This is a genomic window from Rhizobium sp. BK650, from assembly GCF_014195325.1.
GTDB lineage: Bacteria > Pseudomonadota > Alphaproteobacteria > Rhizobiales > Rhizobiaceae > Rhizobium.
Window position 1 is genome coordinate 115344 of the sequence record NZ_JACIBK010000002.1, and the last position, 56224, is coordinate 171567.

Consider the following 56224-nt stretch of genomic DNA (forward strand, 5'->3'; position numbering starts at 1 on the left):
CGCGATATTGATCGTGACGATCATCAGCTCGAAATATTCGGGGATGTAGAAGCTGCCCCAGACATAGACGCGGCCGTTGGCGAAGTTGAATTCCTCGCCGCCCTTGTCGTTCGGGCTCGCAATATCGAAAAGCGCCCGCCCGACATCGGTCCAGTCTTTCGGAATAAGCCAGCTCAGGAAGTCGAAGAGGTGCGGCAGGCGCTCGAAGAAATGACCGGCATTGCTCTCGTCGGCGAAGCGAACGGAGCTCACGAAGGCTGCGAGCAGGATGACCAGGCCGAGGACGGTGTAGAAGCGCCGCCTGGCGATCATCTTGTCCCAAGCGGTGGAGATTTCCTGCGTGCTCTGCATTGGCACATGCTGCTGTGTATCGGCAATGGTCATGACCGCCTCGCCTGGTAACAAGAAAAAGGGCGGCCGTTGCCGGCCGCCCCGTATACGGATGGCGCAATCAGCCGCCGATTGCAGCCTTACGAACCTCTACGACAGCATTGTAGAAGTCGTGCTTGACCGGGACGTAGCCCTTGTAATCGCCGCCTTCGACAGCAGCGAAGCACTTGTGGTCCTTTTCCGGCAGGGCCGTGAAGAAGGCGGCGATCTTCTTCTGCCACTCTTCGCCGAGAGCGTTGCGAACGACGAGCGGGCCGTTCGGGATCAGCGGCGAACGCCATACTTCAACGAGCTTGTTCGGATCGACGGCGCCCTTATCGACTTCCTTGCGGAAGGTACCGGAGGTGTAGCCGTCCTTGAAGTCGCCGATGCCCGAGGAGTCGTCGACAGCAACGTCGACCTTGCCGTCGTAGGCAGCGAGCAGGTTGTTCTCGTGGCCGCCGTTGAACTGGGTGGAAGCGAAGAACTTGTCGTTCGGCATGCCCGTGTCCTTCGGGATCTGCGTCAGCGGAACGAGATAGCCCGAGGTAGAGTCCGGATCGGCGTAGCCGAGCTTCTTGCCCTTGGCGTCCTTGATCGTCTTGATGCCGGATGATTTCAGAGCGAGACCGATCGAGTAGTAACCCGTGGAACCGTCCTTCTGCTGCGTCGTCAGGATCGGCGTAACAGCCTTCGGGTCCTTGATGTAAACGGATGCGTAGCCGGAAGCGCCGAGTTCGGCGAAGTCGAGCGTGCCGCCGAGGAGGCCCTGGATAACGCCGTCATAGTCAGCAGCCGGGAAGAGCGAAACCTTCTCGAATCCGAATTCCTGCTTGAGGTGGTCTGCAAGGCAGGCGTAGTTGCGCAGGCGGTCGGTTTCGTTTTCGCCGCCAAGGATGCCGACGCGGAATTCCTTGAGGTCAGCGGCATTGGCAGCGCCAGCTGCGAGCGACAGGATCGCCGTTGCCGCAAAAAGTGCTTTCTTCAACATGGGTTCTCTCCTGAATGACCGGCGGACCGGTCGTCTTGTTACGAAGAAATCTGCCCTTGACGCGGGCGTTCGATCGCGGCCGTCCCTCTCACAGACCGGCCAGCGCCAGCGGGTGGTCGCCGGCGGATTGGTTTTCGGCTCCTTCCGGAGCGATGTTGATCGCGGTCGAGGTCATCGATTCGTCGATGCCCGCGCCGTCCTTGTCCGTGCCGTAGATTTCCTTCACGGCCTCGGTCGTCAGTTCGGAGGGCTTGCCGTCGAAGACGACGCGGCCGCCTGCCATGCCGACGATGCGTTCGCAGTAGTTGCGGGCCGTATCGAGCGTGTGCAGGTTGGTGATGACGGTGATGCCCTCGCGCTCGTTGATGTCGCGGAGCGCATCCATGACGATCTTGGCGTTCAGCGGGTCGAGCGAGGCGATCGGCTCGTCGGCCAGAACCATCTTCGGGTTCTGCATCAGCGCGCGGGCGATCGCCACGCGCTGCTGCTGGCCGCCCGAAAGCGTGCCGGCCGCCTGCAGCGCCGTCTGTTCGATGCCGAGGCGCTCGAGCGCCGCGATGGCGTGGATGCGTTCCTCCCGGGTGAAGACGTTGAGCAGGCTCAGCACCGTCGAACGATGGTTCAGGCGGCCGAGCATGACGTTGGTCAGCACATCGAGGCGCGGCACGAGGTTGAACTGTTGAAAGATCATCGCGCAGTCGCGCTGCCAGTTGCGCAACGCGTGGCCACGAAGGCCGGAAACCTCCACGCCACCGAAGTGGATGGTGCCGGAGGAAGGTTCCTGAAGGCGGTTGATCATGCGTAGGAGCGTGGACTTGCCGGCGCCGGAGCGGCCGATGATGCCGACCATCTGGCCCTGAGGAATGTCCAGCGTTACGGAGTCGACAGCAAGCTTCTTTCCGAACCGGCGTGTGACATTCTTCAGCTCGAACATCATGCTCTTCCCTCGCATTGCAGGCTTATTTAAGGGATCGCATTAGTCCTGCTTCATGAACCTCGCATGTCAGTTTTGTGTAAGTCCTGTCACAATTCCCCGCGCCGTAATATTGGGCTTAACCGCCGTAGCGCGAAAGGAAGTCTTCGGCTCCGAGCGCCCGGAAATCCGCCAGTGCATCGCGCAGTCGGTCATGGTCCCAGTCCCACCAGGCAAGCTTGTCCATGCGCTCGCCGATCTCCTTCGGAAAGCGCTCGCGAATGAGCTTGGCCGGCACGCCTCCAACGATCGTGTAGGGAGCGACGTCCTTCGAGACGACCGCACCCGCGCCGATCACGGCCCCGTTGCCGACGGTTACGCCGGGCAGGATCGTGGCGCCATGGCCGATCCAGACATCGTTGCCGATGATGACGCGGTTCGACCGGCGCCATTCAAAGAAGTCCGTCTCCATGTCGGCATCCGGCCAATAGTCCACGGCGCGATAGGTGAAGTGGTGCAGTGTCGCCCGCCAGGTCGGATGGTTGGTGGCGTTGATGCGCACCGCAGCGGCGATGTTGACAAACTTGCCGATCGTCGCGCACCAGACGGAGCCGTCCTGCATGATGTAGGAATAGTCGCCGAACTCCGCTTCGCTGATGCGGCAGCGCTCGGAGACTTCCGTATAGCGGCCGAAGGTCGAGTCTGAGACGGAGGCGGTCTCGTGAAAATAGGGTTCGAGGCCCAGATTGCGGCTCATGCGGCGATTGCCTTTCGAGGAGAGAATTGCTGAACGTCGAGAATGCGGTCGGCAGCCGCCTCGCGCACTTCCTCGTCGTGGAAGATGCCGAGAAGGGCGACGCCCGCCTTCTTCTTTTCCTCGATCATGCCGACGACGACGGCGCGGTTCTTCGCGTCGAGCGAGGCAGTCGGCTCGTCGAGCAGCAGGATCGTGTGCTCGGTGATGAAGCCGCGGGCAATGTTGACACGCTGCTGCTCGCCGCCGGAGAAGGTGGCGGGCGGCAGCTGCCAGAGCGCTTCCGGCAGGTTCAGCTTTTCGAGCAGCGCGGCAGCCTTTTCCCTGGCGCCGGCGGGAGCTTCTCCCCGCGCGATCAACGGCTCTGCGACCACATCGATCGCCGCAACGCGCGGCACCGTGCGCAGGAACTGGCTGACATAGCCGAGTGTGTGGCGCCGCACGTCGAGAATGGTGCGCGGGTCGGCTGCGGCGAGATCGACGATCTTGCCCTTGTGGTCGATGAGGATCTGGCCGGTATCGACGGCATAATTGCCGTAGATCATCTTGAGCAGCGAGCTTTTGCCGATCCCCGACGGACCGCCGAGCACGACGCATTCGCCCGATGCGACCGAGAAGGAGACATCCGAGACAACAGGCAGCTTGATGCCGTCGCGCAGGTGCATGGTGAAGCTCTTGGCGACTTCTGAAACGACGAGAGGCGTGGCCATGGTTCTTAAACCTGCAGGATCGAGGAAACGAGGAGCTGCGTATAGGGCTCGCGTGGGTCATCCAGCACGCGGTCGGTCAGGCCCTGCTCGATGACGAAGCCATCCTTCATCACCATCATGCGGTGGGAGAGAAGGCGGGCGACGGCGAGGTCGTGGGTGACGATGATGGCCGACAGCCCGAGATCGTTGACGAGGCCGCGCACCAGATCGAGCAGACGCGCCTGCACCGAGACGTCGAGCCCGCCGGTCGGCTCGTCCATGAAGACGAGGCGCGGGCCGGTCACCAGATTGCGGGCGATCTGCAGGCGCTGGCGCATGCCGCCGGAAAAGGCCCGCGGCTGGTCATCGATGCGGTCGGCGTCGATCTCGACGCGCTCCAGCCAGTCGATGGCGGTGGAACGGATCTTGCCGTAGTGCCGGTCGCCGATCGCCATCAGGCGTTCGCCGACATTGGCGCCGGCAGACACCCTCATACGCAGCCCGTCGGCCGGGTTCTGATGCACGAAGCCCCAATCGGTGCGCATCAGGAAGCGGCGTTCGGCCTCGTTCATGTGGTAGAGGTCGCGGTAGCTGCCGTCGCGCATGTGATATTCGACGCTGCCGGTGGTCGGCATCAGCCGGGTGGAAATGCAGTTCAGCAGCGTCGTCTTGCCGGAGCCGGATTCGCCGACGATGGCGAGCACTTCGCCCGGCCAGAGCTCGAAGGAGACGTTCCGGCAGCCGATGCGGCTGCCGTAGAACTTCGAGAGGTCGTTGACTTTGAGAAGCGGTGTATCGGTCATTCTGCAGCCTCCCGGGCCAGCATTTCGCCGGCATGTCCGTGTGCCCGGCGGTCTTCGCAATGGTCGGTGTCGGAGCAGACGAACATGCGCCCGCCCTTGTCGTCGAGGATCACCTCGTCGAGGTAGACGTCCTCTGCCCCGCAGAGCGCACAGGGCTTGCCGAAGCGCTGGATCTCGAAAGGATGGTCTTCGAAATCGAGGCTGACGACCTGGGTATAGGGAGGCACGGCATAGATGCGCTTTTCGCGGCCGGCGCCGAAGAGCTGCAGCGCGTCCGACATGTGCATTTTCGGATTGTCGAATTTCGGCGTCGGCGATGGGTCCATCACGTAGCGGCCATTGACCTTGACCGGATAGTCGTAGGTCGTGGCGATGCGGCCGTTACGGGCGATATCCTCGTAGAGCTTGACATGCATGAGGCCATATTCTTCCAGCGCATGCATCTTGCGCGTCTCGGTTTCGCGCGGTTCGAGGAAGCGCAGCGGTTCCGGGATCGGCACCTGATAGACGAGCACCTGGCCTGGCCCGAGTTTCTCTTCGGGGATACGGTGGCGCGTCTGGATGATCGTCGCATCCTTGGTGTGGGTCGTCACAGCGACATTGGCGACCTTTTGGAAGAAGGCGCGGATGGAGACGGCGTTCGTCGTGTCGTCGGCGCCTTGGTCGATCACCTTGAGAACGTCCTCGGGTCCGATGATCGAGGCCGTTACCTGTACGCCGCCGGTGCCCCACCCGTAAGGCATCGGCATTTCCCTGCTGGCAAAGGGCACCTGATAGCCCGGAATGGCGATCGCCTTCAGGATCGCGCGGCGTATCATGCGCTTGGTCTCTTCATCGAGATAGGCGAAATTATAGGTGGCGAGATCACTCATTCGGCGGCCTCCTTTTGGGCCTCGTCGCTGTTGCGGGCGGCTTCGAAATCGCGGCGCATGCGGCGGACGAGGTCGAGTTCGGCCTGGAAGTCCACGTAATGCGGAAGCTTCAGGTGCTCGACGAAGCCGGTTGCCTGCACATTGTCGGAATGGGAAATGACGAATTCCTCGTCCTGCGCGGGCGCGGTGATGTCCTCGCCGAGCTCTTCAGCCCGCAATGCGCGATCCACCAGCGACATGGCCATTGCCTTGCGCTCGCTCTGGCCGAAGACGAGGCCATAGCCGCGGGTGAACTGCGGCGGGGCCTTGGCCGAGCCCTTGAACTGGTTGACCATCTGGCATTCGGTGAGCTGGATCGGTCCCAGAGAGACGGCAAAGCCGAGCTCCGGCACGTCGAATTCCACCTCAACCTCGCCGATGCGGATTTCGCCGGTGAACGGGTGGTTGCGGCCGTAGCCGCGCTGGGTGGAATAGCCGAGCGCCAGCAGGAAGCCTTCGTCGCCGCGGGCAAGCGCCTGCAGTCGAAGATCGCGGGTCATCGGGAATTCCATCGGCTCACGTGTCAGGTCGCCCGTCCCGTGATCCTCGGGAAGCTCGCCATCGTCCTCGATCAGCCCTTCCTGGCCGAGGATCTCGGAAACGCGCATGACGCGGCCGCTCTCCGCCTCGCGCTGCACCGGCTCTTCTACGGCCTCGTCCGAAAGCAGCGAGGGATCGAGCAGACGGTGCGTATAATCGAAGGTCGGGCCGAGCAGCTGGCCGCCCGGAAGATCCTTGTAGGTGGCGGAAATGCGGCGCTCGATCTGCATGTTGCCGGTATCGAGCGGTTTCGAATAACCGAAGCGCGGCAGCGTCGTGCGATAGGCGCGCAAGAGGAAGATCGCCTCGATCATATCGCCGCGCGACTGGCGTACGGCAAGCGCTGCCAGCGTGCGGTCGTAGAGCGAGGCTTCCGCCATGACGCGATCGACGGCGAGCGCCAGCTGTTCGACGATCTGCTCGATACCGAGGGCCGGCACGGAGCGGTCGCCTCGCCGGCGGTCGGCGAGCAGGCGGTGGGCATTGGCGATGGCGGCCTCGCCACCCTTGACGGCAACATACATGAGCTCAAATCTCCGTTGCTGTGATCTTGGTGGTGCGCGGCAGGCAGAGGAAACGCTTGCCTGCCGTCAGCACGATGTCGACGCCGCGCGGGAAGAGCGCACGGTTTTCCGTCCAGAGGCGCAGGAAGGTTTCCGGCAGTCCGACAGGCGCGATCTCTGCCACGCTCTGAATGCCCGGGCCCATCAAAGCGAGCCGGCGACCGCCTTCGAGACCGGCAAGTTCAATTACGATAGTCGTGGAACGATCGGGATATTCCTGAGTGCCTGCAGCAAACAGACCGAAGGTGGAAAGCGTCATCCCGGTTTCGACGAACGCAAAGCGCGCTTCTGCCTTTTCGGTGGTCAGAGGTGCGCCGGCATGAAAGCCGAGCCATTCCGAAACGCCCGACTTGGCAAGCCCAGCGGAAAGCCAGACCGGGGTGTCATGGTCGCAAAGCGTCAGCCCGATCGCGCCGGCGGCAACGCCGAGCGGCGCAGGCGGCACCACATCAGGAATGACGGTCTTAATCGTTCCGGGCCGGGCCATGCCGTCCATCAGCATCTTGAACACGCTCTGGGCCTGGAAGACGGGTTCGGCAAAGCCGCCGGTCAGAACATCGGTCTTGGCACGCATCAGTCTTCTCCCCGCACCATGGTGAAGAAGTCGACGCGGGTCGCAGCCGTTTCTTCCGCCTTGCGATTGTTATCGTCGGCGATTCGCCGGGCGATCGGCGAAAGCAGCCTTTCCTCGACGAAACCCTTGGTTGCTTCTTCCTGCCAGAGCGCATCGAAGATCGCCGAAAGCCTTGCCTTCTCGCGGTCGGTGCCGAGCGCCTGAGCGTGACCGACCGAGCCGGAGGCAAGCCGCACCGTCGCGCGCGTCACCGTCACTTCGCCGAGATTGAAGGGCGCACCGCCGCCGCCGATGCGGCCGCGAACCATGACGAGGCCGGTCTCCGGGCCGCGCATCGGCTGCACCACCGGCTGTTCGGCAAGCGCCTCCCAGGCCGCCAGCAATTCCTGTGTCTCGGCGCGCGCGAGCAGGTCGACGGCGCGCTTACGCCCGCCTTCCGTTCGCGCCGCAGCTTCCGTCTTCTCCGCTGCCGTCATCATCTGTTCCTCGGAAAATGTCTATTGATATAGACAACCATACAAGATATACCTATCCCTAAATCGGCGAGGTGACAAGCGTGTGACACGGCGCTACCGAAGTTCGCCGGGCCGAAAATGAGTTGGCAGGGGTGCAATGGCAGGAATAAAGCAGGTGCAGCGTCAGACGGGCGTGGCGCTCTGGCGCCAGATCGCCGACAGGATCCGCGAGGCGATCAGCCGTGGCGCTTACGACGAAACGGGCATGGTGCCGCCGGAAACCGTTCTGGCGCTGCAATTCGGCGTCAACAGGCATACCGTGCGGAGTGCACTTGCAGCCCTTGCGCAGGAGGGCATCGTTCGCGCGGTGCAGGGTCGCGGCACGCTGATAGAACGCAAGGAGCGCCTGAATTTTCCGATCAGCCGCCGTACCCGTTTCACCGATGGTATCCGGGATCAGGCGCGCGAGACGCGCGCGCTCCTGCTTGGCCATGCCGAGGAGGAGGCGGATTCAGAGGTAGCCCGCTGGCTGCACCTGGAGCAAGGCACGCCGGTGATCCGGCTGGAAACGGTGCGCGAAGCGGATAAACGTCCGGTTTCTCGGGCCACGAGCTGGTTCCCGGCCGCGCGCTTTGCCGATATCGGGCAAGCCTACCGGATGGCGGGATCCATCACTAAGGCCTTTGCTGCCCTCGGCCTGTCAGACTATGTACGCGCCACGACGGAGATCACTGCCGCTCACGCCGATTCCGCCGATATTGCCGATCTGGGCCTGACGCCGGGCGCGGTGCTGTTGATCACCAAGGCGATGAACACCGATCTGGAGGGCGTGCCGGTGCAATATTCGATCAGCCGCTTTGCCGCCGATCGCGTCCAGTTCACCATCGAGAACTGAAGCCGAAAGCAAAAAGGCCAGGCATGCGAGCCCGGCCTTTGACTTTATCCGTGACTGCTCGCGCTCAGTGCGCGCCGGACATATCGCCGAGCACTTCCTTGGAAGCGACGGTGGAATCTGCCTTCAGCTTGTAGACCATTGGCACGCCAGTCGCGAGATTGAGCGACAGAACCTGCTCGCGGGTGAGGCGGTCGAGAACCATGACGAGCGAACGCAGCGAATTGCCGTGTGCGGCAACCAGCACCTTTTCGCCGCGCAGCACGCGCGGAAGGATTTCCGTGAGGTAGTACGGCCAGACGCGGGCGCCGGTGTCGCGCAGGCTTTCGCCGCCCGGAGGCGGAACGTCGTAGGAGCGGCGCCAGATATGCACCTGCTCTTCGCCCCACTTGGCGCGGGCATCGTCCTTGTTGAGGCCGGAGAGATCGCCGTAGTCGCGTTCGTTCAGCGCCTGGTCGCGGATCGTCTCGAGATCCGGCTGGCCAACTTTGTCGAGGACGAGCTTCAGCGTGTGCTGCGCGCGCACCAGTGCGGAGGTGAAGGCGATATCGAACTTGATGCCGTAATCGGCAAGCGCCTGGCCGCCGGCTGTCGCTTCCTGGATGCCGAGCTCGGTCAAATCGGGGTCTTTCCAGCCGGTGAAGAGATTCTTGAGATTCCAGTCGCTCTGCCCATGGCGAACGAGGACGAGGGTACCGCTCATGAAAAATGCCTCCGAGAAATGGTCAATGGGAAGAAAGCCCGAGAACATCGAGCATGGAATAGAGCCCCGGTTTCTTGTCGCGCGCCCACAGTGCTGCCTTGATCGCGCCGCGCGCGAAAATCGACCGGTCGGTTGCGCTGTGCGACAGGGTGACGGTCTCGCCTTCGCCGGCAAAGAGCACGGAATGCTCGCCGATGACGGAGCCGCCGCGCAGCGTCGCAAAGCCGATCGTTCCGGCTTCCCGCGCACCCGTATGGCCGTCACGCACGCGCACGGATTTCGAGCCGAGATCGATGTTGCGGCCCTTCGCTGCCGCCTCGCCGAGAAGCAATGCCGTACCAGAGGGCGCGTCGACCTTGCGCTTGTGATGCATTTCGAGAACTTCGATATCCCAGTCTGCGGGATCGAGTGCCTGTGCGGCCTGCTGCACGAAGACGCTGAGCAGATTGACCCCGAGGCTCATATTGCCCGACTGGACGATGCGGGCATGGCGCGCGGCAGCCGCGATCTTCGCGTTGTGCTCATCGGAGCAGCCGGTCGTGCCGACGATATGGACGATGCGCGCCTGCGCCGCCAGTCCGGCAAATTCCACTGATGTGGCGGGAGATGTGAAGTCCAGCACGCCCTCGGCGTGAAGGAACCCAGCCAAGGGATCGTCGCCGATGATGACACCATTGGTGCCGAGACCGGCGACTTCACCGGCATCCTTGCCGACGAAGGGGGAGCCCGGCCGCGCGACAGCTGCATGCAGCGTCACGCCCTCGATGGAATGGATGAGACGGATGAGCGTCTGCCCCATACGTCCCGCCGCTCCGACCACAACCAGTTTCATCGCAGCGTCGCTCATCTCAGTCCGTCATCCCGATCAAAATGAATCAGAAGCCGAAGGCCTCTGCAGATTGTTGAGGCGAGCGTAAAGTCCGTCGCTGACCTTCGCAAGCGTCTCGTGATTGCCTTCTTCGACGACGCGGCCCTGCTGCATGACGATGATCTTGTCGGCGCGCACAACGGTCGAAAGCCGGTGAGCGATGACGACGACCGTGCGGCCAGTCATAGCCTCGTCGAGCGCCTTCTGCACGGCAGCTTCCGATTCCGTATCGAGCGCCGAGGTTGCCTCGTCGAGAAGCAGGATCGGCGCGTTGCGTACCAGGGCGCGGGCGATCGACAGCCGCTGGCGCTGGCCGCCGGACAGCGTCACGCCGTTTTCGCCGACGGGCGTATCGTAGCCCTGCGGCTGTGCGACGATGAAGTCATGCGCATAGGCAAGACGTGCCGCCTTCTCGATTTCATCGTCCGTCGCCTCCGGACGGCCGTAACGGATATTGTCCCGGATCGTGCCTTCGAAGAGGTAGGGTTGCTGCGAAACATAGGCGAGCTGCCGGCGCAACGACTGCTTGGTCACATGGGCGATGTCCTGCCCGTCGATCAGGATCTGGCCTTCCCGCGGGTCGTAGAAGCGCGGAATGAGGCTGATGACTGTGGATTTTCCTGCACCGGAAGGGCCGACGAGGGCCGTCGTCTTTCCGCCCTCGGCCGTCAGTGTCACGTGATCGAGCACGCTCTCGTTGCCATAAGCGAATGAGACATTGCGCAGTTCGATCTTCGCCTCGGTCACCACAAGCGGCTTTGCATCCGGCAATTCGCGCTGGCGCGGCTCCATGTCGAGCAGCTCGTAGATCATCCGGGCGTTGACGATGGCGCGCTCCATCTGCACCTGCAGGCGGGCAAGGCGGCGGGCCGGATCATAGGCGAGCAGCAGCGCCGTGACGAAGGAGAAGAAGGCACCGGGCGGCACATTCTGGTAGATCGAGCGATAGGCGGCATAGGCGAGCACGCTTGCAACGGCAAATCCGGCAAAGCTTTCCGTCAGCGGGGAGGTGCGCTCGGAAAGCCGGGCAATGCGGTTTGCCCGGCCTTCGGCAGCGGAAATCAGCTTGTTGACCTTGTTCTCCAGCGCTTCTTCCATCGTGAAGGCCTTGACGATGGAAATGCCCTGGATGGTCTCCTGCATTGCGCCGAGAACGTGGCTGTTGAGGTTGACCGCCTCGCGGGTTGCCGAGCGCAGGCGCTTGGAAACATAGCGCAGCGCATAAAGCAGCGGCGGCGCCAGGATGAACACGGCGAGGCTGAGCAGCGGATCCTGCAGCACCATGACGCCGATCAGCGAGACGAAGGTCAGGAGGTCGCGCACCGTCGAGGTGATCGTCAGGTTCAGTACATCGCGGATGCCGGTCACGTTCTGGCTGACCTGCGCGGCGATATGGGCGGAGCGGGATTCGTTATAATAACCGACGGAGAGCGTCATAAGATGCGAATAGATACGCCGCTGGTAGCGCGCCACGATGTCGTTGCCGATCCGCGACAGCGCCACGCCCTGCCCATAGCTCGCAAAGCCGCGCAGCATGAAGGCAATGAAAATGGAAAGACAGATGATCCAGACGACGTCCGCACGCCGGTTGGCAAAGGCCTCGTCGATGATCGCCCGCATGATCCAGGCGGTGAACGCCGTCGAAAGCGCGACGACGATAAGGCAGGCGATTGCGAAGACATAGCGCCAGAGATGGTCACGGCCGTTTTCGGCAATGATGCGCTTCAGGATGCCGGTGACGGTATCGCTGTTGACGTGTGGCTTTCTGCTGTCGGCGGCTTCCAAAAATAGGCTTCCTGTCTCGGGGCTGCGTGCCGCAGGCGCGGTACGCATATGCGCCGGCTCTATAAAGAGTTGGAGTGGCTTTGGCTAGACAGGCTCAGGCCCGCCAGCGCCGCCCATCCGTCGACAGGCCGAAGTTTGCCGGCATGCGCGCATAGGAGGAAAGCCCGGCAAGTGCCGCGAGCGGATGCGTCACGACATAGGTCGGAATCGTGCGCAGCAGGGCCGAATGCGGCGCCTTGTCTTCGAAGGCTGCACGGAATTCCGGTTTTTTCAGCGCCGGAAGGATCTTCTGCGAGATGCCGCCGGAGAGGTACACGCCGCCGCGGGCCATGAAGACCAGCGCCATGTCGCCTGCCACGCGGCCGAGATAGGTGGCAAACAGCGAGACGGTTTCGATCGCCACCTTGTCGCTGCCGGCTAGCGCATGCGACGTAATGTCTGCCGGATCGCTCATCGTCGGCTCGATGCCGTCGGCGGCGCAGATGGCGCGGTAGAGATTGACGATGCCGCGGCCGCAGAGGATCTGCTCGGCCGAAACGCGGCCTTCGATGGTCTCGACATGCGGGAAGATCTCATAGTCGCGTTTGCTGCGCGGGCCGAGATCGACATGCCCGCCTTCGCCGGGAACCGGAATCCAGGTCGACTGGGTATGGACCAGACCACCGACGCCGAGGCCGGTGCCGGGTCCGAGAACGACCCGGGAGGCCACCATGTCGCCCGCAGCGTTGCCGATGCGCTCGCGGTTCTCGTCGGAAAGGGCAGCAATCGCCAGCGCCTGTGCTTCGAAATCGTTGACGATGAGCACATCGACGAGGCCGAGGCCCTCGATCATCGTCTTCGGCCGCACCACCCAGGGGCAGTTGGTCAGCGGGATCTCATCGGCCTTGATCGGTCCGGCAACAGCGAGGATTGCGGCGCGGGGCTGCACAGATGTCTTGTCCAGCACACCCTTCTGGATCGCCTCGTCGATCTTCTCGTAATCGGCCGTGCGCACATTCGGAAACTGCTTCGGCTCCGCATAGGCATCCGTCAGGATGGAAAAACGGGCATTCGTGCCGCCAATATCGCCGATCAGGATCGGAAAGGGCAAGGGAGTGGAGGATGCAGTCATGGCCGGTTCCGTGCTGGTGCCCGAGAGATCAGGCGTTAAGGGTAGGGAGAAGTTTTTCGGCTGTCGACTCGTTGAGCGCCATCGGAATGTCGTAGACGATTGCAAGCCGCATCAGCGCCTTTACGTCGACATCATGCGGCATCGGCGTCAGCGGGTCCACGAAGAAGATCAGGGCGCTGACTTCGCCTGTCGAGATCAGGGCGCCGATCTGCTGGTCGCCGCCGAGCGGGCCGCTCTTGAGCCGTGTCACGTGAAGGTCAGGAGCGGCGTCGAGGACGCGCCCGCCGGTCGTGCCGGTGGCGACGATTTTCCATTTGGCGAGGAGATCCCTGTTGCGGCGGGCAAACTCCGCCATTTCGTCCTTCTTCTGGTCATGCGCAATCAATGCGAGGCATTTGTCGCCGGCCATGAATGGACCCTCCGCGCGAGTAATTCAATCGATTTGGCCGCTTCTACACCAGCCGTTTGTGATTTGAAAGACAGCGCAACCGCCCGCCTGTTTTGGCTTACTGCACGACCGGCTTGTCGCTTGGGACCGGGCCGACGGAAGGAAGCGCGCTGCCGGTATCGACAGGTGGTGCGGCGGCCGGGACTGCCGTCAGCGCGCTCGCCGCGGAAGGGCCGCCATAGGTCCCGGCTTCGGCAGAGGCGATGGACGGGGCATCGACAACGGCAGAGCAGGCCTTCGGCAGGTCGGAGACCATGACTTCACGCGGCGGCTTCGGCGTTACACCGGGCTTCGGCGGTTTCGGCGGCGCCCAGGGTTCCTTGGTGAACCACCAGGCAAGGGATTTGTCGCAGCCGTCGCCGGCGGCGACGGGCGGCTGCGGCGTGCAGCCCTTGGCGCCAACAGGGCATTTGATGCGGATATGGAAATGCGAATCGTGTCCGTATTCGGGCCTGAGCTTGCCGAGATTGGTGCGGTCGCCTGTCCAGGTATCGCACATTTTCTTCTTGATCGCCGGATTGACGAAGATGCGCTCGACCTGCGGATAGCTCGCGGCCAGCATCAGAAGCGCTGCCCGCTGCTCGCTCCAGACCTTGGGATCGAGGGTCAGGAACTTGTCCTTTTGCAGCATGCTAGTGAAGGGCAGGTTCTCCCGCTCTTCGTAGCTCATGCGGTGCGAGGGCATCGGCGTCAGCCAGACGTCGGCATCGAGGCCGATCTGGTGTGAGGCATGGCCGTTGATCATCGGTCCGCCGCGCGGCTGGGCGATATCGCCGACGAGAATGCCCGGCCAGCCGATTCTGTCATGCGCATCCTGCGAAAATTTTTCGATCAGCGAGATCATCGCCGGATTGCCCCAGCGCCGGTTGCGCGAAAGCCGCATCGCCTGCCAGGTCGGCCCGTCTGCCGGCAGCGCTTGGGCACCCGTCATGCAGCCTTTGGCATAGAAACCGATCGGTTGTGCCGGTCCCTGCGTCGGCAATTTCATCGCGCCGAAAACCGCCTTGGCGCTGCCGGGGCTCGGCGTCTTCTGCTCGGCTCCGACATCGCCGGCGACAAGGCTCGCGCCCATTGCACCGGCGAATATCAGTTTGCCGAAAATCTTGAAAGCCTGAGCGAAGCCGAAAGCCATGCCATTCCCTTGCCTGCCGCAGCATCGGCCCGAAAATCGAAATCGATTTTCGGAAAGCCTGATGCGTCGATTCAAAATATGAGAGCGTCCTTTGTGCGTCCGAACGGACGCACGGCGCTCTAAGGTGATTTGCATCGAATCTACCGTGAAAAGCAATTTTGGTGAATCGATGATTTGGCACGCCGCCATGGGGCCGGATCGCGGCAGCATCGTCAGTTGGAAAGAACCTCGGCCGTTTTGCGCACACGCGAAAGGCGCGGCAGGATGCGCTCACAGGCAAGCGAATGCATTTCGGCGGTGAAGGTGCTCATCGCGTCCTCGACGGCGATGACAGCGTAATTATGGGCGTAGGCATCGCGGATCGTTGCTTCGACGCCGAAATTGGTAGCGATCCCCGTCAGGATCACGGTCGTAATGCCACGGCGGCGAAGCTGGAGATCCATCTCCGTGCCGTAAAAGGCGCTCCACTGATGCTTGACGATATGCACATCGGCTTCGAGCGCAGCAATTTCTGCTGGAGCCGCAAGGGCTTCGGCTGGAAGGCCGCCTTGAGGGAAAACCGCCGGTTCGTCCACCGGCTGGTTGACAGCATCGGCATAGTCCGTGGAGAATCCGACGGTCACGAGGATCACCGTGCCGCCTTCGGACTTCAGCTTCCTGGCGATCGCGGCAGTATTCTCGACCACCTGCTGGGCCGAATGCGGCGCAAGCTGACGGCTGACGATGAAGCCCTGCAGGTCGATGGAAATGAGTGCGGTGGTCTTGGGATCGTAGAGGGACATGGCAATCTCCGGGGTAAGAAATATGAGGGCATCCTCACAATGGTAAATACGAGGATAGCCTCACAAAAATCAACCCCCCGACCGCAAACCCGTGTGCCGAAACGCCAGCGCGGCCATGAGCGGGTCGCCGTTCTCCTCGAAGCGGCGGCTAAAGTCTTTGTCGAAAAAGGCTATGATGCCGCCACGATGACGGAGATTGCCGCAGCCGCCAATTCCTCGATAGGCTCGCTCTATCAGTTCTTCCCGACCAAGCTTCTGCTTGCCGAAGCGCTGCACATCGACCGCCTGCAGCAGTTGAATGGCGTCCTCGCCGAGCTCTCGGAGAAAGCCCGCGGCCGCAGTGCGGCCGAGATCGGCGATGCTATCTTCACGCGGTTCGGCCGCTTTCTTGAGGAACATCCGGAATTTCCCGTTCTCGCCGCCAGGCGCGACGTGCCCAAGGAGCGCAAGGCGAAATCGCGTGCGGAGCTTCGCGACATCATCACGGGACTCTTGAGGAATGCCGAGCCTTCGGTCGCGCGCGATGTCGATCTCCTGGGCGCCCTCGTCCTGGAGCTTCTGCGCATCGTCGTCGCAGCCGCCAACGACCCCGATGGTTCCGGCGATCCCCGCATCGTCGGAGAGCTGCGGCGCATGCTGCGCAAGCGTCTCGAGGAAGTGACGCCCTGACCTCCACCGTAAGGCCAAATTCGCGAGCCCGGCAAAAAACAAAGTCTTTCCTGTTTTTCGCCTGCATTTCTCGTATTGTCGGAGAAAGCTAACAACAGGGGAAGAATGAATGGTGGCTTCGTGGTCGAAAATCAGTGTGCTGGTAGCATTTCTGGGTATACCTGCGGCTGTATTGGCTCAGGATCAGCAGTTCCAGATCGGCAGTTCGGTCATCAGCGAGATGAAGTACAAGCCGGGCTTCACCCATTTCGACTACGTCAATCCCGATGCCCCGAAAGGCGGTGACCTGCGCCTGTCTTCGAGCGGCACGTTCGACACTTTCAATCCGCTGCTAGCGAAAGGCGAGGCGGCTGTCGGCCTGACGCTCGTTTACGACACGCTGATGAAATCGGCCGACGACGAACTCCTCGTCTCCTACGGTCTGCTTGCTGAAGGCCTCTCCTATCCGCCGGACGTTTCCAGCGCGACCTTCCGCCTTCGCAAGGAAGCGAAATGGGCAGACGGCCAGCCCGTCACGCCCGAAGACGTGATTTTCAGCCTCGAAAAGACTAAGGAGCTCAATCCTCTCGCCGGAAACTATTATCGTCACGTCCTCAAGGCGGAAAAGACGGGCGAGCGGGACGTTACGTTCACCTTCGACGAGAAGAACAATCGCGAGCTGCCCAACATTCTCGGCCAGTTGGTCGTCGTGCCCAAACACTGGTGGGAAGCGCCGGGGCCGGATGGCAAGCCGCGCGACATTTCCAAGACGACGCTGGAGCCTGTCATGGGTTCCGGGCCTTACAAGATCGCCGCCTTCTCACCCGGCGCCACGATCCGTTATGAGTTGCGCGACGATTACTGGGGCAAGGACCTCAACGTGAATGTCGGCCAGAACAATTTCCGCAACATTCTCTACACCTATTATGGCGATCGGGACGTCGAGTTCGAGGCTTTCCGGGCCGGAAACAGCGATTACTGGCAGGAGACGACCGCGGCGCGCTGGGCGACGGGATATGATTTTCCGGCCGTGAAGGAGGGGCGCGTCAAGAAGCAGGACGTTCCCAATCCGCTGCGTTCCACCGGGATCATGCAGGCCCTCGTTCCGAATATGCGCCGCGACATTTTTAAGGACGAGCGGGTTCGCGAGGCCCTGAATTACGGCCTGGACTTCGAGGAGCTGAACCGCACCGTCGCCTTCAACAGCTATAAACGCATCGACAGCTATTTCTGGAACACCGAACTTGCCTCGTCCGGCCTTCCGGAGGGCCGGGAACTGGAAATCCTTCAGGGCTTGAAGGATCAGGTGCCGCCGGAGATCTTCACCACTCCCTACAGCAATCCCGTCGGCGGCGACCCGCAGAAGAGCCGCGACAATCTTCGCAAGGCCATCGCCCTGCTAAAGGAGGCAGGCTGGGATTTGAAGGGCAACCGCATGGTCAATGCCAAGAGCGGCCAGCCGATGAGTTTCGAGATCCTCCTGTCGAGCCCGATGCTGGAGCGTTGGGCAGTACCCTATGCCAACAATCTGAAGAAGATCGGCATCGACGCACGGGTGCGCACCGTCGATGCGGCGCAATATACCAACCGCGCTCGCAGCTTCGATTACGACATGATCTGGAACGTCTGGGCCCAGACCATGAACCCCGGCAACGAGCAGGCCGATTACTGGGGATCGGGATCGGCCAATCAGCAAGGATCGCGCAACTATGCCGGCATTGCCAATCCGGCCGTCGATGCGCTCGTTCGCATGATCATTTTTGCCCCCAACCGCGATGAACAGGTCGCGGCCATTAAGGCGATGGACCGTGTGCTGCTTGCCAATCACTATGTCATTCCGCTGTTCTACCGGAACACCTATTCGATTGCCTACTGGAATACTGTGACGCCACCGCCGGCGTTCCCGGCCTACAGCCTTGGCTTCCCCGACGCCTGGTGGTCCACGGCAGTCAAATGAGCAGGCTTGCAATGCGAGGGGCCCTGCGCTCCAAATGGCATCGGCGAATCATGAGACGCTGGCACAAGCCGGCAAAGGAAGGCTGGCAGATTGAACGGCATTAGATTGGACGGCGCGCAGGCGACGATATTCCCGGAGGCTCGTAACTGATGGGCGCCTATATTCTCCGCCGCCTGCTTTTGATGATCCCGACCATTGTCGGCATCATGGCGATTTCTTTCATCGTCGTTCAATTCGCGCCCGGCGGCCCGGTCGAGCAGGTGATCGCCCAGTTGACCGGCCAGGCCGACAGCGCCGACCAGCGCATCTCCGGCGGCGGCGATCTCCTGCGCGGCGGGGGAGACGACGCCAGTTCCAAATATCGCGGCGCCCAGGGCCTCGATCCGGAACTGATCGCCAAGCTGGAGAAACAGTTCGGCTTCGACAAGCCGCCGTTGACCCGCTTCGGCGAAATGATGTGGAACTACATCCGCTTCGATTTCGGCGAGAGCTTCTTCCGCAACACCTCCGTGCTCGACCTCATCAAGGAAAAGCTGCCGGTTTCGATCTCGCTCGGCATCTGGATACTGATCTTCTCCTACGCCATCTCCATCCCGCTCGGCATCCGCAAAGCGGTCAAAGACGGCTCCTCCTTCGATGTCTGGACCTCAGGCGTCATCGTCGTCGGTTATGCGGTGCCGAGTTTCCTGTTCGGTATTCTGCTGATCGTGCTTTTCGCCGGCGGCTCGTTCTACGACTGGTTCCCGCTGCGCGGCCTCGTCTCCGATAATTTCGACCAGCTTGCCTGGTGGCAGAAGCCGCTCGATTATTTCTGGCACCTCACGCTGCCGCTGATCTCGCTGTCGCTCGCATCCTTCGCCACGACGACGCTTCTGACCAAGAACTCCTTCATCGACGAGATCAAGAAGCAGTACGTTATCACCGCGCGCGCTAAGGGCCTCAACGAGCGCCAGGTGCTCTACGGCCACGTTTTCCGCAATGCCATGCTGATCGTCATCGCGAGTTTCCCCGGCGCCTTCATCTCCGCCTTCTTCACCGGTTCGCTTTTGATCGAGAACATCTTCTCGCTCGATGGCCTCGGACGCCTCGGTTACCTCTCGGTCGTCAACCGCGATTACCCGATCGTCTTTGCGACGCTCTACATCTTCTCGCTGCTCGGCCTCTTCGTCGGCCTGATCTCGGATCTGCTCTACACATGGATTGATCCGCGCATCGATTTCGAGCGGAGGGACGTCTGATGGATGCCGCCGCAAACCCGACGACGGCGACACCCGTCCGACCGCCCCGCAAGGGCTTGCTGTCGCCGACCAACATCCGCCGCTGGCGGAACTTCAAGGCGAACCGGCGCGGCTACTGGTCGCTCTGGCTGTTCCTTATCCTCTTCGTGCTCAGCCTCTTTGCCGAGTTCATCGCCAATGACAGGCCGATCGTCGCCTCCTACAAGGGCGAGATCCTTTTCCCCGTCATCATCAATTATCCCGAGGAAAAATTCGGCGGCTTCCTGGCCGAGACGGACTATCGCTCTTCGGTCATATCGGATGAGATCAATGCCAATGGCTGGATGATCTGGCCGCCGATCCGCTATTCCTACCAGTCGGTCAATTCCAATATTCCGCATTCGGCCCCGACGCCGCCGTTCTGGCTGATGTCGAAGGAGGAGCGCTGCTCGGCCTATCCGCAGGGCGTCAACGATCCCGATTGCAGGCTCGGCAATCTCAACTGGCTCGGCACGGACGATCAGGCCCGCGATGTGCTCGCCCGCGTCATCTACGGTTTCCGCATTTCCGTGCTCTTCGGCCTGGCGCTCACCATCTGCTCGGCCGTCATCGGTGTCACGGCCGGCGCCGTCCAGGGCTATTTCGGCGGCTGGACGGACCTGCTCTTCCAGCGTTTCATCGAGATATGGTCCTCGATGCCGGTGCTCTATATCCTGCTGATCATTGCCGCCATCCTGCCGCCCGGCTTCTTCGTGCTGCTCGGCATCATGCTGCTCTTCTCCTGGGTGGGCTTCGTCGGCGTCGTGCGCGCCGAATTCCTGCGCGCCCGCAATTTTGAATATGTCCGGGCTGCGCGCGCGCTCGGCGTCAACAACCGCACCATCATGTGGCGGCATATGCTGCCGAATGCGATGGTGGCGACGCTGACCTTCCTGCCCTTCATCCTCTCCGGCTCGATCACCACGCTGACCTCGCTCGATTTCCTGGGCTTCGGCATGCCGCCGGGTTCGCCTTCGCTTGGTGAGCTGATCGCTCAGGGCAAGGCCAATCTCCAGGCGCCATGGCTCGGCCTGACGGCCTTCTTCACCATGTCGATCATGCTCTCGCTGCTGATCTTCATCGGCGAGGCGGTGCGCGATGCCTTCGATCCGAGAAAGACGTTCCAATGAGTGAAGTCATCTCGTCATTTGCAGGCGTTCAGACTAAGGTTGGCTATGACGCAACTCTTGAGGCACAGGCCGATGAACAAGATCGTGTTTGAGCATTATCCTGCATCGAAGCTGCCGGAAGAACTCCGGAAGGGCCTGGAAAAGGACGCTACGGTGCGTGTGGTGATTGAGGAGGAAGCCAAGGATGGGGAGAGAGACCCTTTTCCGGGCTTCAGGAACCTGCCGAAGATTGAGCGGAAGCCGATGACCAGAGCCGAAACCCTCGCCGCCATCAGGCGTATAAAAGCGGAAGACAGGCCATCGGTCAGTGCCGAGGAAGCGGTCGCTAGAATTCGCCAGCTGCGGGATGAGTGGGATGATTGATGCAAGGTGTCAGTAGAATTTATCTCGACACGAATATTTTCATCATGGCATTCGAGAGGCGGGACGAGACGAGTGATCGGCTCGCTCAACTGCTGGCCGCAGGCGATACTGATGTCGAGCCGAAATTTGTGACGAGTGAGTTGACGCTATCCGAGCTTCTGGTGACGCCATATCGTCAAAATGACGACAGTCTGATCGACACATACGAAGGGTTGATCCTAACGAGCAGCTGGCTCGAAGTGCTCCCAGTCGCTCCGCCCACACTTCGATATGCTGCGGTGCTGCGGTCTCAATATGGCAGCCTGAAATTACCGGATGCCATTCATCTATCGACTGCCATCGGTGCGAACTGTTCGCATATCCTGACGGACGATCGGGGAATAAGGGACGAATACCGGCTGATCCATCGCAGATACGGGCAGTCAGCGGAAGCTCGGCCCTTGACGGTTCTTCGCCCGGATGAGCCCACTCTTTCCTCTTTCCTGAAAAAACCAGGCCAATGACATCACCGCTACTCTCCGTCCGCGATCTCTCGGTCGCCTTCCATCAGGGCGGCGAAACCTCGCTCGCCGTCGACCGCATCTCCTTCGATATCGGCAAGGGCGAAGTCCTGGCGCTTGTCGGCGAATCCGGGTCCGGCAAGTCGGTGTCGGCAAATTCGATCCTGCGGCTTCTGCCCTATCCGTCGGCCAGCCATCCGGGTGGCGAGATACTCTTCAAGGGCAAGGATCTCCTGAAGGCCTCCGATCGCGAATTGCGCGAAGTACGCGGCAACGACATCACGATGATCTTCCAGGAGCCGATGACATCGCTCAATCCGCTCCATACGATCGAGCAGCAGATCGCCGAAATCCTGGCGCTGCATCAGGGCATGACGGGGCAGGCCGCGCGCACCCGGATATTGGAACTCCTGAACCAGGTCGGCATTCGGGAGCCGGAAAAGCGCCTGAAGGCCTATCCGCATGAGCTCTCGGGCGGCCAGCGTCAGCGTGTGATGATCGCCATGGCGCTCGCCAACCGGCCGGAACTCTTGATCGCCGACGAGCCGACGACAGCGCTCGACGTGACCGTCCAGGCGCAGATCCTCGAACTTTTGCGCGAATTGAAGGGCGAGCATGGCATGTCCATGCTCTTCATCACCCATGATCTCGGCATCGTGCGCAAGTTCGCCGATCGCGTCTGCGTCATGACCAAGGGCAAGATCGTCGAGACCGGGACGGTGGAGGAGGTCTTTGCCAATCCGCAGCATGACTATACCCGCCACCTGCTCGCCTCCGAGCCGCGCGGCGAGCCGCCGGTCACCGATCCTTCCAGGCCCGTCGTCATGGAAGGCAACGACATCAAGGTCTGGTTCCCGATCAAGGCCGGCTTCATGCGCAAGATCGTCGATCACGTGAAGGCGGTCGATGGCATCGATCTGACGCTGCGCTCCGGCCAGACGCTCGGCGTCGTCGGCGAATCCGGCTCCGGCAAGACCACGCTTGGTCTCGCGCTGACCCGCCTCATCTCCTCGAAGGGCCGCATTTCCTTCGTCGGAAAAGATATAGCAAACTATTCATTCACCGAGATGCGGCCGCTGCGCAACCAGCTCCAGGTCGTCTTCCAGGACCCCTACGGCTCGCTGAGCCCGCGCATGTCGGTCGGCGATATCGTCGCCGAGGGCCTGAAGGTGCATGAGCGTTCGCTCTCGGCCGATGAGCGTGACCAGCGCGTCTGCTGGGCGCTGGAGGAGGTCGGGCTCGATCCGCTCACCCGCTGGCGCTTCCCGCATGAATTTTCCGGCGGCCAGCGCCAGCGCATCGCCATTGCCCGCGCCATGGTGCTGAAGCCGCGCTTCGTCATGCTCGACGAGCCGACCTCGGCGCTCGACATGAGCGTGCAGGCGCAGGTGGTGGATCTCTTGCGCGACCTGCAGAAGAAGCACGATCTCGCCTATCTCTTCATCAGCCACGACCTGAAAGTGGTGAAAGCGCTGGCCAACGATGTGATCGTCATGCGCTTCGGCAAGGTTGTGGAGCAGGGGCCGTCGGCGGAAATCTTCCGCGCGCCGAAGCATGACTATACCAGGGCGCTGATGGCCGCCGCCTTCAATATCGAGGCGGTGCCGACCGCAGCGGTCCAGCAATAAGACGGGCACCAGCAAAGAAGATCATGTCAGCAAAACCTCCCGTTCTCGTCGACCTCAAGTTCGACCCTGATACTGTCGCCCGTATCCTCAAGACCGCCTTTGCCGATCGCGGCAGCATCAATGCCGCCGACCCCGCGAGCAAGGCGCTTGACCTGACCGGCATCGATTATGCGCTGCTCTGGAAGCCGGATGCCGATATCTTCAAGCGCGCGCCGAACCTCAAGGTGCTTTTCTCCGGCGGCGCCGGGGTCGATAGCATCCTGTCCATTCCCGACCTGCCCGATCTTCCGATCGTCCGCTTCGTCGATCGCAGCCTGACGACGCGCATGAGCGAATGGGTGGTCATGCAGTGCCTCATGCATCTGCGGCTCCAGCGCCAGCATGACCGCGACCAGCAGAACCGCGTCTGGGGCAAGCTCGTGCCGCCGGAAGCTGCCGAAATCACCGTCGGCGTCATGGGCCTCGGCATTCTCGGCCAGGATGCCATCGCCAAGCTCCGCGTCATGGGCTTCAACGTCATCGGCTGGTCGCGCTCGAAGAAAGAGGTTGAGGGCATCGAAACCTTCAGCGGTCCCGAGCTCGGTACCTTCCTGGCGAAGACCGATATCGTCGTCGGCCTTCTGCCGCTGACGCCGGATACGACAGGCCTCTACGACAAGGCCTTCTTCGCCAGGCTGCGCCAGGGCGGCGCGCTCGGCAAGCCCGTCTTCATCAATGCCGGCCGCGGCAAGAGCCAGGTGCAGGCCGATATCGTTGCCGCGATCGAGGCCGGCGTGCTCGGCGGCGCCTCGCTCGATGTCTTCGAGGTCGAGCCGCTGCCGGCGGACGACCCGCTTTGGCATCTGGAGAATGTCTTCATCACCCCTCATGACGCGGCGATCTCGGAAGAAAACGCGCTTTTCCGCCATGTCGAGACCCAGATCGCCCGCTTCGAGCGCGGCGAGCCGCTGCAATTCGTCGTCGACCGTGAGGCGGGGTACTGACCCCTTCGGAACCATCCTCCATCGCTTCTCGTTTGTTTCCGGAAGCTCCGCAGGCGCGGCTTGCGGCTTACCGGAAGGAGACGATCATGACCCCTACGGAAACGCGCTGGGAAAAGTCCGATCAAAAGCTTCATGCCGAAGAACAGATTTCGCCCGTGAAGGCCAAGCAGGGCCGTACCGGTTCCCGCATCCTCGCCGTGCTGATTGCCGCCCTGGTGCTCGCCTTCCTCGTCTGGATCCCCGTCGAGATCTGGGGCAAGAAGGAGGCCAATGACGTCGCTCCGCAGCAGCCGGGCCAGCAGATGCAGTCCGGGGTTCCGGCAAAGCCGCCGCAGAACGGCGCCACCGCCCCGGCCCAGCCGGCCGCACCTGCGCAATAGCGGGCGGATAGCACACAGTTGAACAACGTCCTGCAGCCATTCCGGCTGCGGGACGTTGCCTGTTGTTTTTTCTGGACTTTGCCGATCTATTTTTCGATAAGAAGGCGCACGAGCCGGTTTCGTGCGCTGGCCGTAACAGGGCCGCACCTGACCGGATGGACGGACAGGCAGGAGTTTCATGGCCAGGACCGATATCGCAAGGCGCGTCTACAATCATACCTGGAAACTCGATCCGATCGTCCGCAGTCTGATCGATACGGATTTCTACAAGCTCCTGATGCTGCAGATGATCTGGAAGCTCTATCCAGATGTCAGCGCCTCCTTCACCCTCATCAACCGCACCAAGCGCGTGCGCCTTGCCGACGAGATCGACGAAGGCGAGCTGCGCGAGCAGCTCGACCATGCGCGCACGCTGCGGCTCGCCAAGAAGGAGATGATCTGGCTTGCCGGTAACAGCTTCTATGGCCGCGCCCAGATCTTCGAGCCGGAATTCCTCGCCTGGCTCTCCAATTTCCAGCTGCCGGAATACGAGCTTTCCAAGAAGGACGGGCAATATGTGCTCGATTTCCATGGGTCGTGGAAGGAAACGACCATGTGGGAAATCCCGGCACTTGCCATCATCAACGAGCTGCGTTCGCGCGCCGCCATGAAGGCGATGGGCCCCTTCACGCTCGACGTGCTCTATGCCCGCGCCAAGGCCAAGATGTGGGCCAAGGTGGAGAAACTGCGTGAACTGCCGGGCTTGCGGATCTCCGATTTCGGCACCCGCCGCCGCCACAGCTTTCTCTGGCAGCGCTGGTGCGTGGAAGCCCTGAAGGAAGGCATCGGCCCGGCCTTCACCGGCACCAGCAATGTATTGCTGGCTATGGATTCCGATCTCGAAGCCGTCGGCACCAACGCCCACGAGCTGCCGATGGTGGCCGCTGCCTTGGCCGAGACCGACGAGCAGCTCAGGAACGCGCCCTATAAGGTGCTGCGCGACTGGAACAAGCTCTATGGCGGCAACCTGCTGATCGTGCTGCCGGACGCCTTCGGCACCGCCGCCTTTCTGCGCGACGCGCCGGAATGGGTGGCCGACTGGACCGGCTTCCGCCCGGACAGCGCCCCGCCGATCGAAGGCGGCGAGAAGATCATCGACTGGTGGAAGAAGATGGGCCGCGACCCGCGCCAGAAGCTCCTGATCTTTTCCGATGGCCTCGATGTCGATGCCATCATCGACACCTACAAGCATTTCGAGGGCCGCGTGCGCATGAGCTTCGGCTGGGGCACCAATCTGACGAATGACTTTGCCGGCTGCGCGCCGACAGATACGTCCGATTTCCTGCCGATCTCCATCGTCTGCAAGGTCAGCGACGCCAATGGCCGCCCGGCCGTCAAGCTCTCGGACAACCCGCAGAAGGCGACCGGCGAGCCGGCCGAGGTGGAGCGCTATCTGAAATTCTTCGGCGCCGAGGATCGGACTGATCAACCGGTGCTGGTTTAAAGCAGCGGTCATTTCTGACGGCCGGACGGGCGGCGTAACACTCTGATGGGGGCTCTTCGAGCCATCTGACCGGGGTCGCGCCGCGGGTCTCGACGCGTCCTTCGGACCCTCGAGGGAGAAGGGACGTGCAGCGGCGGCTTCATTCCCTTCGACCCCGCGTGGGAGCGATTGCCATGCGTCCTCCTCCCAAGCCCACTTGCATCACCGGCAGTTCTAGGTTCTGCTAACGCCGAGTCTTCCGACATTTGAGCGGCACTTCTTCGTTAACATCTCGAGGCAATCCAATGCGTGTCGTGTTTCGCTGTGATCCTGCGCTTGTCGACCATCTGCCTCGCCCCGTTCCAGCTCGCAGCATTCTGCCGGACTGGCTCCGTAGCATGCCCGCGAAGGCACATTCCGAGATTCACGGCCGGGAAATTCGGACCGTAAAGCAGTGCCCTCCCTTTGTTGACGCCATGTCCCATGGTTTTATGATTCTGCTCCCGTGCGACGTAACCGTTCGAAGCGGTGTCTTCGCATGGGATTGGGTTATCCCAGAGCCCTCGACCGAAGGTCATCCGCGATCTCCGCTCAGCTTTCATGTTGCTGAGCAGCTTGCTGGCGCGCCGTTTGCCAACGGCTTGGCAGCGGTGAAGTTCAACAGCTTTTGGACGATCGAACTGGAGGAGGGATGGTCACTTTTCGCCATGCACCCGGTCAATCGCAACGAGCTTCCCTTCCGTTTGCTGACGGGTGTCGTGGATTCAGATCGCTTTTATGATGCGGGGATCAACTTCCCGGCAATCTGGACCGATCCTCATTTTTCAGGGGTTCTGCCAAAGGGCACCCCGATTGCACAATGCTTTCCGGTACCGCGCGCAGCTCCCGATGTGATCTTTGAATATTTCGATGGGACGCACAACACTGCCTACGAGAAAACCGTCGCCGAGGTTCTCGCCAATCCCGGAGTCTACCGAAAGCATTTCCGCGTAAAGCGTCCGCGTTCAGCGCCAGAATCGGCTTGAATGTGAGCTGCACCTAAGATTTGAGCATTCGCTTCAAGACCTCTCGATCCAGCCATAGCTGGCCTCGCGGTGCCGACGTTAGCGACATGGCGATCGCACCCAATGTATCGGGTCGCAGGCTGTAGGCTGCCTGATAAGCCGCGATGGCCTCGTCAATCTCACCCATATCCTGCAACACGATGCCGAGATTGACGGCTGCCTCTGCATCGTCAGGCCGCTGTTCCAGCGCTTTGCGATAAGCTTCGGCCGCACCAGCCAAGTCGTGCAAATCCTGCCTCACCAGCCCCAGGTCAAACCACATTGAGGCAGATCTGTCGACTGCCGCCACACCTTCGAGTACCGCAGCCGCGGCATCGGGCGACCCGTCTTCAAAAAGTATCCGACCGAGGCGCGCGGCAGCCTCCAGCGAAGCAGGGTTGGCACGGCTCAATGCCCTCCAAGCGCCGGCTGCCCGGTTGCGATCGCCGGCGGCATCGAAAGTACGAGCCTGTTCAAGGAGAATTTCGACACTCGGAGACAATGTGGCAGCGCGACTGAGGTGAAATATAGCTCGGTCGAAATCTCGCAACGACCGCGCGATACGGCCGGCAAGCAGTCGGCCGGGCGCGTTATCAGGCGTGTCCGCCAAACTAATTTCAATATGGATGCTCGCCTTTGCAGCATCGCCCTTGCCGAACAGAATCGCCGCGAAAAGGTGGTTAAGGGTCGGGTCGCTCCGATTTTGCCGCAAGCTTGTCTCACACAAGGACATCGCCTGGTCCAAACGGCCGGCGTTGAAATCAGCCACGATTCGCCGCACCTGATTTTCGACCGCCGCAACACGCATGCCCAGCTCCCCTTTATCCGCCGCCGCCAGGAAAAGCGGCCGATATCGCAGTCATAAGTGCAGACTAAACGGGGCGCCACACAATTTATTTATTCCGTCCATCCGATAGCCCATGCGTCGCCGCTCTTGTCATGCAAGGGGCCGGCGCGCACTTGCTCCCGAATGAAAGAGGACGCCGCCGCCACAGCTTCCTCCGGCAGTGCTGGTGCGTGGAAGCGCTGAGGAAGGCATCGGTCCAGCCTTTACCGACACCGGCAATGTATTGCGGGCTATGGATTCCGATCTCGAAGCGTCGGCACCAATGCCCACGAGCTCCCGATGGTGGCCGCTGCCCTTGCCTAGACGGACGAGCAGCCCAGGAACGCGCCCAACAAAGTGCTGCGCGACTGGACAAGCTCTATTTCGGCAACCTCTCAATCGTCCTGCCTGACGCCTTCGGCACCGCCGCCTTCCTGCGCGACGCGCCGGAATGGGTGGCCGACTGGAAGGTGGAACGCTATCTGAAATTCTTCGGCGCCGAAGACCGGACTGATCAGCCGGTGCTGGTTTAAGCTGGTTTATGGCGCAGACCGCAGCGCCGGCCAATGCTGGCGCGGCTCCTCGGTGACGGGCTTTCCGCCACGGCGTGTCGGCTTGACGGTGACACTGTCGTCAGGCGGCAGAGCGACATCGAGCTTCGCGGCGAGCGAGCGGGCATCGGCCGGCGCACGCACCTTCGCGTCATTGTCGAAATAGACATAGACATCGCGGCCACGAGCCGAGCGCTGCAACGGCGGCTTGATGCGGTTGGCGTCGTCGGGCTCGATGCCGTGCGCCCAGGCATCGATGCGCCCGGCCCAGCGATCGAGCGATTCGTCGTCATAGCCGCTGACATAGAGCTGCTCTGACCCATGCAGCCGGCAATAGATGAAATCGGCTGTGACATCCATCAGGAGCGGCCATTCCACCGTATCGGCAACCACCAGTCCGACCTTGTGCTTGCGCATGAGTTCGATGAATTCGGGCGCGCAGAAACTGTCGTGGCGGATTTCCAGCGCATGGCGCATCGGCTGCGTCCTCTCGCTCTTCGTCCAGGCGCGGCCGTCTAGCCGTTCGTCGTGCTGTTTCGCCATATCGGCCGCAGCATCGGTATCCCTCGGCAGCATTGCCAGGAAGTTGTCGAAGAGCTCGGCATCGAATTTCTGCCTTGGCGGAAACTGCCAGAGGATCGGCCCCAATTTCGGTCCCAGGCGCAGCAGGCCCGAGGCCAGAAAATTGGCAAGCGGCTTCTCGATGTCGCGAAGGCGCTTCAGATGGGTGATGTAGCGCGAACCCTTGACCGAAAAGACGAAACCGTCAGGCGTCTCGTCGCGCCAGCTGGCAAAAGCATCCGGCTTCTGCAGCCCGTAAAATGTGCCGTTGATCTCGATGGAAGCGAACTTCCGCGAAGCGTAGGCAAGCTCGCGCTTCTGCGCCAGCCCCTTCGGGTAGAAGACGCCGCGCCAGGGCGCATAGGTCCATCCCGATATGCCGATGCGGATCGTGCCTGTTTTTGCCGCTGCTTTTGTCATGCAAAGGGAACTGCGCCGGCGCGCGCTTGTTCCCGACCGGCATGACTTCGTGCCGACAACCATCCGCCTCTACGGATACGGCCAGGCACACGACCAGACCTGGAGAGATATGGTGGAAGTCACCCCGAAAATCCTGCTCAACATCAAGCAAGTCACCGAAGCGACCGGCATCAGCCGCGCCAGCATCTACCGGCAGATGAAAGGCGGCCGGCTTCCCTTCGTCAAGCTCGGTTCGCGCACGCTGTTCCGCCCCGCGGATATCAAGCAGTTCGTCGATCAGAACGTCCGGGCTGCGGATTAGCGGCTTGGCGGCGACATGCTGTTCGCTGCTGCCATCGAGGGGCCTGAGATCGTTTTTTGACGGCGGGCCTTGTGCTTGTAGCCCCCTCATCCGCCCTTCGGGCACCTTCTCCCCATGGGGAAGAAGGGGAAACGGACGCCGCGGCTCGTCCCTTCTCCCCAGCGGGGAGAAGGTGGCCCGAAGGGTCGGATGAGGGGGCCACGGGTGATGCGTCAAACGCAAAAGACGATTCGCACATTTCACACGGATAATTTCATGTCACCAACACATTCACACCCACCTTCCGGCGAACCCGACGATATCGAGCGTCTGCGCCGCGACGTGTCGCTGTCTTCGACCGTCTCGCAATATGGATACACGCTTGCCCGCAACGGCCGGGAATTCGAAACCTGCTGCCCCTTCCATGCCGAAGACACGCCGTCGTTCACGATTTTCATAGCGCACGATGGAATAGAGCGTTTCCATTGTTTCGGCTGCGGCAGGAAGGGCGATGTCCTGGATTTCGTCCGCGAGGTGAAGGGCGTCGATCTGCCAGAAGCGATCCGCATCCTGGGCGGAGGCAGCAACGGCCGGCTGGATATGCGGCCGCGGCAGGTTCGGGCACGGGACGCCTATGAGGGCATCGTGCCGATCGCCCCACCGGCGGAGCGGCTGCAGGCCGGTGCGCGGGTGAGGCTCTATAATCCCAAGCGCAAGGGCGAGCGCTCCGAATGGGGCGTCTTCGCGCCCTCGATGGTCTTTCCCTATCGCCGCGCCGACGGGTCGCTTCTCGGCTATGTCCTGCGCCGCGATCTGCCTGACGGAGGCAAGGAAACGCCGATGGTGATGTTCGTGCGCCTGGCCGATGGAGCCCAAACATGGTGCCGCTATCCCTTCCCGAAGCTGCGGCCGATCTACGGCCTGGAGGAGATCGGCCCAGATTTCGGCGGCGGAGAAGTGATGATCGTCGAGGGCGAGAAGTGCCGGGATCGGCTGCGCGGGTCAGCCAGGCAAACGGTTGTGTCCTGGGCGGGCGGCACACAGGGCGTCAAGCATACCGACTGGTCGCCGCTGGCGGGCCGCGACGTGGTCATCTGGCCGGATTTCGATCGCCCAGGCATCGCGGCGGCAAATGAAGTCGCGCTGCAGCTGATCGACCTCGGGGCTCGCGTCCGGCTCGTTGGCCTTGCCGATATCGATGCCGCCGGCGACAGCACGGCCTATCGTTTCGAAGACTGGCGCGTCGGCCTGCGTCCCTACCGCGGCTGGGATTGCGCCGATGCGCTCGATGACGGATGGACCGAGGCCGAGATCGATGCCTTCATGCGCGAAACGATGCGCTCCCTCGTGCCACAGGCCGCCCAGGCCGAAGTCGAGGCGCCGGCGCCGGCCGGGCGCATCGGCCCCGCGGAGCCGCAAAAGCCTGTCTTCGCCGACGACGCGCTGCTCCCTGATGCGGCGGGAGACGACCGGCCGACCCTCCCTTTCCATGAGGCCGATCTCTCCGACATCGTGACCCGCGCCTGCGATATCGCGTTCGAGGCAGGCGTGCCGCTCTATGCCCGCGGCGCGGCCCTCTTCCGCCTGGTGCGCATAGCCGGGGCGGAAAGGTCGATGCTCGTGCCGGCCGAGGAAATCTCCCTGCTCGAAATCTTCACCAGGACCATCCGCTGGCTTAAACCGGATGCGCGGACGGTCGAGGGCTGGCGGCCCGCCTCGTGCCCGCTGCTCGTCGCGAGAGCCGTCATCGCGCGGCGAGGGGAATGGCGGTTTCCGCAGCTCAAGGCCATCGTTTCCACCCCGACGATGCGCAGCGACGGCACTCTTATCAGCGCCAAGGGGTTCGATCCCCAATCCGGCATCCTGTTCGAATCCGACAGGTCATGGCCCGATATCCCCGAATGCCCCGGCAAGGCCGATGCGGCAGCAGCCTTGGCACGCATCGAGACGCTTGTTTCGAGCTTCCCCTTCGTCAGCGATGTCGACCGCTCGGCAGCCGTGGCCCTGATCCTGACGGCCATCATCCGTCCATGCCTCAATACCGCGCCGCTCTTCGGCGTCAGCGCGACAGCGCCCGGCACCGGCAAGTCCAAGCTGGTGGATGTCGCCGCAATCCTGGCGACGGGACGCATTGCACCGGTCAATTCGTATCCGCCCGACGAGGAAGAGCTGCGCAAGGTCCTTCAGGCGCGGCTGATGCAGGGCGATGCCTTCATCAGCCTGGACAACGTGTCGGTAGCAGTTCGCTCCGATTACCTTTGCCAGGTGCTGACCCAGGACGAAGTCAATATACGCCCGCTCGGCGAAAGCCGCACCGTCGATGCGCCGACGGTAACGATGCTCTGCGCCACTGGCAACGGCCTGCGCTTTGCCGGCGACCTGACGCGGCGCGTGGTGCAGATCAATCTCGATGCCGGCGTCGAGCGGCCGGAGGAGCGCGTCTTCGAGAGCGACGTCATCGAGGATACCCGCCGGCTGCGGGTGGAGATCGTCACGGCGGCCCTGACGCTCCTGCGCGCCTTCGTCGCCAACCGGGCAGAGAAGGTCACGCCGGCACTCGGCTCCTTCGAGCAGTGGTCGGATCTCGTTCGCTCCGCACTCGTCTGGCTGGGCTTGCCCGATCCGCTCGGCAACGCAGCCAAGATCCGCGACGATGATCCGGAAAGGGAGCGAACGTCGGCGATCATTTCAGCGCTGCCGACAGGCAAGTCGTGGACTGCCGTCGACATTGCGAAGATGGTGGACGAGGGCGCCTTCGATCCCATCGGCAACCGTCGCCATGAAGGGCTGGTCCATGCGCTTTCGGACTATATCGAGAAAGGCCGCCTGAACACCCATCGCTTCAGTGGCTTCCTGCGCAAGTATTCCGGACGGATCGTCAATGGCCAGATGATCGTCCAGGCGGGGAGGAACAGGCTCAACACTGCCCTTTGGAAGATCGAAACGAGGCTCAGCTGACCGGCGGCGCCTTGGTTTCGTCAGGACGCCGCTTCGGAGCGATAGGCTCCTATGCCTCGGCCGTTCGATGCTCTTCGCGGGCAGCTTCCCATATCGAAAGGGGCTTCGTGCGGAGATGAGCCGCGGGATATGCGGTCGTGCCGACACGTCTTTGCGCTCGGCGGCAACTGCGATCGTGGACCGGGCGCATAGGATGCAGGAGATGCAGGAGATGAAGGGGATTTTTTCTACCCTACGCGGGAAATGTCAGTTCCTTATATGACAGGTAAGAAATGACATTTTCTAAAGGGCGTAAAAAAGTGCTCCTGCATCTCCTGCATCCTATGCAGTCCCCGCAATCACAGACCGGGCGCTTCGATCTGTCGGCGGGAACCTGAATCCTACCGTCTCGGCCGGTCATCGTAATGCGGCGATCGATATCAGGGCGACGATCGAAAGTCCGCCGAGGGCCGCCGTGATGGCGAGCGATGGCGCGACCCCCAGGTTCTGCATCGCGAAGGCGAGGACGAAGGGCGCAAGCGCGGAGAGGATCAGCCGCGCGGCCATCATTTTCCCCTGCCGCTTGCCGTAGCCCTCGCTTCCGAAGAGGTGCAGCGGCAGCGTGCCGGTGACGATGCTGAGCAGGCCGTTGCCCATGCCGAAGATGACGGCGAAAACCATGGCTCCCGGCATGGATGGAGCCGAGAAGAGCAGCGCCAGCACGCCGCCCGGAATGAGCATCGCCGCAACGACGGCGAGATGGAGCGGCGGCAGGTTCTTGCCGAAGACCATGTTGATCAGCCGGCTGCTGACCTGCGACGGGCCGAACAGTGTGCCGACGAGCGCCGCCGTCGCGCCGAGCCCGAGGCCGGAGAGAAGCGGCACCAGATGCACGAGCACGGCGGAGCTCGAAAGCGACATCAGCGAAAAGCCCGTGACCATGATAGCAAAGCCGAGCCGCCGGCGGGCAGGCGGCAGGCTGCCTTCGACATGCGGAGCGGCAGTCGATGCTACCTGCCTCGGGCTGGTGGCGCTCTTCGAGAGCCAGGCGTGGATCGGCATGCAGACGACGAGATTGAGGGCGGCGAAGACCAGATAGACGTTCTGCCAGTTGAGATGGGAATGCAGCGCCGTGGTGATCGGCCAGAAGATCGTCGATGCGAATCCGGCAATCAGCGTCAGGTAGGTGATGCTGCGGGAAGCGACCTGCGGGCGGATCTGCACGAGCAGCGCAAAGGCCGCGCCATATTGAACGAGGTTGGCGGAGATCTCGATCGCGATCAGGGCGGCAACATAGGCTGCCCTGCCGGGCGCGAAGGCGCAGGCCGTCAGAGCCACAGCCGCCGCCAGGGAGCCTGCCGTCATCACCCGGCCGGCGCCGATCCTGTCGAACAGGGCACCCAGCCACGGCGCAGTTAGGCCGCCGGCGAGAAGCGCGGCCGAAAGCGCGCCGAAGACCCATTCGCTCGACCATGCAAACTGCGCGGCCATATCGGGAGCGAGGATGCTGAAACTGTAATAGAGGGTGCCGTAGCCGATGATCTGCGTGATGCCGAGCCCGAGCACGGCAGAAAGCGGAACGCGCTGGCTCATATGGATTTCGGGCTCACGCGTTGCTCCAGTCTCGCCGCATCAGCAGCCATCCGGCAAAGATCAGCGCCAGAAGCGCGCCGAGGATTTCCGCGACGATGAAGCCCGGCAGATCGGTCGGCCGGATGCCGGAAAACGTGTGCGTCAGCGATCGGGCGATGGCGACGGCCGGATTGGCAAATGCGGTGGAAGCGGTGAACCAATAGGCGGCGGTGATATAGAGCCCTACCAGCCACGCCACGGCGTCGGTGCGAAACCGGATGCCGGCGAGGATGGTAAAGATGAGCCCGAAGGTCGCCGTCGCCTCAGAGAGCCACTGCGCGCCGCCGAATCGCACGGTTTCCGACGTCTGCAGCAAGGGCAGGGCGAACATGCCATGCGCGAGCACCGTTCCGGCAATCCCGCCAAGGACCTGCGCGGTGATATAAAGCGCTAACGAAGAACTGGGCAGTTCCCGCCTGATGGCAAAGATCATCGAGACGACAGGATTGAAATGCGCGCCGGAGATCGGCCCTAGTATGGTGATCAGCACGACGAGAATTGCGCCTGTCGCCAGCGTATTGCCCAGCAGCGCGAGCGCCGTATCGTCGGTCAGGCTGTCGGCCATGATGCCGGAGCCGACGACGGTCGCGACGAGCAGGAGCGTGCCGAGCGCCTCGGCGGTGAGCTGCCGCGACAGGGGAAATGCCGCGTTCATAAAGGCAGGCCCCGTACCATCAGGGAGGCGGATGCCGGACATAGGTCGGCTGCCTGGCGCGTCGCAAGGATTTCGCCCGGCGCTTCATCGCGCGCGATCGGACGGAAGCCGAGCGACTGGAAGAAGGGAGCGGCCGATTCCGTCAGCAGATAGGCGCAAGCCGCGCCTTGTCCGCGGGCCAGGCCGAGCAGGCCTGATGTGATGGCATGGCCGAAACCGAAGCCTCGCCGATCGGGCAGGACCATGATGGAACGCAGGAGTGCTGCCTCGCCATGGAGTTCCAGCCCGCCGAAGCCGACCGTGTCGCCACCCTGCGAAAACCGGTAGAAGCGTCGGCCGGCCTCCGTCAGGTCGTCGACCGGAAGCCCGGCGCCCGAAAGTGCGGCGCGAAGGCCGTCGTCATCGCCGTCTATAACCTGCTGATCGAGGGCCTGCTGATTAAGGGCCTGTTGATTGAGATCGAAACCCATCAGCTCGCCCTGGACTGCTTGATGCTGGCGCCTTCCATCGCGCCGATCTGGCGCAGATGCGATTCCAGCGCCAGTTTGTCGATCGAATTAAGCGGCAGGCCGATGAAGGACATGATGCGGTTCTTGAGGAAGCGGGCGGCCTCAGCAAAAGCGCGGGCTTTTTCTGCTTCGCTGCCTTCGACGGCGGCGGGGTCTTCGACGCCCCAATGGGCCGTCATCGGATGGCCGATCCAGACCGGGCAGGCTTCGCCGGCGGCACTGTCGCAGACGGTAAAGATGAAATCCATGTCCGGTGCGCCCGGTTCGGCGAATTCATCCCAGCTCTTCGAGCGGAAGCCCGTTGCGGGATAGCCGAGCGCGGCAAGCTCTTTCAGCGCATGCGGATTGACCTCGCCCTTCGGCTGGCTGCCGGCGGAATAGGCCTTGAAGCGGCCTTTGCCTTCCGCGTTCAAGATCGATTCCGCAAGGATCGAGCGGGCCGAATTGCCGGTGCAGAGAAACAGCACGTTGTAAACGCGATCGGCGGTCATTGCAGTTTCTCCTCCAATTTTGGCGTGCAGCAGGCAGTAACCTCGGCGGCCGGGGCGCAGATATCAGGATGGCCGGCACAGCAGTCTTCCATCAGGAAGCGCACGAGGCCGCCAAGCGCCTCGAAATTGGCCGTGTAGATAATCGACCGGGATTCCCGCTGCTGGGCGAGCAGGCCGGAACGTTCCAGCTCCTTCAGGTGGAAGGAGACGTTCGATGGCGATACCTCGGCCTTTTCGGCAATCGCGCCGGCGGCCATTCCGTCAGGCCCGGCGACGACGAGCATGCGGACGATGTGCAATCGGGTTTCCTGGGAAAGCGCACCGAATGCGATGAGGGCTTGACGTTGATCCATATTTCAACAATCCTTGAATCATTGAAACGAGGGATAGCGCAAATGAACGCGATCGACAACGGCAAAATGCGGAAGGAAGACATCTCCCTCGGCGAATTGATGAGCATCCTGTCCGCCGCCATGGATTCGCCGCTGATCTTTTATTACGGCGGCCATCCGGTGAAGCCGGGCTATCACGTGACCGAGGTCAAGGCCGGGCGGCTTTCGGCGCTCGATTGCGGCGCCAATCCGGAAGCCTGGAGTGAAATCTTCATCCAGCTCTGGGATATCGAAGAGAACGACCGCACCCATATGCCATCAGGCAAATTCCATGCGATCATCCGCAAGGTGACGGAGCATGTGGCGCTCGACGATTCCGCCAGGCTGACCTTCGAAGTCAGCGACGGCGCGCAGCCGATGCAGCTCTATTGCGCGTCCATGCCGATTTTGCGCGCCGGCGCCATCCATGTCGAGCTCGTAGCCCGCCCGGCAAGCTGCAAGCCGCGCGACCGCTGGCTCGCCGAGCAGGCGCAGGCATCCGCCTGCTGCGGACCTTCGGCCGGCGCCAAATGCTGCAGTTGAGCTGCTGCGGCTGAACCGTCCCCTATGGATCCTGTGGGGCCGCAAAACCTAACCGCCCCGACTTTCTCCCGCCGTCTGTCTCGGACTCAACCTTTCTCTGTGATGGTCTCCGTGATCATCGACATCAGGCGAAAGGCTGCATCAGTGGTGAAAGTCCCCCTCTATCAGGAAAATCAGGACCGCGTCGCGCTGCGGCCGGAATATACCGAAACCCTTGCCGGCGGCGCGACGGCGGATGCCTTCGGCTCGGCGATCGGCAAGGGGCTGCAATCCGTGGCCAGCGGCATGGAGACCGCCGCCGAAGCCGTGCAGCGTGTCCAGGAGATGCGCGACGACGCCGTCGTCAGCGATGCCGCCAACCGATGGCTGCAGCAAAAGGACAAGCTTCTTTACGATGCCGATACCGGCTATGCGAATGCCGAGGGCCGGCAGGCGGTCGAAGGGTTCGATGCCTATCGCAAGAGCGTGGAAAGCCTGAAAGGCAATATCGCCGCCAAGATGTCGCCGGCGCAAAAAGAGCGGTTCGACAGGCAGGTCGCTCCTTTCGAAATCGATGCGCTGCGCTCCGGCGTGATCAGGAAATCCGAAGAGACCAAGAAATGGCTGGTGCAGGAACACACGGCGGCGGCCGAAAATTTTTCGCTTCAGGCCATCCAGACGCCTGACGACGAGGCGCGCTGGAACGGCTACGTCGGCCTCGGCGTCAAGGAGCTCGATGCCCGCGGCGCCAAGGAAGGCTGGGGCAAGGAGCGGGCAGAGCTGGAGCGGACGACCTATATCAGCAATGCGCGCCTGCAAACTGCCCTGCACATTGGCGAAAGCGACGCGATCAAGGCCGCCGGATATGCGACCCGCCATGCTGCCGACATCACCCCGCAGGACCATATGGTGCTGCTCGACAGGCTGAAACCCGATCTGAAGCGGGCGGCGGGGGCGGATGCGGCGCATTTCAACGCTTCCAATCCCGCGCCGGGCCAGTTTGCGGCAACCGGCCTCAGCCATGATCAGTATGCGCTGCTCTCCGTCATATCAGGCACGGAATCGCCGGCATACGACATGATGAACGGCGGCCAGCGCATCAGCGATTATGCCGCCCATCCGGGGTTCATTGGCGCCGGCGGCACGACGACGGCAACCGGCCGCTACCAGATCGTCAGGGGAACGTGGGAGCGGGCCGCAACGGCGCTCGGCCTGACGGATTTTTCCCCCGCCTCGCAGGACCGCGCCGCCGCCTGGATCGCGCAGGCCGATTACCGCACGAATGCCGGCCGCGATCTGGCGCGCGATATCGCCGACGGCAATTTCGCTTCGATCCGCCGCAATCTGGCGACGACATGGGAAGGTCTGAAGAAGATTTCCGACGAGGAATTTGCGAGACGCCTGGCGGCCGCAAGGTTGGCGCCGCTGGCGGCTCCTGCAGCGGCGGGGGCTGTTCCGGGAGGTGCTTCTGCGGGGGCTTCTGCTCCGCAGCCTGCGGCGACCGGCACTTCCGCAGCACCTGTCGCGCCCGGCGCTTCCGCCACGACGTCAGGTGCAGAAGCGCCGCCGCAGCCTGCCGGACCGCAATTCTCCCCGGCCGTCGAAAGCGCCCTCAGCGCCCTGCCGCCGGCCTATGCCGCCGAGATCCGCGAAAGTGCGGCCGATGCCATGCGCGACGCCGAAATGCAGCAGACGTTGCGGGAAAAGGCGATGCAGGTGGCCCAGGCCGAGGCTTATCGCCAGCGTATCGACAATGGTGATAGCACGCTGACGCCCCGCGACATCAAGGAGGATACGGTCGTCGATGCCGGCGACAAGGCCGCGTTGATCGGCACTCTCGACGAGAAGAAGAAGGAGGCGCTGGCGACGAGCCTCAATGTTGCGGCGTTCCATGCTGGCAAGCTCGCCATTGATGTCTATACCGATGAAGGCCGCAAGGCCAATGACGGCGTCTGGGCCGCGATCTCCGCGCATCTTGACGAGCCATCGCAACGCGATCCGCTGCTGCTCAACCTGATCCGCCAGACGGGCGCGGTGCCGACTGCGGTCTTCGATGATCTGCGCCTCAAGCTGACGCGCGGTAAACTCGACGGCGTACGCGAGGCGCTCGATCTGGGAAACCGGATTTCGCTCGTCGATCCCGGCGCGCTGGCGCGTGTGACGGACGGCTCGAAAATCGCCGACGATGTGGTCCTCTATTCCCACTACCTTAACAGCATCGGCCTGACGCCGGATGAAGCCGCGAAGCGGGTTATCGATCAAAAGGATCCCGAAGCGGTTCGAAGGCGTGCGGCACTGATGGATGATCCGGGGATGAAGTTTACGATCGACGCTATGGCGCGCACGGAGAATATCCAGTGGCTCTTCCGAAAGACCTGGTCCTCCATCCCTCCCCGTTTGGGCAACAGCCGGCAACAGGAGGCGACGCTCGTCAGCGACTACAAGGAAATACTGGCAGATAGCATTTCCGATGCCAATGCCCACTGGAACTTCGAGTCGGCGCAGATACTCGCGAGCGATCGCATCCAGCGCCGCTACGGCACGTCCGAATTCTCACCGGAGGGGTCGAATGTCGTCACCTATCTGCCACCCGAAAAGACCTACCCGCCCGATGCTGCCGGTTCTTACACCTATATCAGGGAGCAGCTGAACGCCTTTCTTGCCGCCGAAGGCATAACGCATGGCGGTGCCTTCCTCACCGCCGACAAGGACACTGAACATGACGTGGCCGTCGGCGCCCCGCGGCGTTATCAGGTTTACTACAAGGGTGAAAACGGCGACCTGCTGCATTACCGCAAGCAGTTCACACCCAAGCCGCCGAACCCCGGGCAGGTCGAGGCCGCGAGGAGGGCAGCGCTTGCCGGCCTGGAGGCCGAACGCCTGGAGAACCCCGACGTGCAGCAGGAACTCGGTGCCGAGCGGAAGAGGGCGATCGATGAGATGCTCGCCTGGCCGCTGAATATACCCGCGTCGTCATCGCCTGGTTCCACACCGGCATTTCCTGATGCCGGGCCGTTACCCAAGACGAAGAGGAACGGGCCGTTGAACAAGACGAAGAGAAAGAACTGATCCATGCCATCAGCTGAAAACCGGGCGCAGCCCGCCGTATCTCCCGCTGCCGACATGCAGCAGATCAGTGCAGCCGGAACCGATAAGAGCGGCGCGGCCTTTGGCCGGGGTAACCCTGTCGATTACTTCTTTGCCTCCGACATGCTCTATCGGCATGCCAGAGGTGTCTTTGCGCGCACAGACCCCGATTTCCGCCCGTTCGACCCGGAAAATGTCAGGGGTTACGAGCAATATGCGGATCGCTTCCTCGATGTCTTCAACAAAAAGGCGATGGACGCCGTCAAGGCTGAGATCGATCAGGAAAACAGCGAACGCAAGGTTTTGGAACGGGCCGGCTGGGTCGGTGTGAGTCTCGGCTCCCCGGCAGGCACGCTCGATCCGACGATTTTTCTTCCGGGCGGCGCGCTGGTGAACGCCAGCAAGGAATTGCGCACCGTCGACGAGTCGCTGAAGAATATCGGCGGCTCCGCACTTCTGTTTGGCGCGTTGGGCGGCCGTGGAATTGCGCCGATGACGAGCCTGGAACACGAAGCCGCCGCGCGTGCCTTCGATGCCGTCAAGGCGCCGGATTTCGATGCGGAGACGAATGCGCTTCATGCGGAAATGGCGGCCTATTCCATTCCCGCGCCCGCCGCTGACGCCGCCCCGCGGCCGGCCCCATCCGCCGATCTCCCGGTTGCCGGGGATGCGGCCCCGGATGCAGCAAAGCCAACGGCAGCGGCCACGGCACCAACAACCGCGGAGGCCACCGCCGCGCTCAACCCGCTGCTGCGAGCGCTGCACAGCCCTTCCGCCGCAGTGCGCGAGATCGGCGCGCAGATGATGGAAGACCCTATTTATCTGACGAAGACAGTGCCGGGTCAGGCCGAGGCCGGGGCTATCGCCGGCGAGCGCGCTGCCGCCGCCGGCACGAACCTATCCGAATTTGTCCGCGCCGCCGTCGACAAGGCGGTCGAGGCTCAGCGCGCCGCCTATCTCAATGCCCGCAAGGCGGGCGTGCCGTTGAGGGAAAGCGAATTCTATCAGCAAGTCGGCCGCGTCATGCGTGGCGGCGGCAAGAGCGATATTCCCGGTGTGGCAGAGGCCGCCGATGCATGGCGCTCCCATATCATCGAGCCGCTGGCGAAACGGGCGGTCGATGCCGGGCTGCTGCCTGAAGATATCGATCCCGCCGCGGCCGGCCCCTATTTCTCGCGCCTATGGAACCGCGAGGCGCTCGAAGCCGGCGAACAGGAATTCAAGGACGGCCTGCGCGGCTTTGTCGACGGGCAGGTCTCGGCCGCAATGGCGCGCGAGGCGGCTGAGACCATGGCAAGCGACATGGCCGGAGATACGGCAAGTGGCGCGGCCAACAGCATGGCAAACGACACGACAAGTAGCGCAGCAAGCGGCAAGGACGGCCTGTCCCATCTCGCCAGCCACTTGGTCAAACATCTCGGCGATGTCACCGCCGAGCAATTCGAGACGGGCTTCTATAAGCTCGCCATCGGCCTTGCTGGCAGCGCCGATGATGATGCCGGCCCCGATCATACCGGCCCTGATCAGACCGCAAAGCCCGATGGGAGTAACGATCAGGCCGCTGCCACCCCGTTCCAATTCCCCGACGATGCCGCCCGCGCCGCCTATGTCGATGGCATCGTCGATGATGTCTATGACCGGCTGACGGGGCGGGCCGCAGACGGCTTGCAGCCGGAGGATGCCAGCCTTGCCGCCCACGGCCCGCTGAAGGGGCGCAGCTTCGACATTCCCGACGCGCTCGTCGAAAAATTCCTGGACCACGACTCCGATCGCATCGGCCGCCGCTACGCCCGCGTGATGGCCGGCAATATCGACCTTGCCGAACGTTTCGGCTCGCCTTGCATGACGGAGGCCTTCGAGCGCGTGCGGCAGGATTATGCCGGGCTGCGGGTGCAAGCGGGTGACGATCCGGCAGCCCTGAAAGGTCTTGACGAGCGCGAGCGCGCCGATATCGCCGACCTGCAATCCGTGCACGACATGCTGCGTGGCAATGACCGGCCGGAGATCGGCAATGCGAGCTGGAGGCAGGTTCTCGCCGGCGCCGGTGCGTTCGACTATATGCGCGCCATGGGCGGCGCGGTGATCGGCTCGCTTGCCGATGCCGTGCGCCCGACCATCGTGTACGGGCTTTCCACCTATATCCGGCCCGGGCTTGCGCCGATGCTGCGCGGCGTGACAGCCGCCGGCCTCGGCGGGAAGGAGGCGCAGCTTGCCGGCGCGATCGGCGAAAAGATCCTCGCCTCCCGCATGGCCTCGCTCGCCGGGATCACCGATCCCTATGCACACGGCCCCGTCTTCGCCCGCTTCCTCGGCAATCTGGCTTCTGGCATCCCGCGCCTGACCGGCCTGATGCATTGGGACGATTTTCAGAAAACGCTCGCCGCGCAAATCATTGAGAACCGCATTCTGGCGAATGCCGAAAAAGCGGCAAAAGGCGGCTTCGCCTCCCTGCCGTCAGGCGAGCGGGACTATATGGACCTGCTCGGCATCGGCGGCCGGCGCGCCCAAGAGCTCGGCCGGTTCTTTACCATCCACGGCGAAACGCTCGATGGCGTCAGGCTCGCCAATACCCACGCTTGGGGCGACGACGCGGCCTCCACCGCCACCCGCCGCGCCTACCGCGCCGCGGTCAACAAGGATGCCGGTTCCATCGTCACCGAGGACGCCGGCGGCGGCGTGCCGCTCTTCGCCTCAACCCCGCTCGGCCGCGCCCTCAAGAGGTTCGTATATTTCGCTCTTGCCTCCAATCAGAGCGTGCTGATCCACGGGCTTCCCGAAGACAGAACCCGCCTTGCCGGCGGCATCGTCGGCATGACGGCGATCGGCGCCTTCCTCTATGCGCTCAAGCAGCTGGAAGCGGGCCACGCGCTTCCCGACGATCCCGGTATCTGGGCAACGGAGGGCCTCAACCGCTCCGGCCTCTTCGCCGTCGGCTTCGAGCTCAACAACGCGCTCGAAAAACTAGGCCCTCCCGGTCCGGGAGCCGGCGCATCCGCGCTCTTTCCCAATGCCGGCCGGAACGCGCCGGCCGGCCGCTCCGACGCCGCCAACGCCTCCGGCATCAGGCAAGGCACGCCCCTCCGGCCGCCGGCCTTTGCGAGCCTGCCTTACTGGCGCTGGCTGATCGATGAGGTGCTGACGCCGGAGATGGCGGAGGCTGTTCGCCGCTGATGCGGCCGGCTGCCGCTGCTTAGCGCGAACCTGGCTAAAAAAGAGAGGAGAAGAGACCTGCAACAGGAAACAAAAGGCCTCTTCTCCCGCTGAGTTTGCAGCATCAGCGAATGGTAGCTAGGGTGCCGGCCGCCAATGTCGACTGTTCGTCCGCTAGCGTACAGACCAGCGCCTCCACCCGCAAAGAACGGGTTCTGTCATTCCGCCGATACCGTCCTATATCTTCAATACCGGAGCAGACCACCGCACACCGGACGCCCTCCCGCAGACGGTGTCGCATGGCATATGAAGCAGACATGGTAATCGTGTGGGATCAGATCTCGCGAGGAGTAGCGGTGGTCTTTCGGGGCAAGCCGCACTATCTGGAAGGGCCTTTCCCGGACCGAAAAACCGGAATCCATGCTGCAGAATGGTACTGCTCCCGCCTGGGATGGCGTGACGCAAGCGCCAAATGATGTCGGGTGCCTGTCCCCATCGTCATCCGAGCGAGAACGAATGCCCGCACGACCTACCCGCTTTCCAGGCGGGGCGAGTCTGGGAGATGCTTCCAGAAGAGGGGTTTTCTACTTCGATAGCCAGCTTTCGAAATAGTGGCGAACAGCCGCGCCCGCGCCGAAATGATCGGTCGTATCCAGCCTAGCAACCGCGCCGCGCACGACGTCAGCCATGACGGCAGCAGGCACGATGCCGGACTTGACCAGCGATTGAAACAGTTCCTCCACCACAATGATCGTCCCGATCGCTTCGTCCTCAGCCTTGAAATTCGTCATTGCTGGGCTCCCCGGTTGTGTCGTTGGGAAGTGGCTATGTATCGAAAGTCTGGGGCATCTTGGCGACTTCGGGACAGGCTCAAAAGGGCTTGGTCTAGCGGGACCTCGACATCACGCCACCAGTTCGAAATATTGCGCTCGACAACAGGGAAGCCGATGCTCACTTCTTTGAAAGCGTGAGAAGGAAAGGACTCTAACCGTTAAGCTTGGCCGCAACGGAAGTCAGTACGGATGTTGTGGAGACTACATTGCGGATCAGCAGAGTAGTAGAGTCAAATCTCACGCTGATTCGAAGGTGCTGTTTTGGAATTTGGCGAATATATTGTGTACGACGAAAGCGGCGACCATAGCATGACGTCAATTGATGGGAATTATCCGATATTCTCGCTTGCGTTTTGCATTTTTAAGAAAAGCGACTACGTCCTCATCGCCGTTCCTGCCATGCAGGAATTCAAATTCAGGTGGTTTGGCCACGACACAGTAGTGATGCACGAGTCCGACATTGTGAAGAAACGAGGCCCGTTTCATTTCCTTCAGTACGACAAGATTCGAGAGCGGTTCCTGGATGATCTGACCATGGTTATAAAGAACATGCCCATGACCGTCGTTGCGTCCGTCATCCGCAAGGAAAATTTGAAGAGACGGTACGCGCGCCCAGACAACCCCTATCAGCTTGGCCTTCTTTTCTGCATGGAGAAGACGCATGCATTCATCAAGCATCAGGGAAACCACGAGCAGCGATGTCATATTGTTTGCGAATCGCGCAGTCCCAAAGAAAAGGCGGGACAAGGCAAGGAGGATGCGGCCCTTGAGCTTGAATTCCGCAGAATTGCCGCTGGCGACCATTATCTGCAGGGTGGTCGCGAAGAGTCAAAGATGCCGTGCTTAGATATTGTCTTCGCTTCCAAACTAGCGAATTCGACTGGCCTTCAGATTGCGGACCTGATCGCACGTCCGATAGGCCTACGAGTTCTGAAGGGCGGTCAACCAAATAGGGCTTTCGACGTCATCAGCGGGAAACTCTGGAGAGGTCCGGTGGGGAAAAGCCAAGCTTTCGGCCTTAAAGTCTTCCCCTGAAAAGCGAAAGGCCCCGGTTAAACCGAGGCCACAACGCCGACCAGGAACGAACCCCAATCCATTTACCTAAAGTATAAGCGTTTTTTGCCAAAAATCAAGCAGATTCAATAAGTTGCAGAAAATTCTGTTAAGTATATGTAAAGATTCGGATATCTGAACCGAGCGTTGCCGGACGCGATAGCACCGCGAAAGTTGACGTCCTGCTAAAAGTTTCAGCGGGCTTCCTTGATACTTCCCGGACAAAACGAGACCGAGATGGCCGACAGTATTTTCAGCAAACTAGAGCAAACAAAATGGCGGACAGAGAGGGATTCGAACCCTCGGTACGCTTTCACGTACACACGCGTTCCAGGCGTGCGCCTTCAACCACTCGGCCACCTGTCCATTTGCGTTTCGCACCGGAAAGGAGCAAATCGTCGGAACGGCGCGATATATACCGATGAATTTTTGCCGATCAACCCAAATCTAACAGTTTTTTGACTTCTTCCGATAAAACTGCGCGCATGCCGTCCATTGCGCCGTGTCTGCTGCGAGCCTATCTCTAGGTTTGAGTAGACATGGCGCGGCTCGCCGGACATCCAGGCATTACCGTCGTCGGAGGATTTATGCGTTTCTTGTTGCGTCTTGCCAGTCTGTTTGCGCTGGCAGTTGCCGTCATTGCCGGGACCATCGATTCCATCCAGTCCGTCGCATCCTCGCAAGTGGTCATGACCCCGATGGCCGATGCCTGGCAGGATGTCAGCCCCGCGACGCTGACGGCCCTCCAATCATCGTTGTCCTATTATATCCACCCGCGCTTCTATGCCTTCATCTTCCAATGGCTCATGCTGCAGCCGGCCTTTGCAGTGTTCCTGGTCCTGTCGCTCCTCTTTTGGATGATCGGCTACAAGAAGCCGCCGGTGGCGGGCCGCTTTACGGCCTGAGCGATGCGTCGCCGGCCCATCTGCAGGGTGTGGACGGGCGTGAAAGAGGGGTGGCGAAACGGCAGGATCGCCATGCCGATACGGCAAGGCCATTGGTTAGAAAATCCGCATTTTAGCGGGTAGTTTGCCTGAAAATCAGCCTGCAAGGATCGATTTTCGGCAATGATGGCAAATCTTTACCAACCGAAAAATTTCTGGTGAATTTTTCGCTGAGCCATGCAAGGATGCGCGCAGCCAGGCCTCCGGGGGGAGGTCGGTGGTTCCGCAGACATGCCTGAAAAAGGCTTGCGGGAGGACCCCAAACAAATATTTAACAACAGGGCTGCAAACTCATGAAAAAATCCCTTCTCACTCTCCTTGCCGTGGCAGCGATGTCGACGACGGCGCTTGCCGCCGACATCAAGCCGGCTCTCGTTTACGGCACCGGCGGGAAGTTCGATAAGTCGTTCAACGAAGCTGCCTTCAACGGCGCCGAGAAGTTCAAGAAAGAAACCGGCATCGCCTACCGCGATTTCGAGCCGACCGGCGACACCCAGGGCGAGCAGGCCATCCGCAACTTCGCAAGCCGCGGCTTCAACCCGGTCGTTGCCGTTTCCTTCGCCTGGACCTCGGCTGTCGAGAAGGTTGCCGCTGAATTCCCGGATACCAAGTTCATCATCGTCGATTCCGTCGTCGACAAGCCGAATGTCCGCTCCGTCCTCTACAAGGAAGAGGAAGGCTCCTACCTCGTCGGCGTTCTCGCCGGCATGGCGTCCAAGAGCGGCAAGGTCGGCTTCGTCGGCGGCATGGATATTCCGCTGATCCGCAAGTTCGAATGCGGCTATGAGCAGGGCGCTCGTTCCGTCAAGTCCAACATCGAAGTCTTCCAGAACATGACCGGCACGACCGGCGCTGCCTGGAACGACCCGGTCCGCGGCGGCGAGCTCGCCAAGAACCAGATCGACCAGGGCGCAGACGTCGTTTACGCAGCAGCCGGTGCCACCGGTCTCGGCGTTCTGCAGACGGCAGCCGACAACAAGAAACTGTCGATCGGCGTCGATTCCAACCAGAACCACCTGCATCCGGGTTCGGTCCTGACCTCGATGGTCAAGCGCGTCGACCTGGCCGTCTACAACGCCTTTAACGACACCAAGAACGACAAGTTCACGCCGGGCGTCCTCTCCCTCGGCATCAAGGAAGACGGCGTTGCCGCCGCCATGGACGAGAACAACAAGCCGCTGATCACGGCCGAAATGCAGGCCGCCGTCGACAAGGCCAAGGCTGACATCGTTGCAGGCACCGTCAAGGTTCACGATTACACGACGGACAACGCTTGCCCGAAGTGAATCGAAACTGAGATCGGGCGTATGGCGGAGGGGGTTTTCGCCATACGCCCTTTTCTTATTTGGAGCCTGCTGTGACAGACCAGCCTGCCATCGAACTTGTCGGCATCGACAAGAAATTCGGCGCCGTTCACGCCAACAAGGACATCAACCTGACCGTCGCCAAGGGCTCGATCCACGGTATCATCGGGGAAAACGGCGCGGGTAAATCGACCCTGATGTCCATCATCTACGGTTTTTACCATGCCGACAGCGGCGAGATCCGCGTCAACGGCCAGCCCGTCACCATCAAGGATAGCCAGGCGGCCATCGCTGCCGGCATCGGCATGGTGCACCAGCACTTCATGCTGGTCGATAATTTCACCGTCCTTGAAAACGTCATGCTCGGCGCCGAAGGCGGCGCGCTGTTGGCCAAGGGCGTTGCTTCATCCCGCGCCGAACTCAAGCGGCTGGAGACCGAGTATGGCCTGGAAGTCAACCCGGACGCGCTGATCGAGCAGCTCCCGGTCGGCCTCCAGCAGCGCGTGGAAATCCTCAAAGCCATGTATCGCGGCGCCGAAATCCTGATCCTCGACGAGCCGACGGGCGTGCTGACGCCGGCCGAAGCCGATCACCTCTTCCGCATCCTTGGCGTGCTGCGCGATCAGGGCAAGACGGTCATTCTCATCACCCACAAGCTGCGCGAGATCATGGCGATCACCGATACGGTCTCCGTCATGCGCCGCGGCGAGATGGTCGCCACCCGCAAGACCAGCGAAACCACGGTCGAGGAGCTTGCCGAGCTCATGGTCGGCCGCCGCGTGCTGCTGCGTGTCCAGAAGGGCGAGGCCAAGCCCGCCGATGTCGTGCTCTCCGTCCGCAACCTCACCGTCAAGGATAACAGGGGCGTGACGATGGTCGACAATGTCTCCTTCGATGTCCGAGCCGGCGAGATCGTCGGCATTGCCGGTGTGGCCGGCAACGGCCAGTCCGAACTGCTGGAAGCGATATCAGGCATCCGCAAGCCGGCGTCAGGCGAAATCCTGCTCGACGGCCAGCCGATCGACAAGGCCGATCCGGCCCGCCTGCGCGAACTCGGCCTCGCGCATATTCCTGAGGACCGCCATCACATGGGCCTGGTCCTGAAATTCGAGGAATACGAGAATTCCGTGCTCGGCTATCACCGCCGGCCCGGCTACAGCCGCGGCCCGCTGCTCGATCTCGACGCCATCCGCAAGGATGCCATGGAGAAGATTGAGAAATATGATATCCGCCCGCCGAACCCGCGCCTGAAGACGGCGAACTTTTCCGGCGGCAACCAGCAGAAGATCGTCGTCGCCCGCGAGATCGAGCGCGACCCGAAGATGCTGATCATCGGCCAGCCGACCCGCGGCGTCGATATCGGCGCCATCGAATTCATCCATCGCCGGATCATCGAGATGCGCGATGCGGGCAAAGCGATCCTGCTCGTCTCCGTCGAGCTCGACGAAATCCGCGCCCTTTCGGACCGTATCCTTGTCATGTTCGCCGGCCATGTCGTCGGCGAGAAGACGCCCGATGCCGGTGAACAGACCCTCGGCCTGATGATGGCCGGCATTGCCGCGTGAGGCCTGAATGAGCACTGCTTCCGTACCACTCCCGAGATGGATCAATTACGGTCTGATCCCTCTTTTGAACCTGATCGTCGCCTTCCTGATTTCGGGCTTCGTCGTCTGGCTGATCGGCGAAAGCCCGCTCGCCGCGCTCTCGCTGCTGATCGAAGGCGCCTTCGGCAGCGGCGAAGGCATCGGCTTCACGCTCTACTATGCGACGAGCTTCATCTTCACCGGCCTTTCGGTCGCCGTCGCTATCCATGCCGGCCTCTTCAATATCGGCTCGGAAGGCCAAGCCTATATTGGCGGCCTCGGTTGCGCGCTGGTGGCTCTGACGCTGGACAAATATGTGCCCTGGTATGTGACGATGCCGGTCGCCGTCGTCGGCGCCGGTCTCTTCGGGGCGGCCTGGGCCTTCATCCCAGCCTTCCTGCAGGCCAAGCGCGGCAGCCACATCGTCATCACGACGATCATGTTCAACTATATCGCAGCCGCCCTCATGGTGTACCTGCTGGTGCATGTGCTGATCGTGCCGGGCAAGATGGCCCCGGAAACCCGCACCTTTCTCGAAGGCGGGCAACTCCCGAAGCTCGGCTGGGTCATGGCGATGTTCGGAGCCAAGCTCGGTGCGGCACCGTTCAACGTCTCCTTCATCATTGCGCTGGTTGCGGCCTGGTTCGTCTGGGTACTGGTCTGGCGCACCAAGCTCGGTTTCGAGATGCGCACGCTGGGCGTCAGCCCGACCGCCGCCGCCTATGCCGGCATTCCCTATGCCCGCATCGTCATCATCGCCATGCTGCTTTCAGGCGCGCTCGCCGGGATGATGGCGCTGAATCCGGTCATGGGCTCATCGGCCCGTCTGCAGGTGGAGTTTGTCGGCGGCGCGGGCTTTGTCGGCATCGCCGTATCGCTGATGGGACGAAACCATCCGCTCGGCATCATCTTCGCGGCGATCCTTTTCGGCGTGCTCTATCAGGGCGGCGACTGGATCTCTTTCGAAATGCCCAACATCACCCGCGAGATGATCCTCGTCATCCAGGGTTTGGTGATCCTGTTTGCCGGTGCTCTGGAATATATGTTCCGCCCGGGGATGGTACGCATCTACCAGCAGTTCAAGCGAGCCTGAGGAGCCGGCGATGGAATATTATGAAATTTTCATCAGCGTCCTGAGCTCGACGATCCGGCTCTCTATCCCGCTGATCTTTACCGCGCTCGCCGGCCTGTTTTCCGAACGCGCCGGCATTTTCGATATTGGCCTCGAAGGCAAGATGCTGGGCTCGGCCTTCGGCGCCGCCTGTGTGGCCTATCTCACCGATTCGGCCTGGCTGGGGCTCGGCGCCGGCATTGTGTGCTCTGTGGCGCTAAGCCTGGTGCACGGCTTTGCCTCGATTACCAATCGCGGCAATCAGATCATCTCGGGCGTCGCCATCAATTTCTTCATCGCCGGCATCACGATCGTTCTTGGCCAGGCCTGGTTCGGGCAGGGCGGTCGCACGCCGCAGCTGCCGCCCGACGCTCGGTTCTCGCCGATCACGCTTCCGGGCGCCGATGCCGTCCGCGAGGTGCCGATCATCGGTCCGCTTTATGCCGGCGTGATCTCCGGCAACAATATCCTCACCTATCTCGCCTTCCTCGCCGTGCCCTTCTCCTGGTGGGTTCTCTACCGCACGCGCTTCGGCCTTCGCCTGCGCGCCGTCGGGGAAAATCCGGGCGCGGTCGATACGGCGGGTATTTCCGTCTCCTGGCTGCGCTACCGCGCCGTCATGTGCGCCGGCATTCTCTGCGGCTTTTCCGGCACCTATCTGTCGATCGCCCAGTCTGCCGCCTTCATCAAGGACATGTCGGCCGGCAAGGGCTATATCGCGCTCGCAGCACTCGTCTTCGCCAAGTGGAAGCCGGTGCCCGTCATGTTCGCCTGCCTGCTTTTCGGTTTCCTCGATGCGCTGGCGAATTTCATGCAGGGCAAGGCGGTGCCGCTGATCGGCGAGGTGCCTGTACAGGTTTTCCAGGCACTGCCCTATATTCTCACCTGCGTGCTGCTCGCCGGCTTCATCGGCGTCGCCATTCCGCCGAAGGCCGGCGGCGTGCCCTATGTGAAGGAGCGTTGATATGTCTCACGACCTGTTCGAAGCGGCGCGCGGCGCCATGGCCTTCGCGCACGCTCCCTATTCCAAGTTTCCGGTGGGTGCGGCGATCCGCGCCGAGGACGGCAAGGTCTATACCGGCGCCAATATCGAGAACCTCTCCTTCCCTCAAGGCTGGTGCGCCGAGCCGACGGCGATCGGCGCCATGATCATGGGCGGTGCAAAGAAGATCGTCGAAATGGCCGTCATCGCCGAAAAACTGCCGCTCTGTCCGCCCTGCGGCGGTTGCCGGCAGAAGATCTCGGAATTCGCCTCCAAGGACACGAAGATCTATCTCTGCGACGAGGCCGGCGTGAAGAAGACGATGACCATGGAAGAGCTTCTTCCCTTCAGCTTTGAAACGGAACTCGGATGATCGCGACCATCGATCTGCTGGCGGCGCTGCTCGGCGGGCTCAAGCCGCGCCACGGCATCGTGCTCGGCTCCGGCCTCGGCTCGCTTGTCAGTGAGATCGCGGACCCGGTACGCATCCCCTACAAGGACCTGCCGGGATTTCCGGTCAGCGCCGTCTCCGGTCATGCCGGTGAGGTCGTTGCCGGCCATCTTGGTTCGGTGCCGGTCATCATGCTCTCGGGCCGCGTCCACTACTATGAAAAGGGCGATCCCAACGCCATGCGCCTGCCGATCGAGGTTCTGCGGGCCCTCGGCGTCGAGATGCTCATCCTCACCAATTCGGCGGGTTCGCTGAAAGAGGATATGCCGCCCGGTTCGGTCATGCAGATTGCCGATCACATCAATTATTCCGGCATGAACCCGCTGATCGGCGAAGAGAGCGATCATCGTTTCGTTGGCATGACCAATGCCTATGATGCTGAGCTTTCGGCCGCCATGCGAGATGCCGCCAAGAAACTGGATATTCCGCTTGGCTGCGGTGTCTACATGTGGTTCTCAGGCCCGAGCTTCGAAACGCCGGCGGAAATCCGCATGGCCCGTATCCTCGGCGCCGATGCAGTCGGCATGTCGACGGTGCCCGAGGTCATCATCGCGAGAATGCTGGGCTTACGGGTTGCGGCAGCCTCGGTAATCACCAACTATGGGGCTGGCATGACCGGAAACGAGCTCAGCCACGAAGAAACCAAGGATATGGCGCCGGTTGGCGGTGCCCATCTTGCCGCTATACTCAAAGAAATGATTGCCGGAAGCTGATTGCCGGTGGAGGAAGCGAAAATGAATAGCCATTCCAGCCGCGAAACGGCTGCTGTCGCCCTTTCCCTTCTCGATCTCACCAACCTGAAGGACGATTGCACCCAGGAGCAGATCGACACGCTTTGCGCCCGCGCGCAGACACCCTATGGCAGCAGCGCCGCCATCTGCATCTGGCCGCGTTTCGTCGCTCATGCCCGCATCGTGCTCGGCAAGGGCCACCCGGTCCGCATCGCGACCGTCGTCAATTTCCCCTCCGGCAATATGGAAATTGCCGATGTCGCCGCCGAAACGCGTGAGGCGATCGCCGACGGCGTCGATGAGATCGATCTCGTCATTCCCTATCGCAAGCTGATTTCAGGCAATGAGAAAGCCGTCACCGACATGGTTACGGCCGTACGCGCCGAATGCGTTGCGCCCGTCCTGTTGAAGGTCATCATCGAGACCGGCGAGCTAAAGGATGCCGCTCTCATTCGCCGCGCATCGGAACTGGCGATCGAAGCAGGCGCCGATTTCATCAAGACCTCGACCGGCAAGGTCGCCGTCAACGCCACGCTCGAAGCGGCCGACATCATGATCCGCGCGATCAGGGAGAGCGGCCGCAAGGTCGGCTTCAAGCCGGCCGGCGGTATCTCGACCGTTGCGGACGCTGCCCTCTATCTGAGCCTTGCCGAGACCATCATGACGCCGGACTGGCCGATGCCCTCCACATTCCGCTTCGGCGCTTCCGGTCTGCTCGACAATATCCTGGCTGTGCTGAGTGGCACGGAACCGAAGCCGGCGGCGGCCTCGAGCTATTGAGATGATCCCGCAGGAGATCATCCGCCAGAAGCGCAACGGCGCCGAACTGCCATCGGGCGATATCGACGCCTTCATCGCGGCGCTCGCGGCAGGCGACCTCTCGGAAGGCCAGATCGGCGCCTTCGCCATGGCGGTCTGGTTCAAGGGCATGTCGCGCACCGAAACCGTGGCGCTGACGCTTGCCATGGCGCGCTCCGGCGCCATGCTCTCCTGGGAAGGCATCGACCGCCCCGTCGCCGACAAGCATTCGACCGGCGGTGTGGGCGACAACGTCTCGTTGATGCTTGCCCCCATCGCTGCCGCCTGCGGCCTTGCCGTGCCGATGATCTCGGGCCGCGGCCTCGGTCACACTGGCGGCACGCTGGACAAGCTCGAATCCATTCCAGGCTATAGGATCAATCCGGATGCCGCTCTCTTCCGCAACGTGGTGAAAGAGGTCGGCTGCGCCATCATTGGCCCGACGGGCTCCCTGGCACCGGCCGATGGCCGCCTCTACGCTGTGCGCGACGTGACCGCGACCGTCGATTCCATCCCGTTGATCACAGCCTCGATCCTGTCGAAGAAGCTTGCCGCCGGCCTGCAGACGCTGGTGCTCGACGTCAAGACCGGCAACGGCGCCTTCATGGCAGATCCGGAGCAGGCAATCGTGCTGGCGCATTCGCTGGTCGAGGTCGCAAATGGTGCGGGCGTGAAAACGTCTGCGCTGATCACGGACATGAACCAGCCGCTTGCCGATAGCGCCGGCAATGCCGTGGAAGTGCGCAACTGTCTCGATTTTTTGGCAGGCCGAAAGACCGGCACCCGCCTGGAAACGATCGTCCTTGCCTTTGCCGCCGAAATGCTCGTGCAGTCAGGTATCGCGGGCTCGCTTATGGAGGCGGAGAGCAAGACGCAGGAGGCGCTTCTATCAGGCAAAGCGGCGGAGATCTTCGCGCGAATGGTGCATATGCTCGGCGGTCCGGCCGATCTTCTGGAGCGGCCGGATGCCTATCTGCGTAAGGCGCCGATCGAACGGTCTGTTCCGGCATCGCGCACCGGCTGGCTCGCCGCCTGCGACGCCCGCGATCTCGGCGTAAGCGTCATCGATCTTGGCGGCGGGCGACGCCACCCGGCCGACAGGATCGATCACAGTGTCGGCTTCACCGGCCTGCTGCCGCTTGGAACGCATGTGCATGAGGGCGATCCGATCGCGCTGGTTCATGCGGCCGACGAGGCTTCGGCCGAAAGAGCCGTCGTCGCGCTTGCCGCAAACTATCGCATTGCCGACGAGAAGCCGGAGCTTCCACCTGTCATCGCCGGGCGTATCTGACTTTACTGTTTGAGGCTGAGCGAACCGTCGGCGACGGAATAGGAGGCAAGCTTCTGCAGGAAGCTCATGCCGACCAGCGTCCCGCTCAGTGCCTCGTCTTTCAGCACGAAGGCTTCGACGCTGCGCACGCGAATGCCGCCAATTTCCACGCGGTCGAGCGTCACATGCGCGGCCTTGGTCTGGCCGTTTGCCGTGTTGACCGCATAGCGGAAATCGAGCTGGTTGCCGCTGTAGCCAAGCCTTCGGGCAAGGCTTTCGTTCAGGGCGACGTAAGTGGCGCCGGTATCGATCAAGCCTTGCACCGGCTTGCCGTTGATTCTGAAATTGCCGGTATAATGACCCTGCGCGTCGGCTTGCAGGCGGGTCGTCCCGCCATCGGCGCTCGCGGCCGGCGCACCGGGGGCGTTGTCTTCGGTCGAGACGAAATTGGCCGAGATCGTATTGCCGGGCGACTGCCTCGTGCGGCTGAGCAAAGAAGGCACCTGTGTCGCCAGCGCGGCTGCGATGCTGGCAAATATGACGGTACGCATGAGCATGAAACAGAAATCCTTCCTGTATAATCCCCGCCTCATGCGGGACCTCATGCTTCAAGCAGCTAAGCCATAAGTGCTGAAAAGTTGCTAACGGCGGCATAAAAAAGGCCCGGGACGAATGACCGGGCCTTGGAAGGTCTTTCGAATTGGTAAAGAAAATCGAAATTATTTGGTGCCGTACATGCGATCGCCGGCATCGCCGAGGCCGGGCACGATGTAGCCCTTTTCGTTGAGATGGCTGTCGATTGCCGCCGTGAAGACCGGAACGTCGGGATGCGCGCTGCGGAAGTTCTTGAGGCCTTCGGGCGCAGCCAGCAGGCAAAGGAAGCGAATATTGTGCGCTCCGCGCTCCTTCAGCTTGTCGATGGCGGCAATAGAGGAATTGCCGGTCGCAAGCATCGGGTCGACGACGATGATCAGGCGCTCTGCCACATCCTCGGGCGCCTTGAAGTAGTATTCGACCGGCTGCAGCGTTTCATGGTCGCGGTAGACGCCGATATGCGAAACGCGGGCGGACGGCACCAGATCGAGCATGCCTTCTAAGAGCCCGTTGCCGGCGCGCAGGATGGAGGCGAAGACCAGCTTCTTGCCTTCGAGGATCGGCGCCTGCATCTCCTGGATCGGCGTTTCGATTGTCTCGATGGTCAGTTCCAGATCGCGCGTCACTTCATAGCAGAGCAGGGTCGAGATTTCCCGCAGCAGCCGGCGAAAGCTGCCCGTAGAAGTCTCCTTGCGCCGCATGATGGTGAGCTTGTGCTGCACGAGCGGATGATCGATGACTGTGACGCCGTCCATAGCGGAAACCTTCCAATTCGTCGTTCTTATCGGCTGTTTCTTCCATGGAAACCGCCTCCACTTCAAGAGCGGAGGCTGATTTGCCTCAATCATTCACATCCCCGCGCCTCTCTCAAAGGCGGGCAAGCAATGCTTTCCGGGTCTCTTCGTCAACGAAGGCCGCATCGATGGCGGTGCGCGTCATCGCGTCGATCTCAGCATCGCTCAAGCCGAAGGCGCCGGAGGCAAGTTCATATTCCCGCTTGAGCGACGTATGAAAGAATGGCGGATCGTCGGAACTGATCGTTACTTTGACGCCCGCATCCTTCAGCCTGCGCAGCGGATGCGAGGCGAAATCCGGAAATACCCCGAGCGCGATATTCGAGCCGGGACAGACTTCCAACACGGTGCCGAGATCTGCGAGCCGCTTGACGAGATCGGCATCCTCGATCGCCCGCACACCGTGGCCGATGCGCGCGGGGCGAACCTCGTCCAGCGCATCCGAGACGCTGAAGGCGCCGCAGACTTCGCCGGCATGGATGGTCAGGCCAAGCCCGGCATCGCGGGCGATGTCGAAAGCGCGCGCATAGTCGGCAACACGGCCCATCCGCTCCTCGCCGGCAAGGTTGAAGCCGGTAATGAGCGGGTTATCGGCCTTTGCCGCATATTCGGCAGCGCCGATCACGCTTTCGGGACCAAAATGCCGTTCCCCGGTCACGATCAGCCGTGCCTCGATGCCGCTCTTTGCCTTTGCCTGGCGAATGCCCTCGCACACACCGCCAATATAGGCATCTGCGCCGAGGCCGATGCGCTTGCCATGGTCGGGGGAAACGATGAGCTCGCTGTAGATCGCACCGATGCCGGCAAGCTCTTCCAGATAGGTTTCCGTCAGCAGCGCATAGTCTTCCTCGGTCTTGTAGACCTCCGAAACCTTGTCGTAGCATTCCAGAAAGCTTGCAAAATCATGCCAGACATAGACACCGTCCTGCAGATGGGCGCTGATGTCGATGCCGTATTTGCGCGCCTGAGCCGCCGTCAGAGCAGGGGGAGCGGCACCCTCCAGATGGCAGTGCAGCTCGACCTTCTTCAAATGCGATGTCACAGAAAACTCCTTCCATGCGGGCCTGACGGAATGCCGAGATGCCGCGCAACGCTCTCGCCGATGTCAGCATAGGTCCGGCGCACGCCGATCGAACGCGAGCGGATGCCAG

Annotated in this window: 56 protein-coding genes, 1 tRNA gene and 2 pseudogenes (2 of these 59 only partly in view); 28 read left to right on the plus strand and 31 right to left on the minus strand. The window is 62.0% G+C overall.

The features are described from left to right. The 10 genes from phnE to phnG all read right to left on the minus strand — a co-directional run. On the minus strand, positions 1-384 hold the start of the coding sequence (gene phnE / locus FHX15_RS04830) for a phosphonate ABC transporter, permease protein PhnE (RefSeq protein ID WP_184394207.1). Its footprint begins 582 nt before the window's first position; only the first 384 of its 966 coding nucleotides appear in the window; it begins with the start codon at positions 382-384; its stop codon lies off the left edge, out of view. A 67-nt stretch (positions 385-451) separates the two neighbouring features. Then, on the minus strand, positions 452-1360 hold the full coding sequence (phnD, locus tag FHX15_RS04835) for a phosphonate ABC transporter substrate-binding protein (protein ID WP_184394209.1): 909 nt from the start codon (positions 1358-1360) through the stop codon (positions 452-454). An 88-nt stretch (positions 1361-1448) separates the two neighbouring features. Then, entirely contained in the window at positions 1449-2294 is an 846-nt protein-coding gene (gene phnC / locus FHX15_RS04840) for a phosphonate ABC transporter ATP-binding protein (RefSeq protein ID WP_184395326.1), read from the minus strand. Positions 2295-2412: 118 nt separating this feature from the next. Further along, positions 2413-3030, minus strand: coding sequence for a DapH/DapD/GlmU-related protein (locus FHX15_RS04845; RefSeq protein ID WP_184394211.1), 618 nt, complete (start codon positions 3028-3030; stop codon positions 2413-2415). Then, positions 3027-3737, minus strand: a complete 711-nt coding sequence (gene phnL, locus FHX15_RS04850; protein WP_184394212.1) for a phosphonate C-P lyase system protein PhnL — start codon at positions 3735-3737, stop codon at positions 3027-3029. Before phnL ends, FHX15_RS04845 begins: the two co-directional genes overlap by 4 nt. 5 nt (positions 3738-3742) lie before the next feature. Further along, entirely contained in the window at positions 3743-4519 is a 777-nt protein-coding gene (phnK, locus tag FHX15_RS04855) for a phosphonate C-P lyase system protein PhnK (RefSeq protein WP_184394214.1), read from the minus strand. Next, a complete protein-coding gene (locus FHX15_RS04860) occupies positions 4516-5391 on the minus strand; it encodes an alpha-D-ribose 1-methylphosphonate 5-phosphate C-P-lyase PhnJ (protein WP_184394217.1) in 876 nt (291 codons plus the stop codon). Before FHX15_RS04860 ends, phnK begins: the two co-directional genes overlap by 4 nt. After that, positions 5388-6494, minus strand: coding sequence for a carbon-phosphorus lyase complex subunit PhnI (locus FHX15_RS04865; RefSeq protein WP_184394218.1), 1107 nt, complete (start codon positions 6492-6494; stop codon positions 5388-5390). The genes FHX15_RS04860 and FHX15_RS04865 overlap by 4 nt, the downstream gene beginning before the upstream one ends. A 4-nt stretch (positions 6495-6498) precedes the next feature. Then, positions 6499-7107: a phosphonate C-P lyase system protein PhnH gene (phnH, locus tag FHX15_RS04870; RefSeq protein ID WP_184394220.1), complete on the minus strand. Its 609-nt coding sequence runs from the start codon at positions 7105-7107 to the stop codon at positions 6499-6501. Further along, positions 7107-7583, minus strand: a complete 477-nt coding sequence (phnG, locus tag FHX15_RS04875) for a phosphonate C-P lyase system protein PhnG (RefSeq protein WP_184395328.1) — start codon at positions 7581-7583, stop codon at positions 7107-7109. The genes phnH and phnG overlap by 1 nt, the downstream gene beginning before the upstream one ends. A 136-nt stretch (positions 7584-7719) precedes the next feature. Here phnG and phnF point away from each other — a divergent pair, with 136 nt between their 5' ends. After that, the gene (phnF, locus tag FHX15_RS04880) at positions 7720-8457 is read left to right on the plus strand and encodes a phosphonate metabolism transcriptional regulator PhnF (RefSeq protein WP_184394222.1); all 738 of its coding nucleotides are present in this window, start codon (positions 7720-7722) and stop codon (positions 8455-8457) included. A gap of 64 nt (positions 8458-8521) precedes the next feature. On the opposite strand, the gene FHX15_RS04885 is transcribed toward phnF, so the two are convergent. The 7 genes from FHX15_RS04885 to FHX15_RS04915 form a co-directional block, all read right to left on the minus strand. Further along, positions 8522-9157 (minus strand): 2,3-bisphosphoglycerate-dependent phosphoglycerate mutase, encoded by a 636-nt coding sequence (locus FHX15_RS04885; protein WP_184394224.1) that lies wholly within the window; start codon positions 9155-9157, stop codon positions 8522-8524. Between the two features lie 22 nt (positions 9158-9179). Then, on the minus strand, positions 9180-10004 hold the full coding sequence (gene dapB, locus FHX15_RS04890) for a 4-hydroxy-tetrahydrodipicolinate reductase (protein WP_184394226.1): 825 nt from the start codon (positions 10002-10004) through the stop codon (positions 9180-9182). Between the two features lie 18 nt (positions 10005-10022). After that, a complete protein-coding gene (locus FHX15_RS04895; protein ID WP_184394228.1) occupies positions 10023-11810 on the minus strand; it encodes an ABC transporter ATP-binding protein in 1788 nt (595 codons plus the stop codon). A gap of 94 nt (positions 11811-11904) precedes the next feature. Beyond that, positions 11905-12921 (minus strand): glucokinase, encoded by a 1017-nt coding sequence (locus FHX15_RS04900; protein ID WP_184394229.1) that lies wholly within the window; start codon positions 12919-12921, stop codon positions 11905-11907. Between the two features lie 28 nt (positions 12922-12949). Then, complete coding sequence (locus FHX15_RS04905) at positions 12950-13330, minus strand: methylglyoxal synthase (RefSeq protein WP_184394231.1); 381 nt, start codon at positions 13328-13330, stop codon at positions 12950-12952. A 97-nt stretch (positions 13331-13427) separates the two neighbouring features. Beyond that, complete coding sequence (mepA, locus tag FHX15_RS04910; protein WP_184394233.1) at positions 13428-14501, minus strand: penicillin-insensitive murein endopeptidase; 1074 nt, start codon at positions 14499-14501, stop codon at positions 13428-13430. A 212-nt stretch (positions 14502-14713) separates the two neighbouring features. After that, positions 14714-15283: a hydrolase gene (locus FHX15_RS04915; protein WP_184394235.1), complete on the minus strand. Its 570-nt coding sequence runs from the start codon at positions 15281-15283 to the stop codon at positions 14714-14716. A 39-nt stretch (positions 15284-15322) separates the two neighbouring features. Here FHX15_RS04915 and FHX15_RS04920 point away from each other — a divergent pair, with 39 nt between their 5' ends. The 11 genes from FHX15_RS04920 to FHX15_RS04970 all read left to right on the plus strand — a co-directional run bounded on the left by FHX15_RS04920 (position 15323) and on the right by FHX15_RS04970 (position 26615). Continuing rightward, entirely contained in the window at positions 15323-15952 is a 630-nt protein-coding gene (locus tag FHX15_RS04920) for a TetR/AcrR family transcriptional regulator (RefSeq protein WP_184394237.1), read from the plus strand. Positions 15953-16061: 109 nt separating this feature from the next. After that, the gene (locus tag FHX15_RS04925) at positions 16062-17888 is read left to right on the plus strand and encodes an extracellular solute-binding protein (RefSeq protein ID WP_184394238.1); all 1827 of its coding nucleotides are present in this window, start codon (positions 16062-16064) and stop codon (positions 17886-17888) included. A 149-nt stretch (positions 17889-18037) separates the two neighbouring features. Beyond that, positions 18038-19126: a microcin C ABC transporter permease YejB gene (locus tag FHX15_RS04930; RefSeq protein ID WP_184394240.1), complete on the plus strand. Its 1089-nt coding sequence runs from the start codon at positions 18038-18040 to the stop codon at positions 19124-19126. Next, positions 19126-20274: an ABC transporter permease gene (locus FHX15_RS04935; RefSeq protein ID WP_184394242.1), complete on the plus strand. Its 1149-nt coding sequence runs from the start codon at positions 19126-19128 to the stop codon at positions 20272-20274. Before FHX15_RS04930 ends, FHX15_RS04935 begins: the two co-directional genes overlap by 1 nt. A 72-nt stretch (positions 20275-20346) precedes the next feature. Continuing rightward, positions 20347-20637, plus strand: coding sequence for a hypothetical protein (locus tag FHX15_RS04940; protein WP_184394243.1), 291 nt, complete (start codon positions 20347-20349; stop codon positions 20635-20637). Next, positions 20637-21140, plus strand: a complete 504-nt coding sequence (locus FHX15_RS04945) for a PIN domain-containing protein (protein WP_184394245.1) — start codon at positions 20637-20639, stop codon at positions 21138-21140. The genes FHX15_RS04940 and FHX15_RS04945 overlap by 1 nt, the downstream gene beginning before the upstream one ends. Further along, positions 21137-22765 (plus strand): ABC transporter ATP-binding protein, encoded by a 1629-nt coding sequence (locus FHX15_RS04950; protein WP_184394247.1) that lies wholly within the window; start codon positions 21137-21139, stop codon positions 22763-22765. Before FHX15_RS04945 ends, FHX15_RS04950 begins: the two co-directional genes overlap by 4 nt. A 23-nt stretch (positions 22766-22788) precedes the next feature. Continuing rightward, the gene (locus FHX15_RS04955; protein ID WP_184394249.1) at positions 22789-23748 is read left to right on the plus strand and encodes a glyoxylate/hydroxypyruvate reductase A; all 960 of its coding nucleotides are present in this window, start codon (positions 22789-22791) and stop codon (positions 23746-23748) included. A gap of 86 nt (positions 23749-23834) precedes the next feature. After that, the gene (locus tag FHX15_RS04960) at positions 23835-24128 is read left to right on the plus strand and encodes a hypothetical protein (RefSeq protein WP_184394251.1); all 294 of its coding nucleotides are present in this window, start codon (positions 23835-23837) and stop codon (positions 24126-24128) included. A gap of 178 nt (positions 24129-24306) precedes the next feature. After that, entirely contained in the window at positions 24307-25611 is a 1305-nt protein-coding gene (gene pncB / locus FHX15_RS04965; protein ID WP_184394253.1) for a nicotinate phosphoribosyltransferase, read from the plus strand. Positions 25612-25988: 377 nt separating this feature from the next. After that, a complete protein-coding gene (locus FHX15_RS04970) occupies positions 25989-26615 on the plus strand; it encodes a hypothetical protein (RefSeq protein WP_312861726.1) in 627 nt (208 codons plus the stop codon). A 13-nt stretch (positions 26616-26628) separates the two neighbouring features. On the opposite strand, the gene FHX15_RS04975 is transcribed toward FHX15_RS04970, so the two are convergent. Next, on the minus strand, positions 26629-27441 hold the full coding sequence (locus tag FHX15_RS04975; protein ID WP_184394257.1) for a tetratricopeptide repeat protein: 813 nt from the start codon (positions 27439-27441) through the stop codon (positions 26629-26631). A gap of 173 nt (positions 27442-27614) precedes the next feature. Here FHX15_RS04975 and FHX15_RS04980 point away from each other — a divergent pair. Beyond that, positions 27615-27926, plus strand: a pseudogene (locus tag FHX15_RS04980) (nicotinate phosphoribosyltransferase); the annotation flags it as partial. Between the two features lie 72 nt (positions 27927-27998). On the opposite strand, the gene FHX15_RS04985 reads toward FHX15_RS04980, so the two are convergent. Continuing rightward, positions 27999-28991 carry a DUF72 domain-containing protein gene (locus FHX15_RS04985; RefSeq protein ID WP_184394258.1) on the minus strand — a complete coding sequence of 331 codons (993 nt, stop codon included), beginning with the start codon at positions 28989-28991 and terminating at the stop codon, positions 27999-28001. Between FHX15_RS04985 and FHX15_RS04990 the strand changes: the two genes are divergently transcribed. Then, on the plus strand, positions 28990-29292 hold the full coding sequence (locus tag FHX15_RS04990) for an AlpA family transcriptional regulator (RefSeq protein ID WP_184394259.1): 303 nt from the start codon (positions 28990-28992) through the stop codon (positions 29290-29292). The genes FHX15_RS04985 and FHX15_RS04990 overlap by 2 nt on opposite strands. A 52-nt stretch (positions 29293-29344) precedes the next feature. On the opposite strand, the pseudogene FHX15_RS31705 reads toward FHX15_RS04990, so the two are convergent. Next, positions 29345-29530 (minus strand): annotated as a pseudogene (locus tag FHX15_RS31705) (hypothetical protein); the annotation flags it as partial. Between the two features lie 17 nt (positions 29531-29547). Between FHX15_RS31705 and FHX15_RS04995 the strand changes: the two are divergent. Beyond that, the gene (locus FHX15_RS04995) at positions 29548-32229 is read left to right on the plus strand and encodes a CHC2 zinc finger domain-containing protein (protein WP_184394260.1); all 2682 of its coding nucleotides are present in this window, start codon (positions 29548-29550) and stop codon (positions 32227-32229) included. A 396-nt stretch (positions 32230-32625) separates the two neighbouring features. Here FHX15_RS04995 and arsK read toward each other — a convergent pair whose 3' ends face one another. Genes arsK through FHX15_RS05020 form a run of 5 tightly spaced genes read right to left on the minus strand, consistent with a single transcriptional unit; the run spans position 32626 to position 35848 of the window. Next, positions 32626-33801, minus strand: a complete 1176-nt coding sequence (arsK, locus tag FHX15_RS05000) for an arsenite efflux MFS transporter ArsK (protein WP_184394261.1) — start codon at positions 33799-33801, stop codon at positions 32626-32628. 13 nt (positions 33802-33814) lie between these two features. Next, positions 33815-34495, minus strand: a complete 681-nt coding sequence (locus FHX15_RS05005; protein ID WP_184394262.1) for an aquaporin — start codon at positions 34493-34495, stop codon at positions 33815-33817. Further along, positions 34492-34965, minus strand: coding sequence for an arsenic resistance N-acetyltransferase ArsN2 (gene arsN2 / locus FHX15_RS05010; protein ID WP_184394264.1), 474 nt, complete (start codon positions 34963-34965; stop codon positions 34492-34494). The genes FHX15_RS05005 and arsN2 overlap by 4 nt, the downstream gene beginning before the upstream one ends. Further along, on the minus strand, positions 34965-35495 hold the full coding sequence (locus FHX15_RS05015; protein WP_184394266.1) for an arsenate reductase ArsC: 531 nt from the start codon (positions 35493-35495) through the stop codon (positions 34965-34967). The genes arsN2 and FHX15_RS05015 overlap by 1 nt, the downstream gene beginning before the upstream one ends. Then, on the minus strand, positions 35492-35848 hold the full coding sequence (locus FHX15_RS05020; RefSeq protein ID WP_184394268.1) for a helix-turn-helix transcriptional regulator: 357 nt from the start codon (positions 35846-35848) through the stop codon (positions 35492-35494). The genes FHX15_RS05015 and FHX15_RS05020 overlap by 4 nt, the downstream gene beginning before the upstream one ends. Positions 35849-35890: 42 nt before the next feature. Between FHX15_RS05020 and FHX15_RS05025 the strand changes: the two genes are divergently transcribed. The 3 genes from FHX15_RS05025 (at position 35891) to FHX15_RS05035 (ending at position 42646) form a co-directional block, all read left to right on the plus strand. Continuing rightward, on the plus strand, positions 35891-36409 hold the full coding sequence (locus FHX15_RS05025) for a DUF6428 family protein (protein ID WP_184394270.1): 519 nt from the start codon (positions 35891-35893) through the stop codon (positions 36407-36409). Positions 36410-36553: 144 nt separating this feature from the next. Continuing rightward, positions 36554-39457, plus strand: a complete 2904-nt coding sequence (locus tag FHX15_RS05030; protein ID WP_184394272.1) for a hypothetical protein — start codon at positions 36554-36556, stop codon at positions 39455-39457. Positions 39458-39460: 3 nt separating this feature from the next. Beyond that, positions 39461-42646: a hypothetical protein gene (locus FHX15_RS05035; RefSeq protein ID WP_184394274.1), complete on the plus strand. Its 3186-nt coding sequence runs from the start codon at positions 39461-39463 to the stop codon at positions 42644-42646. Positions 42647-43209: 563 nt separating this feature from the next. Here the strand turns inward: FHX15_RS05035 and FHX15_RS05040 are convergent. After that, positions 43210-43416, minus strand: a complete 207-nt coding sequence (locus FHX15_RS05040) for a hypothetical protein (protein ID WP_184394276.1) — start codon at positions 43414-43416, stop codon at positions 43210-43212. A 303-nt stretch (positions 43417-43719) separates the two neighbouring features. On the opposite strand from FHX15_RS05040, the gene FHX15_RS05045 reads away from it, so the two are divergent. Beyond that, positions 43720-44493, plus strand: a complete 774-nt coding sequence (locus FHX15_RS05045; RefSeq protein WP_184394278.1) for a DUF3800 domain-containing protein — start codon at positions 43720-43722, stop codon at positions 44491-44493. A gap of 294 nt (positions 44494-44787) precedes the next feature. On the opposite strand, the gene FHX15_RS05050 is transcribed toward FHX15_RS05045, so the two are convergent. Next, positions 44788-44877: transfer RNA gene (locus FHX15_RS05050), tRNA-Ser, on the minus strand. A gap of 221 nt (positions 44878-45098) precedes the next feature. Between FHX15_RS05050 and FHX15_RS05055 the strand changes: the two genes are divergently transcribed. The 9 genes from FHX15_RS05055 to deoA all read left to right on the plus strand — a co-directional run bounded on the left by FHX15_RS05055 (position 45099) and on the right by deoA (position 53706). Beyond that, positions 45099-45416 (plus strand): hypothetical protein, encoded by a 318-nt coding sequence (locus FHX15_RS05055; protein ID WP_184394280.1) that lies wholly within the window; start codon positions 45099-45101, stop codon positions 45414-45416. Between the two features lie 332 nt (positions 45417-45748). Then, the gene (locus FHX15_RS05060; protein WP_184394282.1) at positions 45749-46741 is read left to right on the plus strand and encodes a BMP family protein; all 993 of its coding nucleotides are present in this window, start codon (positions 45749-45751) and stop codon (positions 46739-46741) included. A 71-nt stretch (positions 46742-46812) separates the two neighbouring features. After that, positions 46813-48324, plus strand: a complete 1512-nt coding sequence (locus FHX15_RS05065; RefSeq protein ID WP_184394284.1) for an ABC transporter ATP-binding protein — start codon at positions 46813-46815, stop codon at positions 48322-48324. A 7-nt stretch (positions 48325-48331) separates the two neighbouring features. Continuing rightward, on the plus strand, positions 48332-49435 hold the full coding sequence (locus FHX15_RS05070; protein ID WP_184394286.1) for an ABC transporter permease: 1104 nt from the start codon (positions 48332-48334) through the stop codon (positions 49433-49435). A gap of 10 nt (positions 49436-49445) precedes the next feature. Continuing rightward, a complete protein-coding gene (locus tag FHX15_RS05075; RefSeq protein WP_184394288.1) occupies positions 49446-50417 on the plus strand; it encodes an ABC transporter permease in 972 nt (323 codons plus the stop codon). Between the two features lies 1 nt (position 50418). Beyond that, complete coding sequence (locus tag FHX15_RS05080) at positions 50419-50808, plus strand: cytidine deaminase (RefSeq protein ID WP_007827313.1); 390 nt, start codon at positions 50419-50421, stop codon at positions 50806-50808. Next, positions 50805-51599, plus strand: coding sequence for a purine-nucleoside phosphorylase (locus tag FHX15_RS05085; protein WP_184394290.1), 795 nt, complete (start codon positions 50805-50807; stop codon positions 51597-51599). Before FHX15_RS05080 ends, FHX15_RS05085 begins: the two co-directional genes overlap by 4 nt. A 21-nt stretch (positions 51600-51620) precedes the next feature. After that, on the plus strand, positions 51621-52397 hold the full coding sequence (gene deoC / locus FHX15_RS05090; RefSeq protein WP_184394291.1) for a deoxyribose-phosphate aldolase: 777 nt from the start codon (positions 51621-51623) through the stop codon (positions 52395-52397). A gap of 1 nt (position 52398) precedes the next feature. After that, the gene (gene deoA, locus FHX15_RS05095) at positions 52399-53706 is read left to right on the plus strand and encodes a thymidine phosphorylase (RefSeq protein WP_184394294.1); all 1308 of its coding nucleotides are present in this window, start codon (positions 52399-52401) and stop codon (positions 53704-53706) included. A gap of 2 nt (positions 53707-53708) precedes the next feature. Here the strand turns inward: deoA and FHX15_RS05100 are convergent, their stop codons facing one another. The 4 genes from FHX15_RS05100 to FHX15_RS05115 all read right to left on the minus strand — a co-directional run. Continuing rightward, complete coding sequence (locus FHX15_RS05100; RefSeq protein ID WP_184394296.1) at positions 53709-54278, minus strand: TIGR02281 family clan AA aspartic protease; 570 nt, start codon at positions 54276-54278, stop codon at positions 53709-53711. Between the two features lie 126 nt (positions 54279-54404). After that, complete coding sequence (gene upp / locus FHX15_RS05105) at positions 54405-55034, minus strand: uracil phosphoribosyltransferase (protein WP_184394298.1); 630 nt, start codon at positions 55032-55034, stop codon at positions 54405-54407. A 112-nt stretch (positions 55035-55146) separates the two neighbouring features. After that, positions 55147-56115: an adenosine deaminase gene (locus FHX15_RS05110; RefSeq protein WP_184394300.1), complete on the minus strand. Its 969-nt coding sequence runs from the start codon at positions 56113-56115 to the stop codon at positions 55147-55149. Beyond that, positions 56112-56224, minus strand: partial view of a phosphopentomutase gene (locus FHX15_RS05115; protein ID WP_184394302.1) — the end only. The gene runs 1108 nt beyond the window's last position; the window shows 113 of its 1221 coding nt (coding positions 1109-1221); its start codon lies beyond the right edge, outside the window; it ends in the stop codon at positions 56112-56114. Before FHX15_RS05115 ends, FHX15_RS05110 begins: the two co-directional genes overlap by 4 nt.

Coding starts and splice junctions, on each gene's coding strand:
- FHX15_RS05080 (WP_007827313.1), top strand. CDS start 50,419: ATGTCTCACGACCTGTTCGAAGCGGCGCGCGGCGCCATGGCCTTCGCG.
- upp (WP_184394298.1), bottom strand. CDS start 55,034: ATGGACGGCGTCACAGTCATCGATCATCCGCTCGTGCAGCACAAGCTC.
- FHX15_RS04860 (WP_184394217.1), bottom strand. CDS start 5,391: ATGAGTGATCTCGCCACCTATAATTTCGCCTATCTCGATGAAGAGACC.
- phnL (WP_184394212.1), bottom strand. CDS start 3,737: ATGGCCACGCCTCTCGTCGTTTCAGAAGTCGCCAAGAGCTTCACCATG.
- FHX15_RS04960 (WP_184394251.1), top strand. CDS start 23,835: ATGACCCCTACGGAAACGCGCTGGGAAAAGTCCGATCAAAAGCTTCAT.
- FHX15_RS05100 (WP_184394296.1), bottom strand. CDS start 54,278: ATGAGGCGGGGATTATACAGGAAGGATTTCTGTTTCATGCTCATGCGT.
- FHX15_RS04975 (WP_184394257.1), bottom strand. CDS start 27,441: ATGCGTGTTGCGGCGGTCGAAAATCAGGTGCGGCGAATCGTGGCTGAT.
- FHX15_RS05070 (WP_184394286.1), top strand. CDS start 48,332: ATGAGCACTGCTTCCGTACCACTCCCGAGATGGATCAATTACGGTCTG.
- arsN2 (WP_184394264.1), bottom strand. CDS start 34,965: ATGGGTTTCGATCTCAATCAACAGGCCCTTAATCAGCAGGCCCTCGAT.
- FHX15_RS04845 (WP_184394211.1), bottom strand. CDS start 3,030: ATGAGCCGCAATCTGGGCCTCGAACCCTATTTTCACGAGACCGCCTCC.
- FHX15_RS04865 (WP_184394218.1), bottom strand. CDS start 6,494: ATGTATGTTGCCGTCAAGGGTGGCGAGGCCGCCATCGCCAATGCCCAC.
- phnF (WP_184394222.1), top strand. CDS start 7,720: ATGGCAGGAATAAAGCAGGTGCAGCGTCAGACGGGCGTGGCGCTCTGG.
- FHX15_RS04905 (WP_184394231.1), bottom strand. CDS start 13,330: ATGGCCGGCGACAAATGCCTCGCATTGATTGCGCATGACCAGAAGAAG.
- FHX15_RS05025 (WP_184394270.1), top strand. CDS start 35,891: ATGAACGCGATCGACAACGGCAAAATGCGGAAGGAAGACATCTCCCTC.
- FHX15_RS04930 (WP_184394240.1), top strand. CDS start 18,038: ATGGGCGCCTATATTCTCCGCCGCCTGCTTTTGATGATCCCGACCATT.
- FHX15_RS05015 (WP_184394266.1), bottom strand. CDS start 35,495: ATGACCGCCGATCGCGTTTACAACGTGCTGTTTCTCTGCACCGGCAAT.
- arsK (WP_184394261.1), bottom strand. CDS start 33,801: ATGAGCCAGCGCGTTCCGCTTTCTGCCGTGCTCGGGCTCGGCATCACG.
- FHX15_RS04920 (WP_184394237.1), top strand. CDS start 15,323: ATGGTAAATACGAGGATAGCCTCACAAAAATCAACCCCCCGACCGCAA.
- FHX15_RS05085 (WP_184394290.1), top strand. CDS start 50,805: ATGATCGCGACCATCGATCTGCTGGCGGCGCTGCTCGGCGGGCTCAAG.
- FHX15_RS04955 (WP_184394249.1), top strand. CDS start 22,789: ATGTCAGCAAAACCTCCCGTTCTCGTCGACCTCAAGTTCGACCCTGAT.
- phnD (WP_184394209.1), bottom strand. CDS start 1,360: ATGTTGAAGAAAGCACTTTTTGCGGCAACGGCGATCCTGTCGCTCGCA.
- deoC (WP_184394291.1), top strand. CDS start 51,621: ATGAATAGCCATTCCAGCCGCGAAACGGCTGCTGTCGCCCTTTCCCTT.
- FHX15_RS05035 (WP_184394274.1), top strand. CDS start 39,461: ATGCCATCAGCTGAAAACCGGGCGCAGCCCGCCGTATCTCCCGCTGCC.
- FHX15_RS05040 (WP_184394276.1), bottom strand. CDS start 43,416: ATGACGAATTTCAAGGCTGAGGACGAAGCGATCGGGACGATCATTGTG.
- dapB (WP_184394226.1), bottom strand. CDS start 10,004: ATGAGCGACGCTGCGATGAAACTGGTTGTGGTCGGAGCGGCGGGACGT.
- FHX15_RS05055 (WP_184394280.1), top strand. CDS start 45,099: ATGCGTTTCTTGTTGCGTCTTGCCAGTCTGTTTGCGCTGGCAGTTGCC.
- FHX15_RS04970 (WP_312861726.1), top strand. CDS start 25,989: ATGCCCGCGAAGGCACATTCCGAGATTCACGGCCGGGAAATTCGGACC.
- FHX15_RS04985 (WP_184394258.1), bottom strand. CDS start 28,991: ATGACAAAAGCAGCGGCAAAAACAGGCACGATCCGCATCGGCATATCG.
- FHX15_RS04925 (WP_184394238.1), top strand. CDS start 16,062: ATGGTGGCTTCGTGGTCGAAAATCAGTGTGCTGGTAGCATTTCTGGGT.
- FHX15_RS04900 (WP_184394229.1), bottom strand. CDS start 12,921: ATGACTGCATCCTCCACTCCCTTGCCCTTTCCGATCCTGATCGGCGAT.
- FHX15_RS05075 (WP_184394288.1), top strand. CDS start 49,446: ATGGAATATTATGAAATTTTCATCAGCGTCCTGAGCTCGACGATCCGG.
- phnC (WP_184395326.1), bottom strand. CDS start 2,294: ATGTTCGAGCTGAAGAATGTCACACGCCGGTTCGGAAAGAAGCTTGCT.
- FHX15_RS04950 (WP_184394247.1), top strand. CDS start 21,137: ATGACATCACCGCTACTCTCCGTCCGCGATCTCTCGGTCGCCTTCCAT.
- mepA (WP_184394233.1), bottom strand. CDS start 14,501: ATGGCTTTCGGCTTCGCTCAGGCTTTCAAGATTTTCGGCAAACTGATA.
- FHX15_RS04940 (WP_184394243.1), top strand. CDS start 20,347: ATGAACAAGATCGTGTTTGAGCATTATCCTGCATCGAAGCTGCCGGAA.
- FHX15_RS05060 (WP_184394282.1), top strand. CDS start 45,749: ATGAAAAAATCCCTTCTCACTCTCCTTGCCGTGGCAGCGATGTCGACG.
- FHX15_RS04945 (WP_184394245.1), top strand. CDS start 20,637: ATGCAAGGTGTCAGTAGAATTTATCTCGACACGAATATTTTCATCATG.
- FHX15_RS04995 (WP_184394260.1), top strand. CDS start 29,548: ATGTCACCAACACATTCACACCCACCTTCCGGCGAACCCGACGATATC.
- deoA (WP_184394294.1), top strand. CDS start 52,399: ATGATCCCGCAGGAGATCATCCGCCAGAAGCGCAACGGCGCCGAACTG.
- FHX15_RS04935 (WP_184394242.1), top strand. CDS start 19,126: ATGGATGCCGCCGCAAACCCGACGACGGCGACACCCGTCCGACCGCCC.
- FHX15_RS05020 (WP_184394268.1), bottom strand. CDS start 35,848: ATGGATCAACGTCAAGCCCTCATCGCATTCGGTGCGCTTTCCCAGGAA.
- pncB (WP_184394253.1), top strand. CDS start 24,307: ATGGCCAGGACCGATATCGCAAGGCGCGTCTACAATCATACCTGGAAA.
- phnG (WP_184395328.1), bottom strand. CDS start 7,583: ATGACGGCAGCGGAGAAGACGGAAGCTGCGGCGCGAACGGAAGGCGGG.
- FHX15_RS04915 (WP_184394235.1), bottom strand. CDS start 15,283: ATGTCCCTCTACGATCCCAAGACCACCGCACTCATTTCCATCGACCTG.
- FHX15_RS05005 (WP_184394262.1), bottom strand. CDS start 34,495: ATGAACGCGGCATTTCCCCTGTCGCGGCAGCTCACCGCCGAGGCGCTC.
- phnH (WP_184394220.1), bottom strand. CDS start 7,107: ATGCGTGCCAAGACCGATGTTCTGACCGGCGGCTTTGCCGAACCCGTC.
- FHX15_RS04885 (WP_184394224.1), bottom strand. CDS start 9,157: ATGAGCGGTACCCTCGTCCTCGTTCGCCATGGGCAGAGCGACTGGAAT.
- phnK (WP_184394214.1), bottom strand. CDS start 4,519: ATGACCGATACACCGCTTCTCAAAGTCAACGACCTCTCGAAGTTCTAC.
- FHX15_RS04990 (WP_184394259.1), top strand. CDS start 28,990: ATGCAAAGGGAACTGCGCCGGCGCGCGCTTGTTCCCGACCGGCATGAC.